59 protein-coding genes and 1 tRNA gene (2 of these 60 running past the window's edge) are annotated in these 53243 nt (G+C 71.5%); 30 read left to right on the forward strand and 30 right to left on the reverse strand.

Annotated elements, in window-relative coordinates; translation table 11 throughout:
• The 5 genes from ACZ5Y0_RS00655 to ACZ5Y0_RS00675 all read left to right on the forward strand — a co-directional run.
• On the forward strand, positions 1-717 hold the 3' portion of the coding sequence (locus tag ACZ5Y0_RS00655) for a hypothetical protein (RefSeq protein WP_469126466.1). 126 nt of this gene lie to the left of the window's left edge; 717 of the gene's 843 nt are visible here — the last part of the coding sequence; its start codon lies beyond the left edge, outside the window; the stop codon is at positions 715-717.
• A 73-nt stretch (positions 718-790) separates the two neighbouring features.
• On the forward strand, positions 791-1732 hold the full coding sequence (locus tag ACZ5Y0_RS00660) for an N-acetylmuramoyl-L-alanine amidase (RefSeq protein WP_469126467.1): 942 nt from the start codon (positions 791-793) through the stop codon (positions 1730-1732).
• Positions 1733-1903: 171 nt separating this feature from the next.
• Positions 1904-2719, forward strand: coding sequence for a hypothetical protein (locus tag ACZ5Y0_RS00665; protein ID WP_469126468.1), 816 nt, complete (start codon positions 1904-1906; stop codon positions 2717-2719).
• A 102-nt stretch (positions 2720-2821) separates the two neighbouring features.
• Positions 2822-3832: an LLM class F420-dependent oxidoreductase gene (locus ACZ5Y0_RS00670; protein ID WP_469126469.1), complete on the forward strand. Its 1011-nt coding sequence runs from the start codon at positions 2822-2824 to the stop codon at positions 3830-3832.
• A 269-nt stretch (positions 3833-4101) separates the two neighbouring features.
• Positions 4102-4392 (forward strand): hypothetical protein, encoded by a 291-nt coding sequence (locus ACZ5Y0_RS00675; RefSeq protein WP_469126470.1) that lies wholly within the window; start codon positions 4102-4104, stop codon positions 4390-4392.
• 28 nt (positions 4393-4420) lie between these two features.
• Here ACZ5Y0_RS00675 and ACZ5Y0_RS00680 read toward each other — a convergent pair whose 3' ends face one another.
• The 3 genes from ACZ5Y0_RS00680 to ACZ5Y0_RS00690 are packed head-to-tail and all read right to left on the reverse strand — an operon-like array spanning position 4421 to position 7634.
• Positions 4421-5491, reverse strand: a complete 1071-nt coding sequence (locus ACZ5Y0_RS00680; protein WP_469126471.1) for a prenyltransferase — start codon at positions 5489-5491, stop codon at positions 4421-4423.
• Complete coding sequence (locus ACZ5Y0_RS00685; protein WP_469126472.1) at positions 5488-6222, reverse strand: class I SAM-dependent methyltransferase; 735 nt, start codon at positions 6220-6222, stop codon at positions 5488-5490. The genes ACZ5Y0_RS00680 and ACZ5Y0_RS00685 overlap by 4 nt, the downstream gene beginning before the upstream one ends.
• Entirely contained in the window at positions 6216-7634 is a 1419-nt protein-coding gene (locus ACZ5Y0_RS00690; RefSeq protein ID WP_469126473.1) for a glycosyltransferase family 4 protein, read from the reverse strand. Before ACZ5Y0_RS00690 ends, ACZ5Y0_RS00685 begins: the two co-directional genes overlap by 7 nt.
• Before the next feature lie 209 nt (positions 7635-7843).
• Here ACZ5Y0_RS00690 and ACZ5Y0_RS00695 point away from each other — a divergent pair, with 209 nt between their 5' ends.
• Positions 7844-8485 carry a TetR family transcriptional regulator gene (locus ACZ5Y0_RS00695; protein ID WP_469126474.1) on the forward strand — a complete coding sequence of 214 codons (642 nt, stop codon included), beginning with the start codon at positions 7844-7846 and terminating at the stop codon, positions 8483-8485.
• Between the two features lie 20 nt (positions 8486-8505).
• Here ACZ5Y0_RS00695 and ACZ5Y0_RS00700 read toward each other — a convergent pair whose 3' ends face one another.
• The 14 genes from ACZ5Y0_RS00700 to ACZ5Y0_RS00765 form a co-directional block, all read right to left on the reverse strand.
• The gene (locus ACZ5Y0_RS00700) at positions 8506-8754 is read right to left on the reverse strand and encodes a ferredoxin (protein WP_469126475.1); all 249 of its coding nucleotides are present in this window, start codon (positions 8752-8754) and stop codon (positions 8506-8508) included.
• 4 nt (positions 8755-8758) lie between these two features.
• Positions 8759-10216: an aldehyde dehydrogenase gene (locus tag ACZ5Y0_RS00705; protein WP_469126476.1), complete on the reverse strand. Its 1458-nt coding sequence runs from the start codon at positions 10214-10216 to the stop codon at positions 8759-8761.
• Positions 10217-10406: 190 nt separating this feature from the next.
• Entirely contained in the window at positions 10407-11654 is a 1248-nt protein-coding gene (locus ACZ5Y0_RS00710; RefSeq protein WP_469126477.1) for a tyrosine-type recombinase/integrase, read from the reverse strand.
• The gene (locus ACZ5Y0_RS00715) at positions 11654-11851 is read right to left on the reverse strand and encodes a helix-turn-helix transcriptional regulator (RefSeq protein ID WP_364800374.1); all 198 of its coding nucleotides are present in this window, start codon (positions 11849-11851) and stop codon (positions 11654-11656) included. Before ACZ5Y0_RS00715 ends, ACZ5Y0_RS00710 begins: the two co-directional genes overlap by 1 nt.
• Entirely contained in the window at positions 11848-13224 is a 1377-nt protein-coding gene (repSA, locus tag ACZ5Y0_RS00720) for a replication initiator protein RepSA (RefSeq protein WP_469126478.1), read from the reverse strand. The genes ACZ5Y0_RS00715 and repSA overlap by 4 nt, the downstream gene beginning before the upstream one ends.
• Positions 13217-13402 (reverse strand): hypothetical protein, encoded by a 186-nt coding sequence (locus ACZ5Y0_RS00725; RefSeq protein WP_469126479.1) that lies wholly within the window; start codon positions 13400-13402, stop codon positions 13217-13219. The genes repSA and ACZ5Y0_RS00725 overlap by 8 nt, the downstream gene beginning before the upstream one ends.
• Positions 13403-13487: 85 nt before the next feature.
• Positions 13488-14039 carry a GGDEF domain-containing protein gene (locus tag ACZ5Y0_RS00730; protein ID WP_469126480.1) on the reverse strand — a complete coding sequence of 184 codons (552 nt, stop codon included), beginning with the start codon at positions 14037-14039 and terminating at the stop codon, positions 13488-13490.
• Positions 14040-14134: 95 nt separating this feature from the next.
• A complete protein-coding gene (locus tag ACZ5Y0_RS00735) occupies positions 14135-14434 on the reverse strand; it encodes a SpdD-like protein (protein WP_469126481.1) in 300 nt (99 codons plus the stop codon).
• 19 nt (positions 14435-14453) lie between these two features.
• Positions 14454-14612 carry a hypothetical protein gene (locus ACZ5Y0_RS00740; protein ID WP_094103445.1) on the reverse strand — a complete coding sequence of 53 codons (159 nt, stop codon included), beginning with the start codon at positions 14610-14612 and terminating at the stop codon, positions 14454-14456.
• A gap of 11 nt (positions 14613-14623) precedes the next feature.
• Complete coding sequence (locus ACZ5Y0_RS00745) at positions 14624-14815, reverse strand: mobile element transfer protein (RefSeq protein WP_235460015.1); 192 nt, start codon at positions 14813-14815, stop codon at positions 14624-14626.
• Positions 14816-14837: 22 nt separating this feature from the next.
• The gene (locus ACZ5Y0_RS00750) at positions 14838-15506 is read right to left on the reverse strand and encodes a DUF2637 domain-containing protein (RefSeq protein ID WP_469126482.1); all 669 of its coding nucleotides are present in this window, start codon (positions 15504-15506) and stop codon (positions 14838-14840) included.
• Positions 15506-15664: a hypothetical protein gene (locus ACZ5Y0_RS00755; protein WP_167396220.1), complete on the reverse strand. Its 159-nt coding sequence runs from the start codon at positions 15662-15664 to the stop codon at positions 15506-15508. The genes ACZ5Y0_RS00750 and ACZ5Y0_RS00755 overlap by 1 nt, the downstream gene beginning before the upstream one ends.
• A gap of 84 nt (positions 15665-15748) precedes the next feature.
• Positions 15749-17104 carry an FtsK/SpoIIIE domain-containing protein gene (locus ACZ5Y0_RS00760; protein WP_469126483.1) on the reverse strand — a complete coding sequence of 452 codons (1356 nt, stop codon included), beginning with the start codon at positions 17102-17104 and terminating at the stop codon, positions 15749-15751.
• 2 nt (positions 17105-17106) lie between these two features.
• Positions 17107-17463, reverse strand: a complete 357-nt coding sequence (locus tag ACZ5Y0_RS00765) for an SCO3933 family regulatory protein (RefSeq protein ID WP_469126484.1) — start codon at positions 17461-17463, stop codon at positions 17107-17109.
• Between the two features lie 156 nt (positions 17464-17619).
• Here ACZ5Y0_RS00765 and ACZ5Y0_RS00770 point away from each other — a divergent pair, with 156 nt between their 5' ends.
• The 3 genes from ACZ5Y0_RS00770 to ACZ5Y0_RS00780 are packed head-to-tail and all read left to right on the forward strand — an operon-like array spanning position 17620 to position 19064.
• Positions 17620-18351, forward strand: a complete 732-nt coding sequence (locus tag ACZ5Y0_RS00770) for an XRE family transcriptional regulator (RefSeq protein ID WP_086772453.1) — start codon at positions 17620-17622, stop codon at positions 18349-18351.
• A gap of 28 nt (positions 18352-18379) precedes the next feature.
• A complete protein-coding gene (locus ACZ5Y0_RS00775; protein WP_392678513.1) occupies positions 18380-18850 on the forward strand; it encodes an NUDIX hydrolase in 471 nt (156 codons plus the stop codon).
• A 22-nt stretch (positions 18851-18872) separates the two neighbouring features.
• On the forward strand, positions 18873-19064 hold the full coding sequence (locus tag ACZ5Y0_RS00780; protein ID WP_469126485.1) for a hypothetical protein: 192 nt from the start codon (positions 18873-18875) through the stop codon (positions 19062-19064).
• Positions 19065-19072: 8 nt separating this feature from the next.
• Here ACZ5Y0_RS00780 and ACZ5Y0_RS00785 read toward each other — a convergent pair whose 3' ends face one another.
• Entirely contained in the window at positions 19073-19630 is a 558-nt protein-coding gene (locus ACZ5Y0_RS00785) for an HDIG domain-containing metalloprotein (RefSeq protein WP_073494042.1), read from the reverse strand.
• Between the two features lie 479 nt (positions 19631-20109).
• Here ACZ5Y0_RS00785 and ACZ5Y0_RS00790 point away from each other — a divergent pair, with 479 nt between their 5' ends.
• Complete coding sequence (locus ACZ5Y0_RS00790; RefSeq protein WP_469126486.1) at positions 20110-22152, forward strand: hypothetical protein; 2043 nt, start codon at positions 20110-20112, stop codon at positions 22150-22152.
• Between the two features lie 102 nt (positions 22153-22254).
• On the opposite strand, the gene ACZ5Y0_RS00795 is transcribed toward ACZ5Y0_RS00790, so the two are convergent.
• On the reverse strand, positions 22255-22845 hold the full coding sequence (locus ACZ5Y0_RS00795) for a hypothetical protein (protein ID WP_469126487.1): 591 nt from the start codon (positions 22843-22845) through the stop codon (positions 22255-22257).
• A 358-nt stretch (positions 22846-23203) separates the two neighbouring features.
• Between ACZ5Y0_RS00795 and ACZ5Y0_RS00800 the strand changes: the two genes are divergently transcribed.
• The 7 genes from ACZ5Y0_RS00800 to ACZ5Y0_RS00830 all read left to right on the forward strand — a co-directional run bounded on the left by ACZ5Y0_RS00800 (position 23204) and on the right by ACZ5Y0_RS00830 (position 31112).
• The gene (locus tag ACZ5Y0_RS00800; protein WP_469126488.1) at positions 23204-24331 is read left to right on the forward strand and encodes an MBL fold metallo-hydrolase; all 1128 of its coding nucleotides are present in this window, start codon (positions 23204-23206) and stop codon (positions 24329-24331) included.
• A gap of 510 nt (positions 24332-24841) precedes the next feature.
• Positions 24842-26062, forward strand: a complete 1221-nt coding sequence (locus ACZ5Y0_RS00805; protein WP_469126489.1) for a prenyltransferase/squalene oxidase repeat-containing protein — start codon at positions 24842-24844, stop codon at positions 26060-26062.
• Positions 26059-26730 carry an SCO2322 family protein gene (locus ACZ5Y0_RS00810; protein WP_469126490.1) on the forward strand — a complete coding sequence of 224 codons (672 nt, stop codon included), beginning with the start codon at positions 26059-26061 and terminating at the stop codon, positions 26728-26730. Before ACZ5Y0_RS00805 ends, ACZ5Y0_RS00810 begins: the two co-directional genes overlap by 4 nt.
• Positions 26723-27853, forward strand: coding sequence for a CbiQ family ECF transporter T component (locus tag ACZ5Y0_RS00815; RefSeq protein WP_469126491.1), 1131 nt, complete (start codon positions 26723-26725; stop codon positions 27851-27853). The genes ACZ5Y0_RS00810 and ACZ5Y0_RS00815 overlap by 8 nt, the downstream gene beginning before the upstream one ends.
• The gene (locus ACZ5Y0_RS00820) at positions 27850-29520 is read left to right on the forward strand and encodes an ABC transporter ATP-binding protein (RefSeq protein ID WP_469126492.1); all 1671 of its coding nucleotides are present in this window, start codon (positions 27850-27852) and stop codon (positions 29518-29520) included. Before ACZ5Y0_RS00815 ends, ACZ5Y0_RS00820 begins: the two co-directional genes overlap by 4 nt.
• Complete coding sequence (locus ACZ5Y0_RS00825; protein ID WP_469126493.1) at positions 29517-30359, forward strand: ECF transporter S component; 843 nt, start codon at positions 29517-29519, stop codon at positions 30357-30359. Before ACZ5Y0_RS00820 ends, ACZ5Y0_RS00825 begins: the two co-directional genes overlap by 4 nt.
• Before the next feature lie 336 nt (positions 30360-30695).
• On the forward strand, positions 30696-31112 hold the full coding sequence (locus ACZ5Y0_RS00830; protein WP_469126494.1) for an aggregation-promoting factor C-terminal-like domain-containing protein: 417 nt from the start codon (positions 30696-30698) through the stop codon (positions 31110-31112).
• A 97-nt stretch (positions 31113-31209) separates the two neighbouring features.
• Here ACZ5Y0_RS00830 and ACZ5Y0_RS00835 read toward each other — a convergent pair whose 3' ends face one another.
• Complete coding sequence (locus tag ACZ5Y0_RS00835; protein ID WP_469126495.1) at positions 31210-32448, reverse strand: cytochrome P450; 1239 nt, start codon at positions 32446-32448, stop codon at positions 31210-31212.
• Positions 32449-32651: 203 nt separating this feature from the next.
• Between ACZ5Y0_RS00835 and ACZ5Y0_RS00840 the strand changes: the two genes are divergently transcribed.
• Positions 32652-33821: a steroid 3-ketoacyl-CoA thiolase gene (locus ACZ5Y0_RS00840; RefSeq protein ID WP_469126496.1), complete on the forward strand. Its 1170-nt coding sequence runs from the start codon at positions 32652-32654 to the stop codon at positions 33819-33821.
• 272 nt (positions 33822-34093) lie between these two features.
• Here the strand turns inward: ACZ5Y0_RS00840 and ACZ5Y0_RS00845 are convergent, their stop codons facing one another.
• Positions 34094-36151, reverse strand: coding sequence for a bifunctional glycosyltransferase 87/phosphatase PAP2 family protein (locus tag ACZ5Y0_RS00845; RefSeq protein WP_469126497.1), 2058 nt, complete (start codon positions 36149-36151; stop codon positions 34094-34096).
• Between the two features lie 348 nt (positions 36152-36499).
• On the opposite strand from ACZ5Y0_RS00845, the gene ACZ5Y0_RS00850 reads away from it, so the two are divergent.
• On the forward strand, positions 36500-37171 hold the full coding sequence (locus tag ACZ5Y0_RS00850; RefSeq protein WP_469126498.1) for an O-methyltransferase: 672 nt from the start codon (positions 36500-36502) through the stop codon (positions 37169-37171).
• An 81-nt stretch (positions 37172-37252) separates the two neighbouring features.
• Here the strand turns inward: ACZ5Y0_RS00850 and ACZ5Y0_RS00855 are convergent, their stop codons facing one another.
• The gene (locus tag ACZ5Y0_RS00855) at positions 37253-37645 is read right to left on the reverse strand and encodes a hypothetical protein (protein ID WP_469126499.1); all 393 of its coding nucleotides are present in this window, start codon (positions 37643-37645) and stop codon (positions 37253-37255) included.
• Positions 37646-37748: 103 nt separating this feature from the next.
• Here ACZ5Y0_RS00855 and ACZ5Y0_RS00860 point away from each other — a divergent pair, with 103 nt between their 5' ends.
• Positions 37749-38165, forward strand: coding sequence for a DnaJ family domain-containing protein (locus ACZ5Y0_RS00860; protein WP_469126500.1), 417 nt, complete (start codon positions 37749-37751; stop codon positions 38163-38165).
• Positions 38166-38171: 6 nt separating this feature from the next.
• Here the strand turns inward: ACZ5Y0_RS00860 and ACZ5Y0_RS00865 are convergent, their stop codons facing one another.
• Positions 38172-38795: a hypothetical protein gene (locus ACZ5Y0_RS00865; RefSeq protein WP_469126501.1), complete on the reverse strand. Its 624-nt coding sequence runs from the start codon at positions 38793-38795 to the stop codon at positions 38172-38174.
• Positions 38796-38801: 6 nt separating this feature from the next.
• Positions 38802-39485: a hypothetical protein gene (locus ACZ5Y0_RS00870; protein WP_469126502.1), complete on the reverse strand. Its 684-nt coding sequence runs from the start codon at positions 39483-39485 to the stop codon at positions 38802-38804.
• Positions 39486-39632: 147 nt separating this feature from the next.
• On the opposite strand from ACZ5Y0_RS00870, the gene ACZ5Y0_RS00875 reads away from it, so the two are divergent.
• Positions 39633-40157, forward strand: coding sequence for a GNAT family N-acetyltransferase (locus ACZ5Y0_RS00875; RefSeq protein WP_469126503.1), 525 nt, complete (start codon positions 39633-39635; stop codon positions 40155-40157).
• On the opposite strand, the gene ACZ5Y0_RS00880 is transcribed toward ACZ5Y0_RS00875, so the two are convergent.
• On the reverse strand, positions 40150-42189 hold the full coding sequence (locus ACZ5Y0_RS00880; RefSeq protein WP_469126504.1) for a DHA2 family efflux MFS transporter permease subunit: 2040 nt from the start codon (positions 42187-42189) through the stop codon (positions 40150-40152). The two genes, ACZ5Y0_RS00875 and ACZ5Y0_RS00880, sit on opposite strands and share 8 nt — an antisense overlap.
• Before the next feature lie 161 nt (positions 42190-42350).
• Here ACZ5Y0_RS00880 and ACZ5Y0_RS00885 point away from each other — a divergent pair, with 161 nt between their 5' ends.
• The gene (locus ACZ5Y0_RS00885; protein WP_469126505.1) at positions 42351-43475 is read left to right on the forward strand and encodes a peptidoglycan-binding domain-containing protein; all 1125 of its coding nucleotides are present in this window, start codon (positions 42351-42353) and stop codon (positions 43473-43475) included.
• A 180-nt stretch (positions 43476-43655) separates the two neighbouring features.
• Here ACZ5Y0_RS00885 and ACZ5Y0_RS00890 read toward each other — a convergent pair whose 3' ends face one another.
• A complete protein-coding gene (locus ACZ5Y0_RS00890; RefSeq protein ID WP_469126506.1) occupies positions 43656-44321 on the reverse strand; it encodes an HAD-IA family hydrolase in 666 nt (221 codons plus the stop codon).
• A 176-nt stretch (positions 44322-44497) separates the two neighbouring features.
• Positions 44498-45079 carry a TMEM165/GDT1 family protein gene (locus tag ACZ5Y0_RS00895; RefSeq protein WP_469126507.1) on the reverse strand — a complete coding sequence of 194 codons (582 nt, stop codon included), beginning with the start codon at positions 45077-45079 and terminating at the stop codon, positions 44498-44500.
• A 423-nt stretch (positions 45080-45502) separates the two neighbouring features.
• On the opposite strand from ACZ5Y0_RS00895, the gene ACZ5Y0_RS00900 reads away from it, so the two are divergent.
• From ACZ5Y0_RS00900 to ACZ5Y0_RS00920, 5 genes are all read left to right on the forward strand, one after another.
• Positions 45503-46147, forward strand: coding sequence for an HNH endonuclease family protein (locus ACZ5Y0_RS00900; protein WP_469126508.1), 645 nt, complete (start codon positions 45503-45505; stop codon positions 46145-46147).
• A gap of 77 nt (positions 46148-46224) precedes the next feature.
• Positions 46225-47853, forward strand: a complete 1629-nt coding sequence (locus ACZ5Y0_RS00905) for an alkaline phosphatase D family protein (RefSeq protein ID WP_469126509.1) — start codon at positions 46225-46227, stop codon at positions 47851-47853.
• A gap of 306 nt (positions 47854-48159) precedes the next feature.
• A complete protein-coding gene (locus ACZ5Y0_RS00910; protein WP_469126510.1) occupies positions 48160-48381 on the forward strand; it encodes a hypothetical protein in 222 nt (73 codons plus the stop codon).
• A gap of 325 nt (positions 48382-48706) precedes the next feature.
• A complete protein-coding gene (locus tag ACZ5Y0_RS00915; protein WP_469126511.1) occupies positions 48707-49162 on the forward strand; it encodes a DoxX family protein in 456 nt (151 codons plus the stop codon).
• A 239-nt stretch (positions 49163-49401) separates the two neighbouring features.
• The gene (locus ACZ5Y0_RS00920) at positions 49402-50013 is read left to right on the forward strand and encodes a DedA family protein (protein WP_469126512.1); all 612 of its coding nucleotides are present in this window, start codon (positions 49402-49404) and stop codon (positions 50011-50013) included.
• 380 nt (positions 50014-50393) lie between these two features.
• Here the strand turns inward: ACZ5Y0_RS00920 and ACZ5Y0_RS00925 are convergent, their stop codons facing one another.
• Positions 50394-50633 carry a DUF2277 domain-containing protein gene (locus tag ACZ5Y0_RS00925; protein ID WP_469126513.1) on the reverse strand — a complete coding sequence of 80 codons (240 nt, stop codon included), beginning with the start codon at positions 50631-50633 and terminating at the stop codon, positions 50394-50396.
• A 125-nt stretch (positions 50634-50758) separates the two neighbouring features.
• Here ACZ5Y0_RS00925 and ACZ5Y0_RS00930 point away from each other — a divergent pair, with 125 nt between their 5' ends.
• Complete coding sequence (locus ACZ5Y0_RS00930; protein WP_469126514.1) at positions 50759-51658, forward strand: ketopantoate reductase family protein; 900 nt, start codon at positions 50759-50761, stop codon at positions 51656-51658.
• On the opposite strand, the gene ACZ5Y0_RS00935 is transcribed toward ACZ5Y0_RS00930, so the two are convergent.
• A complete protein-coding gene (locus tag ACZ5Y0_RS00935) occupies positions 51652-52185 on the reverse strand; it encodes a GNAT family N-acetyltransferase (RefSeq protein WP_469126515.1) in 534 nt (177 codons plus the stop codon). The two genes, ACZ5Y0_RS00930 and ACZ5Y0_RS00935, sit on opposite strands and share 7 nt — an antisense overlap.
• Before the next feature lie 107 nt (positions 52186-52292).
• Here ACZ5Y0_RS00935 and ACZ5Y0_RS00940 point away from each other — a divergent pair, with 107 nt between their 5' ends.
• Positions 52293-52631 (forward strand): hypothetical protein, encoded by a 339-nt coding sequence (locus ACZ5Y0_RS00940; protein WP_469126516.1) that lies wholly within the window; start codon positions 52293-52295, stop codon positions 52629-52631.
• Between the two features lie 79 nt (positions 52632-52710).
• Here ACZ5Y0_RS00940 and ACZ5Y0_RS00945 read toward each other — a convergent pair.
• Positions 52711-52785: transfer RNA gene (locus ACZ5Y0_RS00945), tRNA-Val, on the reverse strand.
• Between the two features lie 201 nt (positions 52786-52986).
• Between ACZ5Y0_RS00945 and ACZ5Y0_RS00950 the strand changes: the two genes are divergently transcribed.
• Positions 52987-53243: the start of a DUF4097 family beta strand repeat-containing protein gene (locus ACZ5Y0_RS00950; protein ID WP_469126517.1), read on the forward strand. It continues 514 nt past the right edge of the window; only the first 257 of its 771 coding nucleotides appear in the window; it begins with the start codon at positions 52987-52989; its stop codon lies beyond the right edge, outside the window.

Raw genomic sequence — 53243 nt, forward strand, 5'->3', positions numbered from 1 at the left:
CGACGCCGGGCCCGGCGCTGGGCGGTGGCGGCGGCCACGGTGCTGGTGGTGGTCGCGGGCTCGACCACGGCGGCGCTGGCCGGCCTGCCCCGCGGGGGCGAAGGCTCGGTGGCCCCAGCGGCGACGGCGCCCTCCGGGCAGCAGTCCGCGACACCGAACGTGCTCACCGCACGCCGGACCTTGCTGGCGACCGGGGTGGAGCGGGGCGAGAAGTGGCGGGTCTACATCGACCTGTGGGCGGCGCCGGCCGACGAGTCGGAGGCGGCGGGCCAACTGTCGGCGATGGCTGAGTACGGCGAACAGCCCGTGGGCATCGTCAAGCCCTCCGAGCTGGTCGACAGGGCTTCCTTCTTCGTGCACCTCGCACACGGCGACGACGGCGGCAGGGCGAGGGGCTCGGTGAAGTACCTGAACTCGGCCACCGAGGAGGAGAGCCGCCTCTCCGGCACGGACCTGAGCAGCGCCTCGATGCCCCTGCTGCCCTCCGAGCCCGACACCCTGGAGCGGCTGGTGATCGGCCAGGTGGCGAAGGCCACGAAGCAGGTCACCTGCACCTGGGAGGACGGCACCAGCACCGAGGTCCGCAGGGTCCCCGCGAACACGGGGACCGGCACCGACGAGCCGGTGATCCGCGTCCCCGAGGGCTCCTCGACCGCCTGGTTCGTGTGCGTGGCCCCGCGGGGGACGGGCTTCGTGTCGGCGGAGGTGACGGGATAGCCGCGCGAGCCGTCCCGGTGGCCGCCGGCCGCCCTCCCGGCCCCGTCGAGGGCGTCCCGCTAGGGTTGCAGGCGTGTCGTACGTAGGTCCTGACTTCGATCCCCCGCGCCCCCGCCGCTCCCCGCTGCGGCGCACGCTCCTCGTGCTGCTGGCCGTGCTCGTGCCGGCCGCGCTGCTCGGCCGGCTGGCGTTCGAGATGCTGGGCGGCTCGGACGACGACGGGCCCGGCCGGGGCACGGGGGCGGCGTCCGGCGCCGGGCGGTCGGCCTCGGCCGGCGCCGACCCCGACGACAAGCGGGGCGCCTCGCAGTCCCCGACGGCGTCCGTGCCCGGTGGCACCGGGTCCCTCGCGGGCAAGGTCGTCGTCATCGACCCGGGCCACAACCCCGCCAACTTCGGGCACACGGCCGAGATCAACCGCAAGGTCGACATCGGCACCAACACGAAGGAGTGCGACACCACCGGCACCGCCACCGACTCCGGTTACCGCGAGGCCGCGTTCACCCTGGACGTGGCGCACCGACTGCGCACCCTGCTGGAGCGGCAGGGTGCCACGGTGAAGCTGACGCAGGACGCCGACCGGCCCTACGGGCCCTGTGTCGACGAGCGGGCCCGGATCGGCAACGCCGCCCGCGCCGACGCCGTCGTGTCGGTCCACGCGGACGGCGCGGGCGCCGGGCAGCGTGGCTTCCACGTGATCCTGCCGGGCGCCGTGCACGCGGGCGCCGCCGACACCCGTGCCATCGTGGCCCCTTCGCGGGAACTCGGCGAACTGATCGCCGACGACTTCGCGAACGCCACGGACACCTCGCCCTCCAACTACGTCGGCGGCGGTACCGGTCTCGTCACGCGTGAGGACCTGGGCGGTCTCAATCTGTCAACGGTTCCCAAGGTGTTCATCGAGTGCGGCAACATGCGCGACAGCAAGGACGCGGCACTGCTCACCAGCGGCGCCTGGCGGCAGAAGGCGGCGCAGGGGATCTCTGAGGGAATCGTGAGTTTCCTGCGCGGGTAGTGATCGGCGCGCTGCTCCCCGGGGACAGCCTGATCGTGCGGACGATAGTGTCGTCCCCGCGATGAGGGGCCGCTCCCGCGCTTCCCACCCGGGGCCTGAGGGCGCCATGGTGACAGCGACGCCTCTACCGATGCGTGTACCGATGACGAGACGACTGACGAAGGACCTGAAGTGAATATCCGCTCTCTCACTCGAGGCGACGGCGTGGTGATCGGAGCAGCGGTATTGCTGTTCATCGCGTCGTTCCTGGACACGTTCGACGGCTCCGGCGGCGATGTCCCCACCGCCTGGGACAACCTCGGTCTGCTGATGAGCATGTACGTCGGCGGGATCATCGGTGCCGCCCTGATCGTCCTCGCCCGCGCGCTGCCTCAGCCGCGCAAGATCGTCGGCCTGGACCTCGGACAGCTCGGGGTCGCGCTGACGGTGTTCGCCGCGTGGACGGCGTTCTGGACGATCATCGACCCGCTGGGCGCGTTCAGCGACACCTTCGGCAGCGCGGACGTGGAGCGGGGTGCCGGTCTCATCCTCGGCTTCATCGCGACGCTCGTGCTGGCCGGCGGCGCGATCGCCACCGCCCTGGTCCCGGCCCTCCAGGCCGCGCTGATCCCCGCACCGAAGCCGCCGGCGCCGCTGCCCTACGGCGCGCAGCCGCCGGGGGGTTACGGCTACCCGGGCGCGCAGCAGCAGCCGTCACCCTTCGGCGGTCCGCAGCAGCAGGGCCAGCAGCCGGGTCAGCCGCCGTTCGCGGGCGGGCAGCCGGCTGCGGCGCAGCAGCCCCCGGCCGCCGACTTCTCGCCGTTCTGGTTCGCCGTACCGGTGCCGCGCCCGCTGTACGCGGAGGACGGCGCGCCCATGCCGATCGCCGAACTGGCTCCGGGCACCTGGTACCTGGCCGTCGAACAGGGCGCCCAGGGTCTGGTGGCGCAGACCCAGGACGGCCGTCGCGGCGTGCTGCGGGACACCTCCGGCATCCAGCGCGGCTGAGCCCTCGCCACGCACCTCACGGCCCCTCGCCCTTCCGGGCGGGGGGCCGTTGTCGTACAGTCGCCCTCTCCCCACCGTCTGACGTGCCGTCAGGAGGCAGGCATGCGGCTCGGTCTGGCGCTCGGCTACTGGGGGCGCGGCCCCTCCCCCGGCCATGTGGAGCTGGCGCGGGAGGCGGAGCGGCTCGGGTACGACTCCGTGTGGACGGCGGAGTCCTGGGGGTCGGACGCGTTCACCCCGCTCACCTGGATCGCCGCGCACACCTCGACGATCGGGCTGGGCACGGCGGTCGCGCAGATGGCGGCCCGTCCACCGACCACGACGGCCATGCACGCGCTCACCCTGGACCATCTCTCCGGCGGCCGGATGACGCTGGGTCTCGGCCTGTCCGGTCCGCAGGTCGTCGAGGGCTGGTACGGGCGCCCCTTCCCGGACTCGCCGCTGACCGCCACCCGCGAGTACGTCGACGTCGTACGGCAGGTGCTGCGGCGGCGGGGACCGGTCGAGCTGGACGGGCGCTTCCACGCGCATCCGTACCGGGGTCCGGACGCGACCGGGCTCGGCAGACCGCTGAAGCCGATCACGCATCCGCTGCGCGCCGGACTGCCGGTGATGCTGGGGGCGGAGGGGCCGAGGAACGTGGCGCAGACGGCTCGGATCGCCGACGGCTGGCTGCCGCTGTACTGGTCGCCGGACCGGCCGGACGCGTACGGGCCCGCGGTGGCGGAGCTGCCGCAGGGGTTCCGGGTGGCGCCGATGGCGCGGGTGCGGGTGTGCGACGACCTCGCGGAGGGGCTGCTCCCGGTCAAGGCGATGCTCGGCTTCTACATCGGCGGGATGGGGCACGCCCGCCGCAACTTCCACGCCGACCTGATGGCGCGCATGGGGTACGAGGAGGAGGCCCGGCGGATCCAGGAGCTGTTCCTGGCCGGCCGCCGGGAGGAGGCGGTGCTCGCCGTCCCCGACGCCTTCGCCGACGAGATCTCCCTGGTCGGTCCGCGCGAGCGCGTCGCCGAGCGGCTGGAGCGGTGGCGCGGGGGCCCGGTGACGGACCTGCTGGTCCTGACCCCGGACCCGCACACCCTGCGCGTACTGGCCGAACTCAACTCCTAGGTGTGCGACGACAGTTCCGAGCGGTACGCCCACCAGCCTCCCCGCCGACCCGGCCGCCGTCAGCTCCGCCACCTGCCGCAGGACGGCGTACCGCGCCTCGTGTTGGTCCACCTCGGGCAGGCGCAGCAGCACGTGGCCCCGCGTGATCGGACCCCCGGCATCGGTCCGCCGCGTCCTCCGCGAGGCCCGGCCCCAAGTCGGCGCGGGGGAAATGGAGAAGTCGTGAACAGGCCGTGTTTCATCCCGTCACGAACGGCAAAGCGGACTGCATGTCCCCTCGATATCGCAACGGTGCGCATTCGGCCGGCACGGTCATCGCCGTGGTCGCCGACGTGATGGCCTTCATCCTCGGCCTCTGGATCGTCATGTACCTGCTCGACGCCAATCGGGGCAACGACCTCGTGCAGTTCGTGCACGAGGTGGCCCGCTGGCTGGCGGGCTGGTCCCACGACCTGTTCACGTTCGACGAGGCGTGGGCGAGGGTCGTGGCGGGCTACGGCCTGGCGGCGGTCGTGTACCTGTTCGTCGGTCACGCCATCGCGAACCGGGTCCGCCACTGACTCCTCGAAGATCCCGTCGGCGGCATCCTCAGCCGCAGCAGTCGGGGTCCAGTCCCGCCGGCAGGCGGTCACCGCCGAACACCTGGCAGGTGGCCTCGTGGCCGCCCAGCGCGGCGACCGCGAGCAGCAGCGAGCCGGCGGTCCACGTCGTCAGTTCCTGCGGCCATATCGCCGCGTCCTCGAAGACGTACCCCGTCCAGTACAGCCCCGACTCCGGGTCGCGCAGCCGCTGGATCCACTGGAGGATCTCCAACGCCCGGTCGGACTCGCCCACCGCCCAGAGCGCCAGGGCGAGTTCGGCCGACTCGCCGCCGGTCACCCACGGATTGGGCACGACGCAGCGCACGCCGAGCCCCGGCACGACGAACAGCTCCCACATCCCCTCGATGCGGGCCTTGGCCTCCGCGCCGGTGAGCGCGCCGCCCAGGACCGGGTAGTACCAGTCCATGGAGTAGCGGGACTTGTCCAGGAACCGCTCGGGGTGCTTGCGGATGGCGTGACGCAGCGCGCCGGCCGCCAACTCCCAGTCCGGCTGGGGCTCTTCGCGCTGCTCGGCGATGGCCAGGGCGCAGCGCAGCGCGTGGTGAACGGAAGAGGAGCCGGTGAGCAGGGCGTCCGCGGTGGGGGTGCCGTCCTCGTCGCGCCGCCAGCCGATCTGCCCGCCGCTCTGCTGGAGCCGCAGCACGTACTCGACCGCCGCGTACACGACCGGCCACATGCGGTCCAGGAACGTGTCGTCGCCGGTGGACAGGTAGTGGTGCCAGACGCCGACGGCCACGTAGGCCACGAAGTTCGTCTCGCGGCCGCGGTCGGTCACGTCGGCGAAGTCGCCGTCGGCGTAGGCCGCGTACCAGGACCCGTCCTCGTGCTGGTGCCGCGCGAGCCACTCGTACGCCCGCTCGGCGGCCTCGTGCTCGCCCGCCGCGTCCAGCGCCATCGCGGCCTCGGTGTGGTCCCACGGGTCGAGGTGGTGGCCACGGAACCACGGGATCGCGCCGTCCTCCCGCTGTTCGGCGAGGATGCCGCGGACGGTCTCGACGGCCTGCTCGGCGGTGAGGACCCCGGGCAGGACGAGGTGTTCTGTCCGGGGAGTCGTCACTTGGCGTCCACTCGGGGCAGATGGGGCTTGGTCGCGTACGCCACGAAGCTCTTGCCGATCAGCGGGTTCAGCGCCTGTTCGGCGATCCGGGTCGCCAGGGGCTTCTTCATGATGTCCCAGACGAGCAGCTTGTGGTACGCCCGCACCGGCAGCGCCTTGTCGTTGTCGACGCCGAACGCGCACTTGAGCCACCAGTACGGCGAGTGCAGCGCGTGCGCGTGGTGGCTGCCGTACGGCCTGAGGCCGGCCTCCCGGATCTTCCCCAGCAGTTCGTCCGCCTTGTAGATGCGGATGTGGCCGCCCTCGACCTCGTGGTAGGCGTCCGACAGGGTCCAGCAGACCTTCTCCGGGCCGTAGCGCGGGACGGTGACGGCGATGCGGCCGCCGGGCTTGAGGACCCGCACCATCTCGGCGAGGACACCCTTGTCGTCGGGGATGTGTTCCATCACCTCGGAGATGATGACGACGTCGAAGGACTCGTCGGGGAAGGGCAGCGCGAGGGCGTCGCCCTCCATGGCGGTGGCGGTCGCGCCCTCGGGGGCCTCGCCCGCCTCCTTCATCGCGGCGAACCACTTCGCGACCTCGCGGATCTCCTCGCCCTTCTGATCCAGCGCCACGACCTGGGCGCCGCGCCGGTAACACTCGAAGGCGTGGCGTCCCGCCCCGCAGCCGAGGTCCAGGACACGGTCGCCCGGGGCGAGCGGGAACCGGGAGAAATCGACGGTCAGCACGTGGCCCTGCTTTCGCGATCGGATTCGACGTCGACATCGGGGTCGACACCTGGGGTTACGGAGGTGAGGGGGGCCGGCCGCTCGACGGACGAGCCCGGACGGCGTCGCCCCCCGGCCCGCTCGACCGCCTCGCGGTACCGCTCCACGGTGCCCTGGGCGGCGCGCGCCCAGGTGAACCGCTCCAGCACCCGCTCGCGTCCGGCCGCGCCCAGCCGGGCCCGCAGCGCGGGGTCGCCGAGCAGTCTGCCCAGCGCGGCGGCCAGTGCGCCCGCGTCCCCCGGCGGCACGGCCAGGCAGGTCTCCCCGTCGGGTCCGGCGACCTCGGGGGTGGCGCCGCCGGTGGTGGCGACGAGCGGGGTACCGGTCGCCATGGCCTCCGCGGCCGGCAGCGAGAAGCCCTCGTAGAGGGAGGGCACGCAGGCGACCTCCGCCGAGCGGACCAGGTCGACGAGTTCGGCGTCGGAGATGCCCTTGACGAACTCGATGGCGCCCTCGAGGCCGTAGCGCTCGACCGCGGCGGCGACGGGGCCCTCCTGCGGGCGCTTGCCCACGACGACGAGGTGGGCGTTCGGCTGCTCGGTACGGACCTTGGCCAGCGCCTCGACGAGGAAGACCAGACCCTTGAGGGGCACGTCCGCGCTGGAGGTGGTGACGATCCGGCCGGGCACGACGGGCACGGACGGATCGGGCGCGAACAGGTCGGTGTCGGCGCCGATGTGGACGACGTGGATGCGGTCGTCACGGACCCCGAGGTGGTCGACGATCTCCTGACGGGAGGTGCCGGAGACGGTGAGCACGGACGGCAGGCGGCGGGCGACGCGCTTCTGCATGCGGGTGAAGGCGTACCAGCGGCGCACGGAGGCGCGCCGCTTCCAGCCCTCGGCGGCGTCCAGCTCCAACTGCCGGTCGACGGTGATGGGGTGGTGGATGGTGGTGACCAGGGGTGCGCCGACATCGCCCAGCAGGCCGTAGCCGAGGGTCTGGTTGTCGTGCACGACGTCGAACTCGCCACGCCGGGACCGCAGATGGCGGCGGGCCCGCAGGGAGAAGGTCAGCGGTTCGGGAAAGCCGCCGGTCCACATCGTCGCCACTTCGAGGGCGTCGACCCAGTCGCGGTACTCGCCGCGCTTCGGGGTGCGGAAGGGGTCCGGCTGGCGGTAGAGGTCGAGGCTGGGCAGCTCGGTGAGGGACAGCCGGTCGTCGTGTCCCTGGTCGAGGACCGGGTAGGGCTGGGAGCCGATGACCTCGACACGGTGGCCGAGACGGGCCAGTTCGCGCGAGAGGTGGCGGACGTAGACGCCCTGGCCGCCGCAGAACGGGTTGCCCTTGTAGGTGAGGAGCGCTATGTCGAGCGGTCGCCCGCCGTCCGCGGCGAGGTCCTGGGACCCCGCCTGACTGGCCTCAGCGGTCACTCCGGGCCCCCTTCTGCCTGCACTGTCCCGCGAGACTACGACGGGACGCTAATCTAGAACAAGTTTCAGACTTGATCGTCCGGGAGGCTCTGAATCTACCGGCAGGTAAGGACGCTGTGAGCAGTGGATCAGGTGATTCACGCCACGACCCGGCGACCTGTTTCCGCTGAGTGATCCCAAGCCCTCACCGACCGTCACGGAACGGGCCCATGCCCGCGCACGCCAAGGGGGACAAGGTGGAAAGCAGCACCCAGCGGTCCTCCGCCGCTCCGCTCACCGAGCGGCAGGAGGCCCGCCGCCGCCGTATCCTGCACACGAGCGCACGGCTGGCGAGCCGGGGCGGGTTCGACGCGGTCCAGATGCGGGAGGTCGCCGAGTCCTCCCAGGTGGCCCTGGGCACCCTCTACCGCTACTTCCCGTCCAAGGTGCACCTCCTGGTCGCCACGATGCAGGACCAGTTGGAGCGCATGCACGGCACGCTGAGGAAGAAGCCCCCGGCGGGCGACACCCCGGCCGCCCGCGTCGCGGAGACCCTGATGCGTGCCTTCCGGGCCCTCCAGCGCGAGCCCCACCTGGCCGACGCGATGGTCCGCGCGCTCACCTTCGCCGACCGCAGCGTCTCCCCCGAGGTCGACCAGGTCTCCCGCCAGACCACCGCGATCATCCTCGACGCGATGGGCCTGGCGGACCCCACGCCGGAACAGCTCTCCGCGGTCCGCGTCATCGAACACACCTGGCACTCGGCCCTCATCACGTGGCTCTCGGGCCGGGCCTCCATCGCCCAGGTCCGCATCGACATCGAAACGGTCTGCCGTCTGATCGACGTGACGGAGCCGGGGGCGCGCGCCTAGGCATCGCCCGGCCACCGGCGTTACTCCTCCGGCGGGAACACCGCCTCCCCGTTCTCCGCCAGGGCGATCACGATCGCCTCGACCGGGCAGTTCTCCGCCGCCTCCAGAACGCGTTCGTCGGCGTCCGTGTGCGGGACGGTGGGGTGGGACTGGCGGGCGGTGTCGAGGCGGAAGCGGTCGGGGGCGCGGTGGAGGCACTGAGCGGAGCCGATGCACAGGGAGCGGTCGACCTCGACGTACCAGCGGTCGCCCGACTCGGGTACGCCCATCCGCTCAGCCCTCCCAGCCGGCCGGCAGGTGGATCATCTTGTGCTCCAGGTACTCGCCGTACCCCTCGGGACCGAACTCCCTGCCCAGACCACTGTTCTTGTAGCCGCCGAACGGGCCGAGCATGTCGAGGCTGAAGGTGTTCACGGAGTACGTCCCGGTGCGGACCCGGCGGGCCACCTCGATGCCGTGCGCGACGTCCGCCGTCCACACGCTGCCGCTCAGACCGTAGTCGGAGTCGTTGGCGATCTTCAGGGCCTCTGCCTCGTCGCCGTAGGGGAGAAGGCAGATCACCGGGCCGAAGATCTCCTCGCGGGCGATCCGCATCGAGTTGTCGACGTCGCCGAAGAGGGTCGGTTCGACGTACCAGCCGCGGTCCCGGCCGGGCGGGCGGCCGCCGCCCGTGAGGATCTTCGCGCCCTCCTCCTGGCCGACGCGGATGTAGTCGAGGTTGCGCCGCTGCTGGCGCTCGGCGACCAGCGGCCCGACCTGCGTCGCCGGGTCCAGCGGATCGCCGACGACCAGCGCGCCCGCCGCCGCCGCGAAGGCGTCCGCGAACTCGTCGTAGCGGGAGCGCGGCAGCAGGATGCGGGTCTGGGCCACGCAGGCCTGGCCGTTGTTCATCCAGGCCGCCGGGACGATCCCCGCCACCGCCGCCTCCACGTCCGCGTCCGGCAGGACGACGGCCGCCGACTTGCCGCCCAACTCCAGTGTGACGCGGGTGAGGTTGCGGGCGGCGACCTCCATCACGCGTTTGCCGGCCGCGACCGATCCGGTGAAGGAGACCTTGTCCACGCCGGGGTGCCCGACCAGGTACTCGCTGACCTCCCGGTCCGCCGGGAGGATCGACAGGACGCCCTCGGGCAACCCGGCCTCCCGGGTGATGTCGGCCAACAGGTAGGCGTCCAGGGGCGATTCGGGGGACGGCTTGAGCACCACCGTGCAGCCGGTGAGCAGCGCGGGCGCCAGCTTGGCGGCGGCCACGAACTGCGGGACGTTCCAGGGGACGACCGCGGCCACCACCCCGACCGGTTCGCGCCGCACCAGGATCTTCCCGAGGACTCCGTCGCGCCGTTCCTCGACGGGGAAGCCGCGGGCGACGGTGATCGCCGCGTCCCACACCATCATCGCGCCGAGGGCCTGCGCGAGGACGCTCCAGGAGTACGGGGAGCCGTTCTCGGAGGAGATCACGCGGGCGATCTCCTCGTGCCGGGCGGCGATCCCGTCCTTGATGCGGGTGACGACCGCGATCCGCTCCGCCAGCGGGAGCCGGGGCCAGGGCCCTTCGTCGAAGGCCCGCCGCGCCGCCGCGACCGCCCGGTCCACATCCGCCGGCGAGGCGTGCGGCACGCGCCCGATGACCTCCTCGGTGTGCGGCGAGACCACCTCGATGACGCCCTCGCCCAGGGGGTCGGTCAACTCCCCGCCGATGAACAGCTGTCCGTGTTCCACTAGCCCGGTCATGGCGACTGCCTCCCGAGGGGACCCGCCGGGACCCTTCCGCGACAAGGCTTCCGGCGGTGCTCCACACGTGTTCTGACGGTGTTTCAGAAACTGATACCAGTTCTCGTTAAAGTAGTCCACGGACAAGACGAAAATGCCCCTGACCAGCGGTTTCCCGATGATCAGGGGCGGGGCCGGAAGCCGTGGGCCGTCAGGGGGCCGTCGGGGCCTGGTAGGCCGTGCGGTACATCGCATCCACGGCCTTCCGCGTACGTGTCTCGCTGCTCGGCATGAGGTGGGTGTAGGTGCGGAGCGTGAACCCGGCGTCGGCGTGACCGAGGTAGGCACTCAGGGCCTTGATGCTCTCCCCCGCGTCGAGGAGCACCGAGGCGTAGAAGTGCCGCAGCGCGTGCATGCCGTCTTCACGGGCTTCCTTGTACCTCTCCCCCGGCCCAGGCTTGGGGATCACTCCCGCCGCGGCGAGCGCTGGCTTCCAGGCGTGCGTGTTGAAGGCGTTGCGCCAGACCGCTCCGCCCTCAGCACCCGTGAAGTACAAGAGGCTGGTCACCGGCTCTCCGTCGGGGCGCATCCAGGGCAGCGTGACTTCGGCCGGCGGGAAGGCCGTCATGTGCTCGGCGAGCGCGGAGGCGACCGAGTCCGGGAGCGGCACGTCACGGAGCTTGCCGTTCTTAGGCGGGGCGAAGACCAGCTTCCGATCCACGATCTTGACCTGTTGGGTGACGTGCAGAACGCCGGACAGCGGATCCACCTCGTCGACGGCCAGCCCGAAGATCTCGCCTTGCCGAAGTCCGCACCCGGCTCCGACGTCCACCATGGCCCGGAACCAGTCGGGCAGCCCCCGCCGCACGGAGAACACACGGTCCGCGGACCACGGCGCCACACGGCCAGGGGCGGGCTTTGGGCGCCGGACAGAGCGCACCCCGCAGGGATTGCGCGCCAGGCGGCCGTCATCAACTGCGGCAGCGAGTACCGCCGAAACGTTTCCGAAGATCACGCGACGCGACGATTCAGCGCTTCCCGCATCCTCCAGCCCGCGTATCCACACACGGATGTCGGACGGCTGGAGCGAGGAGAGGGGACGACTTCCGAGGTACGGGAAGGCATGGAGCCGAAGGCGGCGCTCTGTGTTCTCCCGAGTCGTCGGGTCGGTTGTCTGCCCAGCCAGCCACTCGGTGGCGTACTGCTGGAAGGTGACCTTTCCGGCGTCGGGGTCGAAGTACTGGCCACGCGACATGTCGGCCTCGATCCGCGCGAGCCACTGGTCGGCGAGCCGCTTCTTTCCGTCAGGGAAGCTCTTGGACTTCTCTGTTCCGTCGGGGCCGATGTAGCGGGCGCGGTAGCGCATGCCGGTGCCATGACGGTCTGTCTTGACCTTGACCGTCTTTCCGTCCGGGGTGGCCTCGGTCTTGTACCAGCGATCTTGCACGTGGCCAGGCATCAGGCGGCCACCTCGGTCAGACCGTCGACCCACTGGCGAAGCCGGGCGGGATCGTAGCGAAGGTGCCGGCCGACGCGGAAGGCGGGAGGACCTGTGCGCTTGCGCCGCCACTGGTAGAGCGTCTCGACCGGAACACCGAGCAGCTCGGCGACGTCGGCCGGGGTCAGGTACCGCTCGGGAAGTGTGTGGACGGTCATGCGGCGGCTCCTTCCTGGGCCAGGTCTTGCAGGGCTTCGCGGGCGGTTTGGCGGTTGAGTTGGAGGCCGCGGGCGATGGTGGTGGCGAGGACGGATTCGCCGGGGGTGTGGCCGTGGCCCGCGTACTGCCAGTCGGTGAGGACCAGGACGGTGTCCGGCTCCTGGTCGTCGAGGCCGAGGGCGGCGTGCTCCTGGGCGGCGCGGTAGTCGGCGCGGGCCTGGCGCAGGGCGCCGAGGGTGGTGGAGTAGCGGCGGGATTTGGAGGAGAAGTGGCCGCGGAAGCCGAGCATGTGCGCCCAGGCCCATAGGCGCCGGTCCGGGTAGAGCGGGTCGAGTAGCTTGCAGGCTTCGATCAGGCGGCGGGTGTGGTCGGGGACGCCGTGGCGGTCGAGTTCGGAGAGTTCGCCGATGCGGCGGTCGAGGGTGCCGGTGTTCTCGGCGGCCTTGGTGGCGTACTTGGCGACGTAGGAGGCGACGGCCTGTTCGGTGATGTCGGAGCCGTCACCGAAGGCCTTGACCGGCCGGACGTCGAGTTGTCGGCCCCAGCGGAAGGTCCGGGCCGGTTGGTCGGCGGCGGCCGGGACGGAGACCGAGGTGTAGGAGTGCTCGGCGGCGGCCCGGATGGCGTCGCTGAGAAGGTCGACTGTGGCCCAGGTCGGCGGCGGGGTGCCGGGGCCGTCCGGTCCGTCGAGGCGGATCACGGCATGGAAGTGCAGGGCCCCGCGTTTCTGGAACTCGGCGACCTTGCCGTAGGAGAGCCGGGCGGCTTCCTTCAGCTCTCGCTGCGTGATGCCGGCGCGGGCGGCGACTTCCCGGCGGAGCCGGTTGGTGAAGCGCTGCCAGAGCTGTCCGGCGTGGTTGTTGAACAGCACCGCGCCCGCGTAGTCGTACGTCTCCGGGTCGAGGGCCGTGCCGAGGACGGGATCGTCGGCGGCGTGGCGGGTGCCGCAGTGGCAGACGCCCCGGTCGGGCCGGTTGTGGACGCGGCCGAACGAGGGGGCGGTGAGGGTGGCGAAGACGCGGGGATGGTCGCGGACGGTGGCGGGGATGTCGCGTCGGTCGTCCCCGGCGAGCCCTGCGCGGATGAGGTGGTAGGTGTCGCCCGCGTAGGTCCAGGCGCAGGAGGGGCAGCGGGAGGCCCGGCGGTTGCCGCAGGCGAGGCGGAGCCGTCCGCCCGGTTCGCCCTCGGTGGAGTAGTGGTGCAGGGTCTCGCCGGTCGTCTTGTCCTTGTGCAGGACCCAGCCGGTCAGGTGGATGGGGTCGGCGCAGCCGCCGGTACGGCGGATCTGCTCGTGCCAGCGGTGGTAGTCAGCGGCCGAAGCCACCCTCAGCAGGTCGCCGAGGGTGGCACGGTCGAGCAGCTGCTCAGGCACGCGCGCCCTCCGGGGAGCGGCGGACGGTGGCGGTGCCGGTGCCCTGGCAGGCCGGGCAGCGGGCGGTGATGGTGCGCAGGTGGCCACGGTGGTCGCGGCCGCCGAGGGTGACTGCGACGGAGGCGAAGCCGTCGCAGGCCGGGCAGATCCTCGACGGGGGCGGGGTGTGGTGGGCCATGATGGTGGTTCCTTTCGATTGCGGTTGGAAGGAACGGCCCCGGGTGGCGGCGTGCTTGGCGGCTTGTGCGCCACCCGGTGGCCTCTCAGCGAGTGGTGCGGGAGCCGCGGCGGGTGCGGCCCTTGGTCGCGTACATGGCCGCATCAGCGGCGGCGAGCGCGTCCGTGAGGAGCGGCAGTGCCAGTTCCGCGACGGGGCAGACGCCGACCGAGGCGGCCAGCGGGAGGAACGTCCCGTCGTAGGACAGCGGCCGGTGCAGTGCGGCCGTGAGCGCGTCGAGGTCGGCGGCGGCCAGGTCCCGGATCACGGCGACGAATTCGTCCCCGCCCAGGCGTCCGGCGGTGCCGTTGTGTCCGCACCAGGCGCGTAGCCGGTCGGCAGTGGCGACGAGGGCGGCGTCCCCGGCAGCGTGGCCGTGGGTGTCGTTCAGGGTCTTGAAGTGGTCGAGGTCGACCAGGAGCACGGCCGCGTTCGGGTGCCGGCGGATGAGGTGCTCGGCGCGGGCGGTCCATCCGGCGCGGGTGTGCAGGCCGGTGAGCGGGTCGCGGCGGGCGCAGGCGAGACGGCGGGTGAGAATGCCGCCGTGCACGGCCCAGCCGAGTAACGGCACGATGCTCGCGGCTATGTGCAGGTCCATGGCGTTGTCCCTTGGCGATGGCGGTTGGTTTTGGCGGAACCCGGTCCCAGGAGCGGCGGCGTGCTTGGCGGCTTGTGCGTCGCCCCTGGGACCGTTCAGCGGCGGTGCTGCGAGGAGATGAGCGAGCGGATCACCACGGCGCAGACGGCGACCGAGGCGCCGGTGATGGCGACGGCGAGGAGCATCGAGACCAGGACGGCGCCGACGACCAGGACCACGGCCGTACCGCCGCCGACGAGGGCGAGGACTGCGCCGGGGGTGAGCCGCACGGTGGGACGCGAAGGAGCCGGGGCGGGCGTGGGGTGGTGCTGGACCACGGTGGTCGGCTCGACGACGGCGGGCGGGGTGATGAGCCCGGTCGGGGTGGGCATGGTGGGGATCTTCGGGCGGAGCATGGCGGTTCTCCCTTCGTGGCTACTTGGTGAGGGCGGTGTCGATGGCGGGGGCGAGGACGCTGTCGGCGAGGAGGTAGCCGCCGAGGAGGAGTACGGCGACGAGCCACCAGGGCGGGCGGAGGAACTTGACGCCGAGGTAGCCGACGGCGGCGAGGGCGAACCAGAGGGGGACCTGCATGGCGGTGTCTCCTAGCGGACGCGGCAGCGGTGGGTGCGGGCGGCGAGCTGAGCGGCGCTCTGGCTGGAGTAGTCGGCGGACCAGCCGCAGCGGTCGGCGGTGCAGACGGCGGCGTGCACGGTCCGGCCGTTGCGGTCGCGGTGGGTGCCGATCTGCACGGGGCCGATCCGCATCACGGAGTGGAAGTTGTCGCGGGCGGGCATGGCGGATGGTTCTCCTTCCTGGTCAGGCGAGCTGGGCGGCGATGGCGTCGGCGAGATGGGGCGGGACGCCGAGGCGGGCGCGCAGGGTGTCGGTGTCGATCGGGGCGCCGGTGCGGTCGCGATAGTCGGCGGCGACCTTGCGGGCGTGGTCGATGAGGACGGCGGGAACCGCGGGCGCCGGGTCGGCGGGCGGAGGCGCCGGCGGTTCCTCCACCGGGGCCGGGGCGGGCTCCGGGTCTAGCACGGGTTCGGGGTCCGGTTCGCGGTCGTCCGCGGGGTCGGGTTCTGGGGTCGGGGCGGGTGCTGGCGGAGTCGGTGTGCGGTGGTCGGCGGAGTGGGCGAGGAGGGTGCCGCCGAGGAAGGCGAGGGCGGGCCATCCGGCGATGCCGAGGCGGAGCAGGGCGGGTGGGTCGGCCAGGTCGAGGAATCCGGCGGTGGCGATGTTGGCGCCGAGCGAGGCGAACAGGGCGATGAGGAACCAGCACCAGGCCAGCCGCGACGGGCCCTCGCTTCGGAGTCGTCGCCAGGCAGCGACCAGGAGCAGATCGACACTGACCGGGTAGGCCCAGGCCTTCCAGCCGTCCTGTCCCGCTGCGGCGGCCAGGTCGTGCAGGTGGGCGAAGGACAGGGCACCGGCGATGACGGCCTGGACCAGGACGGCGTCGACACGCAGACCGTGACGGACGGCCATCAGGACTCCTCGCCAGTCGGCGGCTCGGGGAGCGAGGCGGCCAGAGAGGGGCTGACGGCGTCGACGAAGTCGAGGTCGGCGCCGGTGGTGTCGGCGTAGAGGGCGAGTTGGCCCAGGAGCAGGACGGTGCGGGCGAAGTCCTCGCAGTCGGGGCACATGACGCGAGTTCTCCCTTCATCGGGCGTGGCGGGGGTAGGGACCTGGCGCGAAGGGCGGTCGCGCCGACCATGGAGCGGGGGAAGTCAGACCGTGACGGGAGCCGTCTTGGACAGCGGCACGGGGGCCTCAGCGGAGCTGGTCAGCTCGGGCCGGAACGGTGCCAGCTCGGGCAGGTCCGGGACGAGGTGAGCATGCCGGTTGCAGGTGTTCACAGCTTGGCGGAGTGAGGTGTGCGGGGCGCGGATGCGGTGCCAGCCGCCGCTGGAGTCTCCGGCGACGGCGAGGCCGCGCAGTTCGGCGGGGATCTGGATGGCGGCGAGGACGGCGTCCGGGGAGATGTCGCCGAAGGCCATGTTGGCCGAGGTCTCGTCGTTGACGCGGTGGGCGGTACGGCCGGTGAGCTGGGCGCGGAGCATGGTGATGCCCTTGCCGAGTTCGGAGCCGAAGCGCTGTCCGCAGATTTCCAGGTAGATACCGGCCGCGCGGCCGAGCTGGGCGAGGCGGACCAGCGCGGTGATGATCCGGTCCCGGCGCTTCTCCTCCTCCTTGCTGGCGAACAGAGCGAGTTCGGCGACCTCGTCGACCAGGACCACGACCGGCACGGGTCGCAGGTGGTCGGGCAGGTCCCAGATGTCGGCGGCTATCTCGGCGTCCGGGACGGCGGAGGTGATGCGCTGCTCGGCGCGGATGAGCTGGTAGACCCCTTCCATGCGGGACACGAGCGCGTCGAGGAGATCGGCGGCGGTGTCGGGGTTGTCGGCGAGCGCGGAGAACCGGCGAGCCAGCGGGAACAGCTCGACCCCCTGTTTGCAGTCGATGCCGACCAGGGCGACGTCCATCGGGGCGAGCCCGGCGACGAGGTTGCGCTGGTAGACGGACTTGCCCGACTCGGTGGCGCCGAGGGTGAGGGCGTGCGGAATGGCACGGTAGTCCCGGTAGTGCACCGATCCGTCCTCCCGCAAGGCGACCGGGACCCGCATCGGGCGGGTGTCGAGCTTGGCGGGCATCTGCACCCGCTTGAGGACGTCGTAGCCGGTCATCCGCACTTCCACGACCCCCGAGCGCACCTCCCGCGAGGTGACGCCGTACATCGAGAAGGAGTGGCGGAGCCGGTCCGAGGCGGCGGCGACGTCGAAGGCGTCCTGACCGGGGCGCAGGCCCAGCCGCAGGACCAAGCTGGTCCGCGTTGGGCGGAAGCGCAGGATGCGCGGCGGACGGGACTCCGGCATGGGCCGGTTGGTAACCCGCGCCAGAGCCAGGCGCCAGCGCGACGGCGGGACCGTCAGACCACAGGCGTCCATGACGGAGGCGTAGCGGACCAGAACCCGCAGCGCCGCGAAGGTGACCCCGAAGGTCAGCCAGTACCAGGCGGGGCGCCGCCACCGCAGGAGACCCGCAGCGGCGACGACCAGCACCAGAGCGACCGTGAAGCCGGTCATGATCAGGCCGCCTTGGAGGACGCGGCAGCGGCGACCAGGGACGTGACCGCGACGGCGCGGAAGGCGATGCCGTGCCGCTTCTGACCGTTGAAGTCGTTCTCCCACGGCCGGGCGATCAGGCCCGTGAGCGCGACCGGCGTGCCCATGGTCAGCTCACCGGAGATGCCCGGCTCCGGGACGGCGATGGACAGGATCTCCACCTCGTCGTTCGCCGCGAACATCACGTCCACGGTCATCATCTTCGCGCCGGTCTCGGTGTCCAGTGCGATCTCTCCGGTACGGCGGTCCTTCACCTTGGGCTGCGGGGTCTTGGCGACCATCACGGTCGCGGCGGAGGTGTCCACGGGGATCTGACGCATCGTCTTGTCTCCTGCTGTAGCGGGCTGTTGACCGACTCCCGTCGGTGAGATCAGGAGACCGCGAGAAGGGGTGGACGCATCACGGCCCGTATGGACGTTTGGGGACGTCTGAGTTATCGTCAAAACGTCCCTGAGACGTCCCAGAAGAGGGCAGTCATGGCGAACGAGCGTCTGCGCGCGGCGATTTCGGCGAAGGGCGAGACCATCCAGTCCGTTGCCGAACACGTCGGAGTCGACCCCAAGAGCGTTGAGCGCTGGATCACCACGAACCGGACTCCGCACCGGGGGCACCGTTGGAAGGCCGCGAGCTTCCTCGGGGTCGACGAGGTCTACGTCTGGCCGTCAGTCGAGAAGCAGGCCGAGAAGGCGAGCGCGTCCGAGCTGATCACGTACTACCCCCACCGGGGTGCGGTCCCCGCCCCGCTGTGGTCCTCCCTGATCGAGAAGGCGACGGACCAGGTCGACATCCTTGTGTACGCGGGACTGTTCCTCTTCGACAGTCACCCGGACCTGCCGGACCAGTTGGCCGAGAAGGCGAAGGCCGGCGCCCAGGTCCGCATCCTGCTGGGCGACCCGGAGTCCGCGGCAGTGCGCCAGCGTGGCGAGGAAGAGGGCATCGGCGACGATCTGGCGGCGCGAGCGCGGATCACTCGCCGGTACTTGCAGCCCGCCATGTCGACGCCCGGTGTCGAGATCCGGCTGCATGACACGATCCTCTACAACTCGATCTACCGGTTCGACGACGACGTGTTGGTGAACCCCCACGTGCTGGGAGCTCCCGCAGGGCAGAACCCGGTGATGCACTTCAAGTACCTGCCGGGAGCGCGGACGTTCCGGCACTACATGCGGAGCTTCGACTACGCATGGGACCAGGGCCGGAAGGCATAACGGGGTCTCGGCGTGCGACGCTGAACACATGGCACGCGTCGACTACTTCAACGATCCGAACGCCCCGAAGGCGAACAGCCTCGTTCCCTCCGTGACCGCCGTGGCCCGCAACGAGGCCGGGGAAGTCCTGCTCATCCACAAGACCGACAACGACCTGTGGGCCCTACCCGGAGGCGGCATCGACCTGGGCGAGTCAGCCCCCGACGCGGCTGTACGCGAGACCAAGGAAGAGACCGGGTTCGACGTCGAGATCACCGGCCTGATCGGGATCTACACGAACCCCGGACACGTCATGGCGTACGACGACGGCGAGGTCCGCCAGCAGTTCTCCATCTGCTTCCATGCCCGCATCGTCGGCGGCCAGCTGCGGACGAGCAGCGAGAGCAAGGAAGTCGCGTTCGTCGATCCGAGCAAGCTGGACGAGCTGACCATCCACCCGTCGATGCGCATGCGGATCGAGCACGGATTGGCCGGCCGGACCGAGCCCTACATCGGCTGATGCCCCTCGGTATGGTCCCGCCATGAACGAAACCGACCCCTCGACGGAAGCGGCCAAGGGCCGATTGCCCCTCTGGCTGGACCCAGACGACCTGCGATGGCTGGCTAGCCACTGCTGCTGCCCAGAGGACGCATCCGACGAGGAGAAGGACCGCTGCGGACGTCTGCGGTTCCGCGCCAGCGCGGCACTGCACAAGCACGGGCATTCTCGCTGAGCCGGTGATCAGGAGCTGTCACCAAGACGGCCGCGGGTCCGCTCGACAGCCGCACCGAGGTACGGTCGCGCCTTGCTGATCGCGTTGTGCACTTCGCTGCCCGGCTCGTAACGGACGAGGATCTCGTCGATCCGTGTGTCGAAGTCGAAGGACTGCCCGGCTGGGCCGGTCGTCATGTCGGCGAAGATCAGTGCATCGAGGACGGGGGAGTCTTCCCGCTTGTAGACGGCCAGCTCTGCCGAGAGACCGCGCTGCTCCGCTTCGTACACGGCCCCGGAGTGGTGGGCGACCAGCCGCACGAGACGCGCCGGCGCACCCAGCGTTTCCAGGTGGCGGGCACCGTCGAGGGGATGGAACCCGGTGTTACGCAGCTCGGGGGCGTAACCGATGTCGTGCAGCCAGGCTGCGGCGACGAGGAGATCCCGGTCAGCCTCAGACACGGCCGCGGCAGCTTCCTCAGCCCGAGCGGCCACAGCCTGAGTGTGCAGCCAGCGGTTCCCAAGCTGAGGAAGCAGAGACTCGGCGAGTTCGGCCGCTCCCTGAGGCGTGTCCAGTGCAGAAGGCATGGATGGAACGGTAGCCGAGACGAGCGGTGAGCCGACAGGCCACGATCGAGCGGTTTCGATCATGGGCGCGGTACAACTTTCCCTACTTCATCAAGAGCCCGCGCACGGCGCGGGCGCGCGCCGCCTCTGCGGCGCGGCCTGCCTCCTGTCTTCGCCCCGGCTGGCCGCGCCCGGCGGCGCGCTCGGCGGCTGCGGGCATGAAGTGGGAGACACCCTCTGTGGCTGGGGCGGTCGGCTCCACGGCTTTAGGCAGCCACTTTGGGGCGAGCCTCTAAGATCATGGCCCCAACGTCGTGCTTTAACGGGCAGGTCCACAGACTGCCCGACGCGCCGGAAGCTTACGGGGCCATGATCACTCGCCCCAAAGCAGCTCCAGCCCAAAGCCGCTCCGCCGACCTACGTAGAGAGCCCATCGGAACCCGATGATGATTTCCGCATAACTCTCCGCGCGGCGCGATAGAACAGATAACGTATAGGTCATGGATCTTCAGAGTCGACCTGAGTACCCGACAACCCTGCCTTGGCTTTCCAGGTCGGGAGCGATGCCCTCCATGCCTGGAGGCCATGACCAACAGATCGCTACCCTGAGGGTCCTGCTAGAGCAGATTCGAGAGCACCCACATCTTGCGGATGAGATTGCTTGGCCATCTGACAGGACCACCACGATTCGTGATGCTACACACAGATTGGGTGCCTGCGGCCTCGCAAAAAGAGTGGACCGTAAAACCGTTCAACTCACGGACGTGGCGCTTCAATGGCTAGAGACAAACGACGAGCAACTTCTTATTGCGACGCTGCATGCGCACGTCCGATTCGTCGGCGAAATTTTGCGCGTTCTCGAGGACGGAGAAATCGGCCATGAAGATTTGAAAAATCTGGCCAACGACCGCTTCGCCCTCGGATGGTCATCCCTCGACCAACTGCGGCGGCGAACCAACTGGCTTCGATGTGCCGGGCTAGCCGAACTCAGGTTCGATAATAAACTCATCATTACAGATGCAGGCCGGGGCTTTCTAGGTTTTCTAGAAGTGGCGGACCCATCAAAACTGCCTCACTCGCAGCAGGCGGCACCAGACCGGCCGATTGAGATCGCTCAAGTTTCGGAAGCGACTAGAATCGCTCTAAATTCCCTCGATGAAGATTCCCTCAAATCGAGGAAGTCGACCATTGGATATATCCCTAAAGGTATTAATGGGGACGCCATTGCAAGCCTTCAGGCGCTGGCCAGTTGCGCAATCCCTAGCGTGTCACGCAAGGATCTTTATGCTTTCTGTCAGAGGGAATTCGGCAGCAAAGATTCGTCGATTGCTGCGACTATCACCATGCTGCGCGGTACTGGGCTAGTTGAGCAGGTTGGCCTAGATGTCTTTGCCGCAACTGAGCAAGCTAGGGCTTGGGTTAATTCAGGCGACAACCTGGAGTTGGCAAGAGTTCTCCACTCCAACATTTTGTTCTTTGGTGAGATTCTGGAGTCCCTCGCCGATTCTGATAGGGCTCCCGGCCTCGCTGCGTACGCCTCGCAGATGTACGGGATGCCACGCGAGGACGTTTCGGGAATCAGAACTCGATTGCAGATCCTGCGAGGGTGTGGACTGATTGAGGAAATCTCGTATGCTCGGTTTAGGCTTACGCCTCTGGGTGATGCCTTCAAGGAAACTATCCCGCTACTTCCGCCTGAGGCTGGACGCAGCACTGAATCCTCATCCTCGCTTAGTGAGCCTAATGCGGCGGCGCCTGGCGAGGTCTTGGGACTGGAAGTTCTTGCCGCTTCAAAGGATTCCGCCAACCCTGCCCGCTTCGAAAATGCGATTGCTGCAGCTTTCGAATATCTCGGCCTTGACGCGAGACGAGATGGGAGCCCTGGAAACACCGACGTCATCATTACGGTGCCCTTTGGGCAAACAAAAATGAAGCTGATCATCGTCGATGCGAAGAGCTCCGCTTCAGGCATCGTACGCGAGCAGCAAGTAAACTTCGACACGCTGCGCGAGCACAAGAAGAAGCACCGAGCCGACCAGGTCGCCGTCGTCGGCCCCTCGTTTGCCGAAGATCGAATCAAAAAGCGCGCAGCGGAACATGGTGTCGCACTCATCGGTGCCGACTTTCTAGCTGAGGTTCTTCGTCGGCAGACGGATTCCCCCTTGGCGCCGCACGAGCTTCTGGGGCTTTTCGATCCCGAACAGCAAGAGCAGCTGAAATTGGCTTGGGGTCGCTCATCAAGAGAAGGGTCACTTCTCACTCATGTAGTGAATCTTCTGATTCGCGAGTCTTCGGAAGCAGACACGTTCCTCGGGGGCGGGCTCAGTGTTGAGCATATCTATCTAATCCTGAGGGGTGAGATGGAATCAAAGCCAGACCCGCAGGAGATCGAAAAGGTTCTGGCCCTACTTGCGTCGCCACTAATTCGAGGAGTTGCTCAGCGGGGAAAGAATTTTTTCGCTTTGGAATCCGCGGACGTCACTGCCCTACGTCTCGAATCGCTAGCAAGGGCACTACGACAAGTGACGATCATGCTCGAATAGAAGTTCACGCGGTTCCGGTGAAGCTATAGCCATGACTCAAATAGGCCGGCTTGAATGTCTGGCGCAGCCGCGGCGCTGACGGCCCTGTGAATCCATGCAGCATCAGAAACGGCTAGCGGTCGGCAACGGCTCATGACGGTGCCAAATCAGGTACCGGTCCTCGCGGCGCAACTCCGCGGAACCCCACTCAATGCGCATGACGCCCTTGTCCATGGAGCAGGCATAGGCGACCAGTACGAGCTGCACGTCTTCGGGAAGCAGTTCCAAGTCTGGGTGCACCTCGGAGTCATCGAGTTCTCCCCAGTCCAGGTCGAATGCCTGCTGCCTGGGAGGCGGGCCATGCCGGCGGATCAGGTCCGCTCGAAAGCCTGTGGCCCGACGGAGACGTGCAGCCGTGACGGGCACGTCTTTCTTCGCGTAGCGGAGGGGGTAGATCAGGTGGCCGCGGACGAGCATCATCGTTCGTCCTTGCAGGCGCACAGCTTCCCCAAGTCCGGAGATGCCGGCGGCCAGTTCCTCGTATTGCACTGCGTAGAGGCCATGTCCGTAGGCTTCGAGCGTCTGAGTGTGGACGCCCTCGTGCCCGGTCCGAGCGCGATCATGAGCCCGGAGGAGGCAAGCCGGGATGATGTCCGCCAGTTCACCGGCTATGTCCCCGAAGGTCTCACGTGCCCATTGGCTGGGTGAACCCACGACGTACCGCCCTTCCCTGGTGGTCCAGCAGAACAGCACCGAGCAGCATCCACTTAAACCGTGGTGCGTCCAGGCGGGTCACACAAGGTGGCACCAGCGCACAAGGGGAGCGCACGCCACTCGATCAAGCTCACCGCACGTATCCCTCGCGTGGAGAAGTCGGCGTCTCCATCAGGAGCACCGCTGCGAGAGCTGGGCCGTCCCCGGGCCGTCCGGCAGTGACCAACGCCGACAAGCGACGACAGGCAGCGCCCACATCAGCGCAGGTCAGCCCAACTCCCTTCAGCGTCAGTCGACTTGGGCACCCATTGAAACCAGTTCTCGTTATAGTGAGCAATGGCCGTGGGACGGAGGGCGCATGACGAGCAGCCTGGACGGGGACCCCGTGCCCCCGGCGACGTACGACCACGGCGGAGGCGTGCGCTCGCTGCGCGTGCCCATCCCGGACAACCCTCTCGGGCACACCCTGGTGTACGTCGTCGACACCGACCGCGGGCCGGTCGTCGTCGACACCGGCTGGGACGACCCGGCCTCCTGGGACGCCCTGACCTCCGGACTGAGTGCCTGCGGTACGTCCGTCACCGAGCTGTACGGCGTCGTCGTCACCCATCACCACCCCGACCACCACGGCCTGTCGGGCGCGGTGCGCGAGGCCTCGGGAGCCTGGATCGCGATGCACGCGGCGGACGGCGCGATCGTGCGGCGGACCCGAGCGACCCGGCCCGGTCGCTGGTACGCGTACATGACGGACAAGCTGGTGGCCGCGGGCGCGCCCGAGGAGCATGTGGCACCCCTGCGCACCGGCCTCCCCCGCTCCCGCCCCCGCTCGGGCGGCAGGGACCCCCGTCGTACCCTCCCCGGCCTCTTTCCCGCCCTCCCCGACCGCGAGATCGAGCCGGGTGAACTCCTCGACCTGCCCGGCCGCCGCCTGCGCGCGATCTGGACGCCGGGTCACACCCCCGGCCACGTCTGCCTCCACCTGGAGGAGGACCACCCGCACCGACTGCCCGGTCACGGACGGCTGTTCTCCGGCGATCACCTGCTGCCCGAGATCACCCCGCACATCGGCCTGTACGAGGACCCCGACGACGGCGGGAGTCCCCCGGCGCGAGCGAAGGCGGGCCCGGGGAAGGCCATCGATCCCCTCGGCGACTACCTCGCCTCCCTCGAACGCGTCGGCCGCCTCGCCGTGGCCGAGGTCCTTCCCGCCCACCAGTACGCCTTCACCGACGCGCCCTCGCGTGTACGGGAGTTGCTCGCGCACCACGAGGACCGCCTGACCGGCCTGCGGGAGTTGCTGGCCGAGCCGCTCACCCCCTGGCAGCTCGCCGAGCGCATGGTGTGGAACCGGCCGTGGGAGCAGATCCCGTACGGCTCACGGAACATCGCCGTCTCGGAGGCCGAGGCGCATCTGCGGCGCCTGGTGAAACTGGGGCACGTGGAGGCGGTGGCGGGGAGCGATCCGGTGACGTACGTGACGGTGTGAATCCTCTCCTCCCGAAGGGGCGGGGAGTCTGGCTCAGGCTGTCTCCTGTGACAGCGTTCCCGGAGGTCCTCCGCCGCCGGCGTCGGCCGGGTCGAGGCCGACCCGGACGAGCATGACGCGGGCGGAGTCCTCGTCCCGCGGGGGCCACGTGCACGTCTCGTCCGTCCGCCCCGAGCCGAGCAGGCGGCCCGGCACGCTCTGCCCGTCGCCCTCCGGCCCGAACCCACCCTCGCTCCCGGCCTGCCCGCAGGACGCTTCCTACGGCCGAGTACAGTGGCCCGGTCGTCATCACACCCGTACGGGGGAAAGCCGGTGCAATTCCGGCGCTGACCCGCAACCGTGAGCCATGCACCGTCACCGTCATGGCCAGCCGGACTGCCCCGGACGGGACGTGACCGGCTCACGTGCGTCGGCGCCGCCGCCGCACGGCACCGTCGAGGTATGCGGAGCCGAGCCGCCGGGGTGTCCCGTGCTGTCCGGCTCCCTGACAGGGAGAGGCACCCGCCGATCATGAACGTCCGCCGCACCGCCGCGGTCCTGGCCGCCACCGCAGTGATCGGCGCCGCCACGCCCGCCGTGGCCGCGTCCCCGTCGCCGACTCCGTCCGTGGCGATCCCCTCCGGTCTGTACGGCAGCACCGACCCGACGTACGACGGCGTCTGGCGCCAGTCGCTCGCGCTGCTCGCCCAGGACACCGTCGGGGTGAAGCCGGCGGGGAAGGCCGTGGCCTGGCTGACCGGTCAGCAGTGCGCGAACGGCGCCTTCGCCGCGTTCCGCGCCGACCCGGCCGAACCCTGCGACGCCAAGCTGATGGTCGACACCAACAGCACGGCCGCGGCCGTCCAGGCCCTCGCGGCCCTCGGTGGCCACGAGGCCGCGGCCAAGAAGGCCGTGGGCTGGCTGAAGTCCGCGCAGAACGCGGACGGCGGCTGGGGATACGCCCCTGGGGGACCCAGCGACACCAACTCGACGTCCGTCGTCGTCGGCGCGCTGGCGGCGGCCGGGGAGAAGCCGGCGGAGGTCGTGAAGGGTGGCCAGTCGCCGTACGACGCCCTGGTCAAGCTCGCGCTGCCCTGTGACGCCGGTGGCGCCTTCGCCTACCAGCCCGACAAGCGGGGCACGCTGTCGGCGAACGCGGACGCGACGGCGGCGGGTGTCCTCGGCGCGCTCGGCGAGGGCCTCGCGGCCGGGGCCGGGAAGAAGGCGGCCACCGCCGTGTGCGCCGACGGCGGCTATCCGGGCCCGCGGCAGGCCGCCGCCAACGGCGCCGCCTACCTGGCGAAGGCCGTCGCCAAGGACGGGTACCTGATCTCGGTACTTCCCGGCGCGGAGAACCAGCCGGACTACGGCAACACCGCCGACGCCGTGGTCGCGCTGGCCGCGCAGGGCGGCGCCGAGCAGGCGCGCAAGCCCCTCACCTGGCTCCAGCGCAACGCCGCGGCCTGGGCGAAGCGGAGTGGCCCCGCCGCCTTCGCCCAGCTGGTCTTCGCCGCCCACGCGACGGGTACGGACCCGCGCGCGTTCGGCGGCACTAACCTGGTCGCCGCCCTGAACGCGACGGGCCCGGCGCCGCAGCCGGCCGAGAGGGCGACCGGCGGCCTCCAGCGGGACGACTCCGACGAGAAGGACTCCGAGGACGGCTTCGGCCTCTGGTGGACCGTCGGCGTCTTCCTGGTCGCCGGCATCGGCATCGGCTTCCTGATCAGCGGCCGCAGGAAGCGGCAGCCGTGATACGCCGCCTCGCCGCCCCGCTCGTCGCCGCGCTGTTCCTGGGTCTGGCCGGCACCGGCCCGGCCCAGGCCGCCGGTTACCGGTACTGGTCGTTCTGGGACCGTGACGGCGACCGCTGGGTCTACGCCACCGAGGGCCCGTCCACCGCCCGCCCCTCCGACGGCGCCGTCCAGGGCTTCCGTTTCGCGGTGAGCGAGGACTCGCGGGACGCGTCGCGACCGCGCGGCGCGGCCTCGTTCGAGGCGATCTGCGCGCGAACCCCGGCGCGGGACGGCATGAAGCGGGTCGCCCTGGTCGTCGACTTCGGCACCCCGGCGGACGCCCCGTCCGGCGAGACCCCGCCCGCCGCCCGCACGGCCTGCGCCCGCGTCCCGGACGACGCGACGACGGCCGAGGCCCTCGCCTCGGCCGCCAAGCCCCTGCGCTACGACCCGAACGCGCTCCTGTGCGCAATCGCGGGCTACCCGAGGACGGGCTGCGGCGAGCAGGTGACGACGGACAAGGGCCAGAAGGACCGGACCGCGTCGGAGCCCTCGGCGTCCCCGGCCTCCCCGGCGTCCCCCGCGGACGACGGCGGCCCGTCCGTGGGTGTCTACGCGGGCGGTGCGCTGACAGCCGCCCTGGCAGCGGCGGCGGTGTGGCAGGCCCGGCGGCGCAGGAATGTCTGAGGGCTCCCGCCCCGGCAGGAGCGGCGCCCGGCCGGCACGGGCGAACACGCCCGTCCCCCGGCTCCACCCCGGCGCCTGGTGGCTGTGGGCCCTCGGCCTCGGCACGGCCGCGACCCGCACCACCAACCCCCTCCTGCTCGCCCTCCTCCTCACCACCTCCGCCTACGTCGTCCTCACCTGCCGCCCCCACACCCCCTGGTCCCGCTCCTACTCCGCCTTCCTCCACCTGGCCCTCGCCGTCCTCCTCGTCCGCCTCTTCTTCGTCGTGGTCCTCGGCTCCCCGGTCCCCGGCACCCACGTGATCGTGACGCTCCCCGAAGTCCCGCTCCCCGACTGGGCCCAGGGCGTCCGCCTGGGCGGCAGAGTCACCGCCGAGGGTGTCGTCTTCGCGCTGTACGACGGTCTGCGGCTGGCCACCCTCCTCGTCTGCGTCGGCGCCGCGAACGCGCTGGCGAGCCCCTCCCGGCTGCTGAAGTCCCTGCCCGGCGCCCTGTACGAGGCCGGGGTAGCCGTCGTCGTGGCGCTCACGTTCGCGCCGCATCTCATCGCCGACGTCCAGCGCCTGCGGGCCGCCCGCAGACTGCGCGGCCGCCCGGACCGGGGTCTGCGCGGGCTGTTCCAGGTGGCGCTGCCGGTCCTGGAGGGCGCCCTGGAACGCTCCGTCGCCCTCGCCGCCGCCATGGACGCCCGCGGGTACGGCCGTACCGCCGACGTCCCCGCCCGTGTCCGCCGTACGACGGCCGCCCTCACCCTGGGCGGCCTGCTCGGCGTCTGCGCGGGGACGTACGGCCTGCTCACCGCGGCGGGAGGCACGTACGGGCTGCCGGTGCTCCTCGCGGGGGCCGCCGCCGCGCTCGCCGGTCTCCGGCTGGGCGGGCGCCGCTCGCCCCGCACCCGCTACCGTCCGGACCGCTGGACGCCGCGCGCCTGTCTGGTCGCCGGCTCGGGGATCGTGGTGGCCACGCTGCTGACGCTCGCCGCCTCCGCCGACCCGGCCGCCCTGCACCCCGGTGTGATCCCCCTGACCGCGCCGGCGCTTCCCCTCTGGCCCGCCGCGGCCGTGCTCGTCGGTCTCCTGCCCGCCCTGTTCGCCGCCCCGCTTCCGAAGGAGCCGTCGTCGTGATCCGCTTCGAGAACGTCTCCGTGACGTACGACGGTTGCTCCGAAGCCACCGTCCAGGGCGTCGACTTCGAGATCCCGGAGGGCGAACTGGTGCTGCTCGCCGGTCCGTCCGGCGTCGGCAAGTCGACGCTGCTCGGCACGGTCGGCGGTCTCGTCCCGCACTTCACGGGCGGCACCCTGCGCGGCCGGGTGACGGTCGCCGGCCGAGACACCCGCACCCACAAGCCGCGTGAACTCGCCGACGTGGTGGGGACGGTGGGCCAGGACCCGCTGTCGCACTTCGTGACGGACACCGTGGAGGAGGAACTCGCGTACGGCATGGAGTCGTTGGGCCTGCCTCCGGCGGTGATGCGCCGTCGCGTCGAGGAGACCCTCGACCTGCTCGGTCTGGCCGGTCTGCGCGACCGTCCGATCGCCACGCTGTCCGGGGGCCAGCGGCAGCGCGTCGCGATCGGCTCGGTCCTCACCCCGCACCCTCACGTCCTCGTCCTGGACGAGCCGACCTCCGCGCTCGACCCGGCCGCCGCCGAGGAGGTCCTCGCGGTGCTCCTCCGCCTCGTCCACGACCTGGGCACGACCGTCCTGCTCGCGGAACACCGTCTGGAACGCGTCCTCCAGTACGCCGACCAGGTCGCCCTCCTGGCCGCGCCCGGCGCGGCCCCGGTGCTGGGCACCCCGGCCGAGATCATGGCCGTGTCGCCGGTGTGTCCGCCGGTGGTGGATCTGGGCAGGCTCGCGGGCTGGTCCCCCCTGCCGCTGACGGTCCGCGACGCCCGGCGCCGGACGGGTGACCTGCGCGGACGGCTGGCCGGGCGGGAGCCGGAGGCCACCCCGCCCGCGGCCGTCGAGCCACCGCTGCCGCGCTCGGCGCTTCCCCGTCTGCGCCGGCGCGCCACATCCGCTCCGGCCGCGCCCGCGGCCCCGGCGGAGGTCCGTTCCCTCTCCGTACGCCGCGCTCGGGTCCAGGCGCTGCGCGACGTCGATCTCACCGTGTCCCCCGGCGAGACCATCGCCCTCATGGGCCGCAACGGCGCCGGAAAGTCCACCCTGCTCAACGCCCTCGTGGGACTGGTCGAACCGTCCTCCGGCACGGTCCGCGTGGGCGGCGCACTTCCCCACCGCACCGCGCCCCGCGACCTGGTCCGCCACGTCGGCCTCGTCCCGCAGGAACCCCGCGACCTGCTGTACGCCGACACGGTCGCCGCCGAGTGCGCGGCCGCCGACCGGGACGCCCAGGCCGCCCCCGGCACCTGCCGCGCCCTGGTCGGCGACCTGCTCCCGGGCATCGCCGACGACACCCACCCCCGCGACCTGTCCGAGGGCCAGCGTCTGTCTCTGGCGCTGGCGATCGTCCTGGCCGCGCGGCCCCCGCTGCTCCTGCTCGACGAGCCGACCCGCGGTCTGGACTACGCGGCGAAGACCCGCCTGGTCGGCAGGGTGCGTGAGCTGGCCGCCGCCGGGCACGCGATCGTGCTGGCCACGCACGACGTGGAGCTGGCGGCGGAGCTGGCCCACCGCGTCGTCCTGCTCGCCGAGGGCGAGGTGATCGCGGACGGACCGACGGCCGAGGTGATCGTCTCCTCCCCGTCCTTCGCCCCGCAGGTGACGAAGATCCTGGCCCCGCAGAAGTGGCTGACCGTCGCGCAGGTGAGGGAGGCGCTGCGATGAGCCCGGCCCCCCGGCGGGGTGCCGGGCCGGCCCGGCAGGCGCGAGCCGTCCGCCTCGGACCCCGTTCCGTCACCGCGCTCGGGCTTGTCAGCGCGGTCGGGGTGGTCGCCTTCGCCTGGCCGTTCCTGGCGCCGCCCGCATCCGCGCTGAACGCGCACGCGCAGGACGCCCCCTGGCTGTTCGCGGGGCTGCTGGTGCTGCTGGTCGCGGTGGTGACGGCGACGATCTCGGAGTCGGGGCTCGGCGCGAAGGCGGTCGCGATGCTCGGGGTGCTGGCGGCGACCGGAGCGGCCCTGCGCCCGATCGGGGCCGGGACGGCGGGCATCGAGCCGATGTTCTTCCTGATGGTGCTCAGCGGCCGGGTCCTCGGCCCCGGCTTCGGCTTCGTCCTGGGTGCGGTCACCATGTTCGCGTCCGCCCTGCTCACGGGCGGGGTGGGGCCGTGGATGCCGTTCCAGATGCTGTCGATGGGCTGGTTCACGATGGGCGCGGGCCTGCTGCCGGGCCCGGACCGGCTGCGCGGCCGGGCCGAGCTGGTGCTGCTCGCGGTCTACGGCTTCCTGGCCGCCTTCGCCTACGGCACGGCGATGAACATGGCGGGCTGGCCGTTCCTCGGCGAGCTGGCCTCGCGCGTCTCCTTCGACCCGGACGCGGCCGTACCGGAGAACCTGGCCCGCTTCCTCGCGTACTGCGCGGCCACCTCCCTGGGCTGGGATCTGGGCCGGGCCGTGGTCACCGTCGTCCTGACCCTGGCGCTGGGTCCGGCCGTGCTCAGGGCGCTACGCAGAGCCACCCGGCGCGCGGCCTTCGAGACCGCGGTCACGTTCGAGGACCGTTGACCGGTGAAGCGCCCCACATGACCCACGTCACCTACGATCTACCATAGTGGGGCATATTGGACGGCATGTCCATGCAGATTCGCCCTCTGACCTGCGCGTTGAGAGCCAGGTCACACAAGGGATCTTCACCCCGCATGCGGCCACGACTAGTAAAAGGGGTCATTGCGGACCCCTCCCCGGCCTGCTTCTCTGGATGACGTCGCACGGCGCCGACGAGCCCTCGGGCCCCGGCGCCGACGCATGTGCCCCCGCCGCAGACCAACGCGGCGCGGTCACGCACCGCGTGACTCCGGCATGCACCGCGACGCACCTGTCCCCGAAGAAAAAAGGTTCTCCGTGCCCGTCTCCGTCATCCGCCGCATCGCTTCCCCGAAGAAGGCCCTCACCGCCGCCGCCCTGGCCGCCGCGACCGCCGGAATGGCGCTGTCCGCGGCTCCCGCCCAGGCCTCGACCGTGACCTCCGCCTCCCAGGCCAAGGCGATCGCGCACAAGATGATCCCGGACGCCGCGCAGTTCAACGCGTTCAGCAAGATCGTGGAGCATGAGAGCGGCTGGGACGTCGACGCCACCAACTCCTCGTCCGGCGCCTACGGCCTGGTCCAGGCCCTGCCGGGCAACAAGATGGCCTCGGCCGGCTCCGACTGGAAGACCAACCCCAAGACCCAGATCGAGTGGGGTCTGGACTACATGAACTCCCGCTACGGCAGCCCGGCCGGCGCCTGGTCCTTCTGGCAGGCCAACGGCTGGTACTGAGCCACGCCGACCCCGTACGCGTGAGGCGGCGGCCCCCCGATCCCCGGGGGCCGCCGCCTCACGCCTTTTTCCGGCGCGGTTTCCCGTGGCGCCTTCGTCAGTCCCCGGCGCTGACCCGCAATTCCTTCACGCCGTTGATCCAGGCGGACCGCAGCCGGCGCGGGTCCTCGACGAGCCGCAGCCGCGGCATCGCGTCGGCGAGGGCGGCGAAGATGAGGTCGATCTCCAGGACGGCGAGGGACTTGCCCAGGCAGAAGTGCGGCCCGCCGCCGCCGAAGCCGAGGTGCGGATTGGGGTCCCGGGTGACGTCGAAGTCGTCGGCCCGGTCGAACACCTCGGGGTCGTGGTTGGCGGAGGCGTAGAACAGGCCGACCCGGTCCCCCTTCCTGATCGCCTTCCCGCCCAGCTCCGTGTCCTGCGTGGCGGTCCGCTGGAAGGCGGTCACGGGTGTGGCCCAGCGCACGATCTCCTCGGCGGCGGTGGCGGGCCGCTCCCGCTTGTACAACTCCCACTGGTCCGGGTGGGTGAGGAAGGCGTGCATGCCGTGGGTGATGGCGTTCCGGGTGGTCTCGTTGCCGGCCACGGCCAGCATCAGCACGAAGAACCCGAACTCGTCGGAGTTGAGGTTGCCCTCGTTCTCGGCGGCGACGAGCGTCGAGACGATGTCGCGGGCCGGGCACCGCTTCCGCTCGGTGGCCATGCTCATCGCGTACGCGATGATCTCGGCGGCGGACCGCGCGCCGACCTCCTCGGTGACGGCGTACTCGGGGTCGTCGTAGGCGATCATCTTGTTGGACCAGTCGAAGATCTTGGTCCGGTCGTCCTGCGGGATGCCGATCAGCTCGGCGATGGCCTGGAGGGGCAGCTCGCAGGCGACCGACGTGACGAAGTCGAAGGGCCCGTCGATCGCGCGGGCCCCGGCGACGATGGCGGTGGCCCGCTCCCGGAGCCGCTGCTCCAGCGCCCGGATGGACCGGGGGGTGAACCCCCGCTGCACGATCTGCCGCACCCGCGTGTGCTCCGGCGGGTCCATGTTCAGCAGGATGAGCCGCTGTGCGTCGATGGAGTCGCGCGCGATGTGCTCGTTGAAGCGGATGATCGCGGTGTTGAGGGTGGAGGAGAAGATCTCGGGGCGGGTGGAGACGTACCGGACGTCGGCATGCCGGGTCACCGCCCAGTAGCCCTCGTCCTCGAAGCCGGCCACGTTCCCCGACTGCGGGATCCAGCGGACCGGTTCGGCCAGCCGAAGCTCGGCGAACTCCGGCAGTGGCACACGGTGTTGCAGCAGGTCGGGGTCGGTGAAGTCGAACCCGTCGGGAAGCGCCGGACAGGGCATGGGCAGCTCCAGCCAGAGGGCAGCTTTTCTGACGGTTCATCAGAAACAGGTTTCGGCGAAGGTAGTTCAGGCACCTGAAGGCTGCAAGACCCTTGCGATGACGTACGTCACGTCACCAGACTGCACACCAGAACTAGTACGTGTTCTAGTTCTGTAAGGCCGTACGTCCGGAGGAGAGCCGCCCCCCGAGAGGATCCGCACCCATGGCCGCCGAACCCGTGATCGTGGAAGCAGTCCGCACCCCCATCGGCAAGCGCGGCGGCGCGCTCGCCAACCTGCATCCCGCCTACCTCCTCGGCGAGACCTACCGAGAGCTCCTCGGCCGCACCGGCATCCCGGCCGACGCCGTGGAGCAGATCGTCGGCGGCACGGTGACCCACGCCGGCGAACAGTCCATGAACCCCGCGCGCACGGCCTGGCTGACCGTGGGCCTGCCGTACGAGACGGCGGCGACGACGGTCGACTGCCAGTGCGGCTCGTCGCAGCAGGCGTCCCACCTGACGGCGAACATGATCGCGGCCGGCGTCATCGACGTGGGCATCAGCTGCGGGGTCGAGGCGATGTCGAGGGTCCCCCTCGGCTCGGGCTCCAAGCACGGTCCGGGAAAGCCGTTCCCGGACGAGTGGAACGTTGATCTGCCGAACCAGTTCGAGGCGGCGGAACGCATCGCGCGCCACCGAGGCCTCGGCCGGGAGGACGTCGACGAGCTGGGCCTGCTCTCCCAGGAGAGGGCGGCGGCGGCCTGGTCGGAGGAACGCTTCAAGAAGGAGACCTTCGCCGTCCAGGTCCCGACGACGGAGGACGAACAGGCGGCGGGCCAGGGCATGTGGCGCCTGGTCGACCGTGACGAGGGCCTGCGGGACACCTCGATGGATGCCTTGTCCGGCCTGAAGCCGGTGATGCCGACGGCCATCCACACGGCGGGCAACTCGTCCCAGATCAGCGACGGCGCGGCGGCGATCATGTGGGCGTCGAAGAAGATGGCGAAGGCCCTGAAACTGAAGCCGCGGGCGAGGATCGTGGCCCAGGCGCTGGTCGGCGCGGATCCCCACTTCCACCTCGACGGCCCCATAGACGCGACGCGGGCCGTGCTCGGCAAGGCGGGCATGTCACTGGACGACATCGACCTGGTCGAGATCAACGAGGCCTTCGCGTCCGTGGTGTTGAGCTGGGCGAAGGTCTTCGACCAGAACCTGGACAAGGTCAACGTGAACGGCGGCGGAATCGCCCTCGGCCACCCGGTGGGAGCGACGGGCGCCCGCCTGATCACGACGGCACTTCACGAACTGGAGCGCACGGACAAGGAGTTCGCGCTCATCGCGATGTGCGCGGGGGGCGCACTGGCGACCGGCACGATCATTCAGCGGCTGTAGTCCACCGGCGGCGGGCGGCGCTGCTCGTCGTGCCGGGCCGCCTGTCGCGGCAGGTGGGTACCGTGCCGGGCCTCGGCCAGGCGTCCGGTGCGGCGGTAGCGGGGTGACGTCGCTCCTTCGCGCTGTCGGGTTCGTACTGCCGGGCCTCGTCCTCACCCGGACGGACGACGGCGTGCGGGCGCCGCCTCCCACCTACTGGGGCGACCCGCCGAACGGTTGCCCGCGAGGGCGGGCGGCCGCCCACTCGCCGAGGTGAGCGGGCGCCGGCCCCGTCAGGCGCTGGCGGTCCGTTCCTTCTCGGGTTCCACCGGGCGGTGGCCGTCCTTCGAGGAGGTGGCCGCCGCCGAACCCGCCCGCGGCCCCTGCAACACGTACGCCAGCCCGAAGCCCGCGAGGACGACGGCCGCGCCGCCCGCCGCGTCGAGGACCCAGTGGTTGCCGGTGGCCACGATCGCGGAGACCGTGAAGAGGGGGTGCAGGAGGCCCAGGGCCTTCATCCACCATCTCGTGGCGACGATCGCGATCGCCAGGCCGCACCACAGGGACCAGCCGAAGTGCAGGGAGGGCATCGCCGCGTACTGGTTGGTCAGGGACGTCAGCGTGCCGTAGTCGGGCTGGGAGAAGTCCTGTACGCCGTGGACCGTGTCGACGATGCCCAGGCCGGGCATCAGGCGCGGCGGCGCCAGCGGATAGAGCCAGAAGCCGACCAGCGCGAGCAGGGTCGCGAAGCCGAGGGAGGAGCGGGCCCAGCGGTAGTCCACGGGGCGGCGCCAGTAGAGGATGCCCAGCACCGACAGCGGGACCACGAAGTGGAACGACGTGTAGTAGAAGTCGAAGAAGTCGCGGAGCCAGCCGACCTCCACGACCGCGTGGTTGGCCCAGTGCTCGATGTCGATGTGCAGGAAGCGCTCGATGTCGAGGATCTCGCGGCCGTGGGCCTCGGCCCGCTCCCGTCCCCCCGAGATGGTGCCACCCGTCGCCGCGAGCCGGACCTGCTGGTAGGCCGCGTAGGTGACGCGGATGAGCAGCAGCTCCAGCAGGAGGTTCGGCCGGGTGAGGACCCGGCGCAACACCGGCAGCAGCGGGACGCGCCTCCAGCGGGCCGGGACGGGTGCGGCGTACCGAGTCGGGATCGGGGTGCGGTAGTACGGGGAGGTGCGCGACAGGAAGGGGACGACGGTCGCGGCGGCCAGCGCGGCGAGGAGGACGACGTTGTCGCGCAGGGGGTGAAGGACCGCCATGTCCGGCAGCATCATCTTCGCCGGGAGCGTCATCACCAGGACGACGGCGACCGGCCAGACGTAACGGTCCGAGGCGCGCCTGCCGACCCGGCCGACCACCGCCGGCAGCACCCACAGGAGCTGATGCTGCCAGGTCGTCGGGGACACCGCGATGGCGGCACAGCCGGTGATCGACACCGCCAGCAGCAGCTGGCCGTCGCGGGCGTAGCGCACCGCCCGGCGGACGCCGAGGACGGCCACGACCGCGCCCAGCGTCAGGAACAGCGCGATCTCCAGCGGGCCGGACAGCCCGAGGCGCAGCAGGGCGCCGTGCAGGGACTGGTTGCCGAGGGCGTCCGCCTTGCCACCGAGCCCCACGCCCGCCATGTGGTGGACCCAGTAGGTGTACGAGTCGTGCGGCATCGCCGCCCAGGCGAGCAGGGTGCAGGCCAGGAAGGACGCGCCCGCGCTCGCGGCGGCCCGGCGCCGGCCGGTGAACCACAGCAGCGGGGCGAACAGCAGGACGGTCGGCTGGAGGGCCGCCGCCAGGCCGATCAGCGCGCCGCCCGCGTGCCGCCCCCGTACGACGAAGCAGCCGAGCAGGACGAGCAGGACGGGGATGATGCTGGTCTGGCCGAGCCAGAGGGTGTTGCGGACGGGGAGGGACAGCATCAGCAGACTGATGGCGACGGGCGCGGCCAGCAGCGAGGTGCGTCTGCTCACCGGTTGCGGCAGGGCTCGCGCGAAGACCAGGCCGAGCGCGGCGACCAGCAGCAGCGTGCCGAAGGTCCAGCCCCAGCCGAGGGCCTGTTCGGCCGCCCGGGTGAAGGGCTTGAGGACGAGTCCGCCGAACGGGGTGCCGGTGAAGCGCGTGGAGTCGTAGAGCGAACCGTTGACGTGCAGGACGCCGTTCGGTCCGACCCAGGTCTCCAGGTCCGTCAGGCGCTCCCCGCGCGGGGTGCCCAGGACGACGGCCACCTGCCGGACGGCGAGGACCGCCGCCACCAGCCAGAGGCCGAGGCGCGCCACGCGCAGGCGCGCTCTCGCCGTGTCACCCCTGGTCGCGCCGAAGGGTTCCGCCGGTCGTCCGCTCTGCTCCGCATTCGCCACGCCTCGTAGGCCTCCCGCCCCGTAGGTCCCACGCGTTCCCTCGTGGGGTGTTCCTCCACAAACCCTATGAGGCTCGCGGTGCCCTCGGACAGAGACGCAGGCAACCCCGCCTTGACCTGACGTCCGTTCTCCTTTTGTCCGAAAGACGATAGTGCTCCGGACGGGGCGTCGGTTCGCGGGGGCCGAGGCCGGCCACGGCCCGGACTCGACCGGCGCGCTCGACCGGCGCGACGGAACGGGGACTTCGGGCGCGCCGTCGCGGACCGGGACGGTGATCAACGGACGCGACAGACTGGGACCAGTTGGTATCCATGACGAGTCACGTCGGCAAACCGAGAGGCAGAGCGCATGAGCGAGTCGCACATCTGGGACACCGTCGACGCCTACTTCACCACCCACCTCGCCCCGGACGACGAGGTGACCGAGGCCGCGCTGCGCGACAGCGACGCGGCCGGGCTGCCCGCGGTGAACGTCACGGCGAACCAGGGCAAGCTGCTCCAGCTCCTCGCGGAGATCCAGGGCGCCCGCAACATCCTGGAGATCGGCACCCTCGCCGGCTACAGCACCATCTGGCTGGCCCGGGCGCTCCCGGCCGACGGCCGGCTGGTCTCGCTGGAGTACAGCCCGAAGCACGCGGAGGTCGCCCTCCGCAACATCGCGCGCGCGGGCCTCGACAGACAGGTCGAGGTGCGGGTGGGCGCGGCCCTGGACTCGCTGCCGCTGCTGGCGGACGAGAACCCGCCGCCCTTCGACCTGGTCTTCATCGACGCCGACAAGGTCAACAACGCCCACTACCTGGAGTGGGCGCTGCGGCTCACCCGCACCGGCAGCCTGATCATCGTCGACAACGTCGTACGGGACGGCCGGGTGGTGGACGCGGACAGCGGCGCGGGGGACGTTCGGGGCACCCGTGCCGCCATCGAACTCATCGGGGCGCACCCGAGGTTGAGCGGTACGGCGATCCAGACGGTCGGCGCCAAGGGGTACGACGGCTTCGCGTTGGCGCGCGTGCTGGCGTGACCCCCACCGCCGGGGCGTGCCGGGCGGCGCCCGGCCGTCCCGCCCCGGACCGGCGGGGCATGACGGCCGGGGCACCGGACGTCACGCCTCGTGATAAAAGCCCACGTTGACGCTGCGCGGGCCGGTGCGGTCCACGACGACGATCTCGCCGTTGCCGCCCCGAGGAAGCCGCACGGTCCCGCCGTAGGCGATGGTCTGGGCGTATTCGCCGACCACCAGCCGGACCTCCGAGGACGGGTCCGGCTGGGAGCCGCGCAACCAGCTGACCTGCCAGACCCCCTCGGGGCCGCACAGGAACTCCAGGTGGACGCGGGAGACGAACAGCCACTCCTCGGGAGTGGCGAGGCGGCACACCGACTTGTCCCGGCCCACCCGCAGCACGGCGCCCGGCTCGCTGGGCGCGTCGGCCATGAGCATGCCGGCCGTGACACCCTCTTCCGTCCCGGAGACGGTGGCCATGGTGAGTTCGAGCACATGCGCTCCTCGAGAGATGTCTGCCTGACAGCGTCCGAGCTGTGCGTGCACAGCCGCCGCATACTAAATCGCCCGGCCCCGCCGCGTCCGGCACAATGGACCCATGACCGAGCGAAAGCCACCCGGTGTCCCGTTCGAGTCCTGGGTCGACAAACAGATCCAGGACGCCGAGCGGCGTGGCGAGTTCGAGCAACTTCCGGGTGTCGGCAGGCCGTTGGACCCGGAGCTGGAGAGTTCCTACGACGAACTGTGGTGGATCAGGCGCAAGATGGCGCGCGAGGGGCTCTCGGTCCTGCCTCCCGCGCTGGCCCTGCGCAAGGAGGCGGAGGACGCGCTCGCCGCGGCGTACGCGGCGCCCTCGGAGCGGATCGCCCGGAAGATCATCACGGACGTCAACGTCAAGCTCCGCGACATGATGTTCAAGCCGCCGCCCGGCCCCCCGCTGGGTATGAAGCCGTACGACGTCGAAGAGGTCGTACGGCGGTGGCGGGAGCGCCGGGCGGCGGCTGGGGACAGCTAGAGAGACCTAAAGATGCAGGAGGCGTTCCGTCAGCTCGCGGTAGTCCCGCAGGGCCAGGCGGAGCTGCTCGGTGTCGGCGGTCGTGCCCGCCGCGTTCTTGCCGTCCGAGAGCTGCCAGGAGCCGCGCAGCGTACGGCGGCGGCTGTTCACGGCGTCGGTGAAGCGGGTGGCGAGGTCCTCCAGGACCTGGTCGGCCTCCTCGACCGAGTCGCGGGGCCGGTCCACGAAACCGGCGACCGCGTGCCGCATCCGCGAGGAGAGCTTGTCGCACTCGTCGTGCGGGAGCAGTGGGGAGCCTTCGGCGGCGCCACGGGTGCCGTGAGCCGCGCCGGAGTCCTGGGAGAGGCCGGAGTCCTGGGAGGCGCCGATGCCGCCGCTGTCCTCGACGGCTCCGGCCGACGGGTCACCGGGTGCGGCGGCGGGGCGGGGGTGCGGGTCCCGGCCGCCGGTGACCGGGTCGACGACCGGGTCGGTGGTCGGCGCGGCGGGGCCGGTCGCCGGGCTCTGTGCCGGCGCCCCCGGGCCCTGCCCCTGGCTCTCCCCCAGCGGTACGACACGAGGCCGTTCCTGGTCCTGGTCCCGTTCCTGTGCCGTGCGGCGGAACTCTCCGCCGGATGTCACCTCGGACATGCCTGTTCACCCCTCCTTGGTCTGGTGCCGGTGGACGCCCGGCAGGTGGAACCCGGAGCGGCCCTCGTGGCGCGTGGCGTCCCGACGGTCCTCCGTGGACCGGGCCGTCAGCGCCCGGTGGTGCCCCTCGCCCACCAGGTCGTCGAAGAGGGCGCGGGCCTCGACCATGGCGGTCCGCAGATCCTCCGTGCCGGGGGCCTCCCCGCCCCGTGCGCCGCCGTCCTGGTGGAAGCGGGTGACGTGGTGCACGTGACGGTAACCCTGCACGTGGTGGGCGTGGTGCACGGCGAGCGCGGCGACCTGCTCGTCGTACTGGCTCCCGTCCGGGTAGCCGCGGGCGCCCGCCACGTCGGCGAGTATCCGGTCCGCCTCGGCGACCGCCTCACGGGGGGAGTCGACGAAACGCTCCTGCGCGGCCGCCCAGCGGGCCTCGAACCGCTCGCGCTCCGCGGGCTCCAGCGGCCGCTCCTTCAGCCCGCCGTGCCGCTCCACGAGGGCGCCGAGTTCCCGCTCGGCCGCCTTGACGTCCCCGCCGTGCCGGGCCACGGCCCGGTCGTACTCGGGCCCGAAGCGGCGCTTCAGGCCACGTCCTCCGTGTGACGACCCTCGGGCCCGTGCTGCCAACACGGCCGCGACGGCGATGACGGCCGCCACGATCACGATCAACGCGATGATCACGCCTGTGGACATGGTTGCCTTCCGGTGTGTCGGCCCCACGGGCCGGTTCACAGTTGCGGGTTGCCCGGACAGCGGCGGACAAACGGCCGTCGGCGTCGTATCCTGTGCCCCGCTTATCCGGTTGCGCGCCCCGCAGGGCGCCTGCCGAGAATGACCGGCATGACCTGGATCATCGCCCCGGAACCCGTGCAGTCCCCTGTCGCCGCGGCGCTGTGGCGGGAGTACTACACCGAGGTCAGCGACCGCTGGTATCTGCTGCACGAGGGGCGGCGGACCGATCCCGCCGAGCTGGAGCGGGAGATCGGCGCCCGCACCGGGGCCGACCTGGCTCCGCCGACCGGGCGGCTGCTCGTCGCCTGGTACGGCGGCGAGCCGGCCGGCAGCGCGGGGGTACGGCTGCTGGACGCGTCGACGGCCGAGTTGACGCGGGTGTTCGTGCGGCCGGCGGCGCGCGGCAGAGGCGGCGGACCGCTGCTCGTCCGGGCCGCCGAGGAGGCCGCCCGCGCACTGGGCGCCGGGCGGATGGTCCTCGACACCCGCGGCGACCTCGTCGAGGCCCGCGCCCTGTACGCCCGCCTCGGCTACCGGGAAGGCGCTCCGCACAACGACGACCCCTACGCCGAGCACTGGTTCGCCAAGGCCCTGACCGGCGGGGACCCGACCGCCGCGGCGGGCCTCAGCTGAGCCGGGTCACCGAGCGTTCGTCGTGCGGCTGTTCCCGCTCGGAGCCGCACAGTTCGTCGTTGAGTTCCTTCACCAGCTGGGTCAGGTCGGTGGGACGGTCCGGGCCCCACCAGTCGCCGAGCAGTTCGGCCAGCGACTCCTCGCGGGCCCGCGAGAGGTGTTCGGCGACCTCCCTGCCCTCGTCGGTCGGGACCAGGTCGATGCCCTCGCGCACGGCGAGCCGACGTTCCTCGATCTGCCGGGCGGCCTCCAGGATCACCGGCAGGGGGACGGGCCCGCGCTCGGCGAGCATGGCCGGCTCGACGCTGCCGTACCGTTTCATCCGCAGCAGCATCCAGCTGGTGGCGGGCAGCAGATCGTAGCCGGCCCGGTCGGTGATCGTCCGGTAGATCTCGCGGCGGCCCTCGCGGGTGCCGAGGAGGGACAGGGCCCGGCACACCTCGTCGTACGACGAGCGCTGGACGGGGTTGCTGGCCAGCGTCTCGGTCCCGTCCGGCGCGGTGACCGAGCCGCGCAGCGGGTCCTCCTTCAGGAACCAGGCGAGGAGGAAACCGAGGACGGCGACCGGGGCGGCGTACAGGAAGACGTCCGTGATGGACGAGGCGTAGGCGTGCAGGACCGGTGGGCGCAGTGCGGCGGGCAGGTCGCCGATGACACGCGGGTCGGCTTTCAGCGCGTCGAGGGAGACGGCCGGCGGGAGGTCGACGCCCCGGAAGGCGTCCGCGAGCTTGTCGTCGAGGCGGTGGGTGAAGACCGTGCCGAAGACGGCGACGCCGAAGGAGGCGCCGATGGAGCGGAAGAAGGTCGCGCCGGAGGTGGCGACGCCGAGGTCCTCGTAGGAGACGGCGTTCTGCACGATGAGGACCAGGACCTGCATCACCAGGCCGAGACCCAAACCGAAGACGAAGAAGAACGCGCTCATCACGGCCGTGGAGCTGTGTTCGTCGAGTCGGTGCAGCAGGAGCAGGCCGATGGCCGTCACCGCGGTGCCGGTGACCGGGAACACCTTCCAGCGGCCGGTGCGGCTGACGACCTGCCCGGACGCCGTGGACGCCAGCAGCAGACCGGCCACCATCGGCAGCATGTGCACACCGGACAGGGTCGGCGAGACGCCCTGGACCACCTGGAGGAAGGTCGGCAGATAGGTCATCGCGCCGAACATCGCGAAGCCGACGATGAAGCTGATCACGGCGGACAGCGTGAAGGTGCGGATGCGGAACAGCTTCAGCGGCAGCACGGGTTCGGCGGCCCTGCGTTCCACGCCCAGGAACGCGAAGGCCAGGACCACGCCCAGTACGGCGAGTCCGACGATCTGGGGCGAGCCCCAGCCCCAGGTGGTGCCGCCCAGGGAGGCCACCAGCACCAGGCAGGTGGCGACCGTGGCGATGAGGAGGGTGCCGAGGTAGTCGATGGCGTGCTTCGTCGACTTGCGGGGGATGCGCAGGACGGCCGCGATGACGGCGAGCGCGACGACCCCGATCGGCAGGTTGACGTAGAAGACCCAGCGCCAGCTCAGATGCTCGGTGAACAGACCGCCCAAAAGGGGGCCGAGGACGCTCGTCGCGCCGAAGACCGCGCCGAACAGGCCCTGGTAGCGACCGCGTTCACGCGGCGGGACGATGTCGCCGACGATCGCCATCGACAGCACCATCAGCCCGCCGCCGCCCAGCCCCTGGAGGGCGCGGAAACCGATGAGCTGCGGCATGTTCTGCGCCATCCCGCACAGCGCCGAGCCGATCAGGAAGATCACGATCGCGATCTGGAACAGCCTCTTGCGTCCGTACTGGTCGCCCAGCTTGCCCCACAGCGGAGTCGCGGCGGTCGACGCGAGCAGATACGCCGTGACCACCCAGGAGAGGTGCTCCAGGCCGCCCAGCTCGCTGACGATCGTGGGCAGCGCCGTCGACACGATCGTCTGGTCGAGGGCGGCGAGCAGCATGCCGAGCAGCAGCGCGCCGATCGACACGAGGACGTTCCCGGGCACGTGCTCCTGACGGGGATCCCCCGTCCGGGCCTGCGCGTCCAAGGACATGGATGCCTCCTGAGGCTCGCGTGGACATCTCCATCGTGATCGGTGTGTCCCGTTATGGCCTGTCGAGTCCTGCCGGAACCTCTCGTTCCGGGGGTGGCGGGCAGCCAGTTGTGTGACAGATCTGCATAATCCTTGGAGTTTGGATGGGGAGGGACGAACGGGTGAACGATCCGACCGACCGGCAGGGGCGACCGGGAGAACCGGTGCGTCCGGAGGGGCACGGGCATCCGTGTCCGCAGTGCGGTGCACTCCGGGCGGCGGACAACACCCCGTCGTGCGCCTGCGCGCAGCGCGCGTCCGACGCCCTGCGCGACACCCGCGAGGCGGAGGCGGCAGCGGCGGGGGACTTCGATCCCCTGCGGATACGGCCGTATGTGGAGCTGGGGGGAGGGGCCGGGGGCGGCTCCGGGGCCGGTGGGGCGGGTGCCCGGCAGACGGGTGCCGGTGAGACGGGTGCCGGTGAGGTGACGATGCCCTTGCCGGCGGTCCAGCCGGCGTCTCCCGGCGACGCGGTGCCCGACGCGACCATGACCCTGCGCGCCGTTCCGCCCTCCGGTACGGCGCCGGTGCCGACTCCGCTCGCGCCCGCCGGCTCCGCGCCCAGCGACACCGATCTGCGCCTGTTCGCGGCGGGCGGGAACGCCGGGGGCGGTCCGTACGACGACGGCGAGGCCCCCCGCGGACGGCGGCGCCGCACGCTGCTGATCGCTTCCACCGGCGCCGCCGTCGCGGTGATCGCCGCGGCCGGGTTCGCGATCGGGTTGTTCTCCTACGAGACGCCGAGCCGGGACCAGGCCGCCCCCGAGGAGGTCCGGGCGGCCGTTCCGGACACCTCGACCAGCGCGGCCGCGGCATCGCCGTCCGCGAGCCGTTCCGCGTCCCCGTCGGCGTCCAGCGCCTCGCCGTCGCCCTCCGAGAGCGCGAGCGCGTCACCTTCCGCCACGGAGTCCAGCGCCTCCCCGTCGCCCTCCCGCACCGCCGAGCCGAGCCCGAGCGCCCGGACCACTGAGGCCACGGGGTCGCCGGCACCGGGGAACGGGGTGGAGGGCGGCAGCGGCGAGGTGACCGTCCTGCGCCGTGGCGACCGGGGGCCCGAGGTGACCGAACTCCAGCTGCGACTGCGGCAGTTGTACCTCTACAACGACGAGGCGAACGGAGTGTTCAGCAGTCGGGTCGAGGAGTCCCTCCGCACCTACCAGTGGTCGCGGGGCATCCAGGGGGACGTGCTGGGCGAGTACGGGGAGGCAACCCGAACGAGCCTCGAGCGGGAGACGAAGCAGCCGTAGCGGCACGGTCGGGCTGGGCCGCGCCGCCCCCGCGGCCGGTGCCGCCGTCGCCGGGGCAGCCGCCCTTCCCGAACCCCGCTTCGGCCCTCGAGGGGCCGCCCTCGACCTCTGCCGGAGGGCGGGGCCGGATCGTCCTGACCGGCTCCGCGTCGTCGACCCGCCCCCCACGGCCGAGCCCCTTCACCCCACGTGGATCCGCACCCGGTCCCCCACGACCTCCACCCGCACGCCCGTCAGATCCCCCACCACCACGTCCGGCCGGTGCGCCACCGCCCGCGCCCCGACCCCCACCACCCGCATCCCCGCGGCGCGCCCGGCCGCGATGCCCGCCCCGGAGTCCTCGAAGACGACGCACTCCGCCGGGGCCACTCCCAGATCGGCCGCGCCCTTGAGGAAGCCCTCGGGGTCCGGCTTGCTCGCGCCGACCGATTCCGCGGTGACGCGGACCTCCGGGAGGGGCAGGCCCGCCGCGGCCATGCGGGCCGTCGACAGGGGGGCGTCCGCCGAGGTGACCAGGGCGTGCGGGACGTCCCGCAAGGAGGCGAGGAACTCGGGGGCGCCGGGGACGGGGACGACACCGTCCAGGTCGGCGGTCTCCTCCGCGAGCATCCGGGCGTTGTCGGCGAGGTTCTGCTCCATGGGGCGGTGAGGCAGCAGGACGGCCATCGACGCGTATCCCTGGCGTCCGTGGACGACCTTCATGACCTCGTCGCCGTCCAGCCCGTGCCGCTCGGCCCAGCGCCGCCAGACGCGTTCCACCACGGCGTCTGAGTTCACGAGGGTGCCGTCCATGTCGAGGAGGAGGGCACGGGCGGTCAGGACGGTGGTGGACACGGCGGCCGGCATCGGCGACTCCCAGCGCGGACGGACACGTGCGCAGGCACGCGGGAAACAAGGCGGCCCCGCCCGCCGGTCAGGGAGAACGGACGGGAGCCACTTTGTTTCTCTACGGTACAAAACAGGTGGGCCCTTCCGCCACCCGCCCCGGGAAGGTTCACCTTCCGTTCAGCTCGCGCGCGGGCTCAGCCGGTGACCGCCTCCCACAGGCTCCACACGCCGAGGCCCAGCATCAGCACCGCCGCGATCTGCGTGATCAGCTTCAGCGGCACCCGCTTCATCAGGGCTTTCCCGCCGACGATGCCGAGTCCCGCCACCGACCACAGCGCCAGCACCGCGCCGAGCCCGACGGAGAGCGGGTCGTCGTAGCGGGCGGCGAGGTTGGCCGTCATGATCTGCGTCAGGTCGCCGAACTCGGCGACGAGGATGAGCATGAAGCCCGCCCCGGAGACCTTCCAGAAGGACTGGTTCTCGGGCTTGCGGATCTCGTCCTCGTCCTCGTCCTTCCTCATCAGCAGCACGGCCGCCCCGCCCAGGAACAGCACGCCGGTCAGCGCGTGCACGATCTGCTGCGGCAGCAGGGTCAGCACACTGCCGGCCGCGACGGCGAGCGTGACATGCAGCGCGAAGGCGGCGGCGACGCCGGCGAAGACGTACGAGGCGCGGTAGCGGGTGCCGAGGACGAGGCCGGCGAGGGCGGTCTTGTCCGGCAGTTCGGCGAGGAAGACGACGCCGAAGACGAGCGCCGTCACGGTCAGGCTGATCAAGGGTCCTCAATCGGTCGGGGCCGCCCCGCCGAGGATGCCGCCTACCTTCACGCGGGACGCCTCGGCACGGCAGCACACGTGTGCTCCGTGCCGCACGGCACGGAGGTGCACTGCTTGCCGAAGGTCTCGCTGGCCGACCGCGCGACGGTCCGCCTCCGGGCGCCGGCTCAGACGAGCTGAGCAGTATGTCGACGGTCCGGCGAAGAGCTACTCCCCTTCTGCGCCGTCCATCTTACGCGACCCTCGTACCGGCCCCGGGACGGACCGCGGGGCCGACCCCCGGGACCGAAAGTCCGGTCACACCCCTTGTTGTGTCATGTGCACGTCACTAGTTTCTTACCGCGCGCACACCTCCCCGCAACGCGGCCCCGCGAGCATTCCCTCGCTCGCACCGCAACGCCCCCATCCCTCAAGGGAGTTCGCATGTCGAAGTTCTACGCGCGTCGACGGGTCAGCATACTCGCGGCGCTCACCGGGCTGACAGCCTCCGTCGCCCTCTTCAACTCCCCGAGCGCCTCCGCCGCCCTCCCCACCCCGGTCAGCGCCGCCACCGCCCGCACCTACCTGGCCTCACTCACCGTCGCGACCGAGGACCGCACCGGCTACAACCGCGACCTGTTCCCGCACTGGAGCACCCAGTCCGGCGCCTGCAACACGCGCGAGGTCGTCCTGAAGCGCGACGGCACGAACGTCGTCCAGGACTCCGCCTGCGCCGCCACCAGCGGCAGCTGGTACTCCGTGTACGACGGCGCCACCTGGACCGCCGCCTCCGACCTCGACATCGACCACCTGGTGCCGCTCGCCGAGGCCTGGGACTCCGGCGCCGACAGCTGGACCACCGCCCGCCGCCAGTCCTTCGCCAACGACCTGACCCGCCCGCAGCTCATCGCGGTCACCGACAACGTCAACCAGGCCAAGGGCGACCAGGACCCGGCCACCTGGATGCCCTCGCGCACGGCCTACCGCTGCACCTACGTCCGCGCCTGGGTCCAGGTGAAGTACTACTACGGCCTCTCCGTGGACTCCGCCGAGAAGAGTGCCCTCACCAACCACCTGGCGAGCTGCTGATCCCGATTCCGGGAGGGGAATCTCCCCATTCCCCTCCGTCGTTCCGTACCGTACGGGGCGACGGAGGAGGCGATCACATGGCCGGACTACGGCTGGGACCCCTGCTGAGATACACCGACGGTACGTCCGCGACGGTCTGGATCGAGGCGAGCCGTCCGTGCGCCGCCGAGGTGCGGTGCGCGGACGGTTCCGGCGGCACGGCCCGCACCTTCCAGGTGGCGGGCCACCACTACGCCCTGATCGCGGTCACCGGGCTCACGCCGGGCACGGCCACGCCGTACGAGGTGTTCCTCGACGGCACGCGCGCGTGGCCGCCCGCCGACTCGCGATTCCCGCCCTCGGCCATCCGCACCCCGGCCGAGGACGCGGACGTGCGCGTGGCCTTCGGGTCATGCCGGTGGGCGGCACCCCCGTCCGACGAGCACGACACCGTGGGTCCCGACGCCCTGGACAGCCTGGCCGAGCGGATCGCCGCCGACCCGGAGGGCGAGCGGCCCGACGTCCTGCTGCTGCTCGGCGACCAGGTCTACGCCGACGAGACCTCGGACGAGACCAGGCGGCGTATCGCGGCCCGCCGCGACCTGGCCGAACCGCCGGGCACCGAGGTCGCCGACTACGAGGAGTACACCTGGCTGTACTACGAGTCCTGGCTCGATCCCGAGGTGCGCTGGCTGCTGTCCACCGTGCCCAGCTGCATGATCTTCGACGATCACGACGTCGTGGACGACTGGAACACCTCCGCCGCCTGGGTGGCCGACATGCGGGCCACCGACTGGTGGCGCGACCGGATCCTGGGCGGCCTGATGTCCTACTGGGTGCACCAGCACATCGGCAACCTCTCCCCCGACGCCCTGGCCGCCGACCCCCTCTACGCCGCCGTACGGGAGGCACCCGACGGCACCGACCTCGTGCGCGATTTCGCCTGCCGGGCCGACACCGAACCGGCCTCCGTCCGCTGGAGCTACCGGCGCGACTTCGGACGGGTGCGGCTGCTGATGGTGGACTCACGGGCCGCACGCGTGCTGAAGGAGGACGAACGCTCGATGCTCGACGCCGGGGAGGCGCGCTGGGTCCGCGAGCAGGCCCTGGACGCACCGGGGTCGTACGACCATCTCCTCGTCGGCACCTCGCTGCCCTGGCTGCTGCCGCACCTGGTGCACGACGCGGAGGCGTGGAACGCGGCGCTGTGCCGGGGTGAACGCGGTCCGCGCTGGGCGCGGTTCGGGGAGAAGGTGCGGCGGGCGGCGGACCTGGAGCACTGGGCGGCGTTCCCGGAGTCCTTCGCCGCGCTCACCCGGCTGCTGGCCGAGGTGGGGACGGGACCGCAGGCACCGGCCAGCGTGCTCGTGCTGTCGGGGGACGTGCACCACGCGTACGTGGCCGAGCCGCGCTGGCCCGGCGACGCTCCCGACGCGCGGGTGCTGCAACTCACCTGCTCCCCGGTCCACAACTCCATCCCCCTGTCGATGCGCGTGGGTTTCCGCTTCGGGTGGAGCGCCCTCGCCCGCGCCCTGGGGCGCCGCTTCCGGCGGCACGGGCGCTCGCCGCGGCCGCCCGTGGACTGGCGCAAGACCGGCGGCCCCTGGTTCGGCAACCAGCTGATGACGCTGACGCTGCGCGGACGTTCGGCCCGGCTGCGACTGGAACAGGCCCGCGAGGGCCGGGGGCTCTCCCTGGTGGAGGAGTCCGATTTGACCTCTGGCTGACGAGGGTCGGGGGCGAACCGAGGACGGTGGGAGCGCCGGGAACGACGTCGGCCCCGGGACGAGACGAGGTCGGCAAGACGCGGGGGCGGGCCGACGCGAGGGCGGGCCGACGCGCCGTCCGCCTCCGCTCGGCCCGTGTGAACCGCACGGGTCCGAATGCGTCCCGTGGGCGGTCCGTCCCGTCCCGCCCCACCCGCCCGGCGGTCTCCCGCTCGTCCTCGGCGGAGACGTAACGGTCCGCATCCGACGGATCCCCGGACGGGACCTGGTGGGCGCGCTCCCCGACGCTCCGGGTCCGACGGCCGTATGACCACGTCCGAGGGCTGTGTGACCAGGTCCGACGGCTGTGTGACCGCGTCCGACGGCTGCGTGACCGCCTGCATCGAGGCCCGTCCGGCGGCGCGGGACCTGCGGCGTACCGCCGACGCACCGCTCGCCCGCCCGCCGGAGACCGGGCAGCGCCGGCCGCACAGGGTGGACGGTCGCGAGACGGGAGGGTTGGACGCGATCAACGGACGCGATCACTGATAGACCATCAGAAATGCCGCCAGGAAAGGCGGTTCGATCGAGGCCTGTCCGTGGAGGGCGAGCACTGGGGTGACAGCCACCGGGGGCCGCCCAGGGGTGAATTCGGTCATGCTTTCGGACGCGGACCCGGCGGCCGGAGCCGCCGTACGTGCGACGGCGTCGGAAATCGAACGGGAAGCGGTTTCCCAGCCATGGCCAAATGTTGAACTTGCAAGCATTCATTAGGTACGCCTAACGTGGGTCGCTCGTTCGGTACCGCCGTCCCCACCCGGCTCGCCCGCCCCAGGGCTCGCCGTACGTCCGACACCGAAGGAGTACCCCCCACATGTCCGCTCGTCTCGACAGCGCACAGCCGTACGCGATCGGCCTGTTCCGCATCGTCGTCGGGCTGCTGTTCGCCTGCCACGGCGCCGCCTCCCTCTTCGGCGTCCTCGGCGGAGCGGCCGGCAGCGACGGCGGCACCATCGACGCCGGCACCTGGCCCGGCTGGTACGCGGCCGTGATCCAGCTGGTCTGCGGCAGCCTGGTGCTGCTCGGCCTCGGCACCCGCGCCGCCGCCTTCCTCGCCTCGGGCTCGATGGCGTACGCGTACTTCGACGTCCACCAGCCGTCCGCCCTGTGGCCGATCCAGAACGGCGGCGAGGCCTCCGCGATGTTCTGCTGGGCCTTCCTGCTGCTGGTCTTCACCGGCTCCGGGGCGCTCGGCGTGGACCGGTTGTTCGCCCGGCGTACGACTTCGGAGCGGAAGCAGGCCGCGGAGCAGGCCCCCGTCGCGGCCTGAGTCGGCGCGCGGACCCCGGCGCCCTCTCCACAGCCGCTGGGAGGGCGCCTCGCCTGCCGCGGGCCCGCCCCGTGTGAACACGCGGTGTGAACACGCCGTGTTGAACGCATGAGCCCCTCGTGAACCTCCTGTCCCACCACGGGCGTACGCTGTATGGCTGTCATTGGCCGCACCTGCCGCTCCCCCGCGACACAGCGGCGCGGTTCGGTCGCACGGGGGAGACGACGGGGAGTTTCGCGGTGTTCGAGAGTGTGGGGGCGTTGATCGGCGCCCCTTGGATCTACGCGTTGGTGGCCCTGTCGGTCCTCCTCGACGTGTTCCTGCCGCTGCTGCCCAGCGGCTTCCTGGTCATCACGGCGGCGACCGCCGCGGCCGCGGGATCGGGGGCGGCGACCGGACGGCTGCCGCACGAGGTGCCCGACATCCTCGCGCTGATCCTCTGCGCGGCGACCGCCTCCGTCCTGGGCGATCTGGCGGCCTACCGCCTCGCCCGGCACGGCGGGGCGCGGCTGGACCGCGCGATCTCCCGTTCCCGGCGGCTGACCACCGCTCAGGAACGTCTCGGCGGGGCCCTCGCGGAAGGCGGCGGCGCGCTCGTCGTGCTGGCCCGGTTCGCGCCGGCCGGCCGGTCGGTCGTCTCGCTCATCGCGGGCGCCGCGCAGCGCCGCGTCCGCGACTTCCTGCCGTGGTCCGCCCTCGCCGGCCTCTCCTGGGCCGCGTACAGCGTCGCCCTCGGCTACTTCGGCGCGCACTGGCTCGGCGCGACCTGGCTGGCCACGGGGGTGTCCTTCTTCGCCCTGTTCGCCGCGGGCGCGGGAGCGGCGTACCTGATGCGCCGCCGGCCGGCGTAGCCGGTCACCAACCCTGAACGGGCCTCGTCCGCAGGCCCCCGGAGGGGCACCGCGGGCGGGCTGCGGACACACCTGCCCAGCGCATGGGCACCGCTTGCTCCGCGGCATCCGTGCAGCCGCCCGGCTCGCGGCCACCTCCCGCCGCCTGGCGCACCCTGCCGCGTGGGGCGGCACGGTGGGCGTCGGGGGAGGCACTCCGCGAGCGCCCGGTCGCGCGGACTGCCATTACGACAGCCGCCCCGCACGGTCGCCACCCGGCCCGGCGCGGATCCGCAGGACCACCCCCCGCCCCGCACGACCACCCGTACGACCACCCCCGCCCCGCGCGGCCGACCCGCACGACAGCCCTGGGCCCGACCCGGCGCGGCCGACGCGTGCGGTCACCCCCCGCCCGGCGCGGCCGACCGCGCGGCCCCGCGTACCTCCAGCCCTTCCAGCAGCTCGGCCGTGGCCGCGGCCACGGCGTCCACAGCCCGCTCGAACACCTCCCGGTTGTGCGCGGCAGGTGCCCGGAACCCGGACACCTTCCGCACGTACTGGAGGGCGGCGGCCCGGATCTCGTCCTCCGTGGCCTCCTCGGCCAGGACGGGCGGGCGAAGTGTCTTGATGCTCCGGCACATGCCCCCAGTCTCACCCCACCCACCCCGATCCGTCGCCCCTTCCCTCATCCCCCGCCCCCTGCCATGATCACCTCCGAGGCGGCCACCGCACCCTGGGGCCGACCGACGAGAGGAACAGCGGCACCATGGCGAACAAACTCACTCTGGCGATCCTCGGGCCGGGCGGCATCGGCGGTCTCCTCGCGGGCCTGCTGTCCCGCGCCGGCCACCACGTGACGTGCCTGTCCGGCGAGGACACGGCCACCCACCTGCGCACCCACGGCATGCAGGTCCGCAGCGCGCGGTTCGGCGACTTCACCGTCCCCGTCGCGGCCGGCACCGAACTGCGCACCCCCGTCGACGCCGTGCTGATCACCGTCAAGCACACCGCCCTCGACGCGGCGCTGACCCGTCTGCCCACCACAGCCCTCGGCGACGCGCTGCTCGTGCCCTTCCTCAACGGCGTCGAGCACCCGGCGTCCCTGCGCGCCCGGTACGGCCCGGCAGCCGTCGCCCCGGCCGTCATCCGGGTGGAGTCCACGCGGGTCGCCGCGGGGGTGATCGAGCACGCCAGCCCCTTCGCGGAGGTCGACCTCACCGGTGACCAGGTGCCCCGTCCCCGCCTCGACGCCCTCGCGAGGGCGCTGACGCAGGCCGGCCCGACGACCCGGGTCCTGCCGGACGAGACGACCGCGCTGTGGGCGAAGATGGCGTTCCTCGCCCCGTTCGCGCTCCTCACGACCCGCCACGGGCTCCCCCTCGGCGAGGTCAGGACGCGCCACCGCGAGGACCTGGCGGCCCTGGTCGCGGAGACGGCCGCGGTGAGCCGCGCCTGCGGCGTCCCCGCCGACCCGACGGCGGCACTCGCCCGCTACGACGCCTTCCCGCCGGCCACCAGGTCGTCCATGCAGCGTGACGCGGAGGCCGGCCGGCCGCTGGAACTGGACGCGATCGGCGGTGCGTTGCTGCGCGCGGCGGAGCGGCACGGGGTACCGGTGCCGGTGGCGACGCGCCTGGTACGGGAGTTGCGGGAAGCGGGCTACTGACTCAGGTCGACGTACCAGTCGTTGGACTTGATCCAGTGCCCCTTCGGATACTCGAAGTCGTACTGGCCGAGCAGGGTGAACCCGGCTCTGCGGCACACCCCGTTGGACGCGGGGTGATGCACGCTCGGGAAGGCGTGCAGGGTCCGGTGACCGCCGGTCTCCCGCACGGCCTTCCGGACGACCTCGGTGACCGCGCGGGCCGCCCCCGCGGCCAGCCCCCGCCCCTGGAACTCGGGCAGCACCCCCCACCCCGTCTCCCACACCGGCCCGCCCTGCCAGGACCGCTCCCAGTAGCCGATCGACCCGACGGTCGCCCCGCTCTCCGCCAGCACGACCCGGTACATCCGGCCCGCGTCCAGCTCCAGATACCGCCGGTGCCGGTCGGCGAGCTTCTCGGCCGGCTCCGGCCCGCCCAGGTGATCGGTCATCGCCGGGCTGTTGTTGCGCTCCAGCAGCCAGAAGTCGCCCTCCCCCCAGGGCACCAACCGCACCTGCCCCACGCCGGTCTCCGCAGCCTTGACGTCCATGCGGCCACCGTAGGACAAGGGACTGACAGCACCCCTTCCTTCATTCGAACGAATGAACCCCCTTCGGAAACTCGCGACTCAAATTCGAACAGGCGTACCATTGCCGCGTGGCTAAGACCTATGACTTTCCCAGCGACCTGCGCGCCGGTCAGGAGGAGCTGCATCAGGTCCGGGCCGAGCTGTCGGCCCTGCTGAAGCGGCTGCCCTGGTCGGTCGAGCCGCTGGACGGCTTCAGTGACGACAGCGGCTGGCGCAAGGTGGAGCGCCCCGCCTCCCCCGGGTGGACGGACGACGAGCAGGCCGAGGTGGAGAAGCTCCGTCGGCGCGAACACGAGCTGGCCGTGTTCGTGTCCGGTCACCGCTTCTGGGCGGAGGTCGCCGCCGCCGACCGCGTGGAGGCCCGTATGCGCCTCAAGCACGCCCACGAGGCGCCACCCGGCGAGTAGAGGCCGGGCCGGGGCGCCGACGCCGTCCCTGACATGCGAGAGGGTCCCCGGGACTTCCCGGGGACCCTCTCGCACTGCCTGGTGGGCGCGGACGGTTTCGAACCGCCGACATCCTGCTTGTAAGGCAGGCGCTCTACCCCTGAGCTACGCACCCAGGACGAGTCGACAGCCTACATTGCCCGAGGCCGTGCCCGGCAAACGGTGTCCGGGGAGCGGGCGGCGACCGGGGGTTAACCCCACCCCGGATCCGGGAGTGCGCCGGATCGTCCGGCGGACCGTGGCTGCCTAACGTCGCACGTATCGAGAACAGTGGCATCCACGCGGGCCGGGGGTCCGTCGCAGGGGGAGATTCGTCATGGCCCGTTTCAGCGTCCACGTCCGTACGGTGCTCGTCGCAGGGGCCGTCGTGGCGCTCGCCGCCACCGGGACCGCGTGCTCCTCCGCGGGCGACGACGAGCATCCCGACCACCGGTCGTTCGCCCTGACGAGAGCCACTCTCACCGTGGACTCCGACGACTCGGCACTCGAGATCGTCGCGTCGGACGAGTACCGCGAGGGCACGATCCGAGTCACCCGCTGGTTCGACGGCTCGGTCCTGGTGGGCGACGGACC

It is taken from the genome of Streptomyces sp. NPDC033216, assembly GCF_055577115.1.

What these genes read in the sequence shown, in the direction of transcription:
- ACZ5Y0_RS00670 (WP_469126469.1), top strand. Translation starts at nt 2,822, where the DNA reads ATGCGGCTCGGTCTGGCGCTCGGCTACTGGGGGCGCGGCCCCTCCCCC.
- ACZ5Y0_RS00675 (WP_469126470.1), top strand. Translation starts at nt 4,102, where the DNA reads ATGTCCCCTCGATATCGCAACGGTGCGCATTCGGCCGGCACGGTCATC.
- ACZ5Y0_RS00695 (WP_469126474.1), top strand. Translation starts at nt 7,844, where the DNA reads ATGCCCGCGCACGCCAAGGGGGACAAGGTGGAAAGCAGCACCCAGCGG.
- ACZ5Y0_RS00700 (WP_469126475.1), bottom strand. Translation starts at nt 8,754, where the DNA reads ATGGGCGTACCCGAGTCGGGCGACCGCTGGTACGTCGAGGTCGACCGC.
- ACZ5Y0_RS00705 (WP_469126476.1), bottom strand. Translation starts at nt 10,216, where the DNA reads ATGACCGGGCTAGTGGAACACGGACAGCTGTTCATCGGCGGGGAGTTG.
- ACZ5Y0_RS00710 (WP_469126477.1), bottom strand. Translation starts at nt 11,654, where the DNA reads ATGCCTGGCCACGTGCAAGATCGCTGGTACAAGACCGAGGCCACCCCG.
- ACZ5Y0_RS00715 (WP_364800374.1), bottom strand. Translation starts at nt 11,851, where the DNA reads ATGACCGTCCACACACTTCCCGAGCGGTACCTGACCCCGGCCGACGTC.
- ACZ5Y0_RS00725 (WP_469126479.1), bottom strand. Translation starts at nt 13,402, where the DNA reads ATGGCCCACCACACCCCGCCCCCGTCGAGGATCTGCCCGGCCTGCGAC.
- ACZ5Y0_RS00730 (WP_469126480.1), bottom strand. Translation starts at nt 14,039, where the DNA reads ATGGACCTGCACATAGCCGCGAGCATCGTGCCGTTACTCGGCTGGGCC.
- ACZ5Y0_RS00735 (WP_469126481.1), bottom strand. Translation starts at nt 14,434, where the DNA reads ATGCTCCGCCCGAAGATCCCCACCATGCCCACCCCGACCGGGCTCATC.
- ACZ5Y0_RS00740 (WP_094103445.1), bottom strand. Translation starts at nt 14,612, where the DNA reads ATGCAGGTCCCCCTCTGGTTCGCCCTCGCCGCCGTCGGCTACCTCGGC.
- ACZ5Y0_RS00745 (WP_235460015.1), bottom strand. Translation starts at nt 14,815, where the DNA reads ATGCCCGCCCGCGACAACTTCCACTCCGTGATGCGGATCGGCCCCGTG.
- ACZ5Y0_RS00750 (WP_469126482.1), bottom strand. Translation starts at nt 15,506, where the DNA reads ATGGCCGTCCGTCACGGTCTGCGTGTCGACGCCGTCCTGGTCCAGGCC.
- ACZ5Y0_RS00755 (WP_167396220.1), bottom strand. Translation starts at nt 15,664, where the DNA reads ATGTGCCCCGACTGCGAGGACTTCGCCCGCACCGTCCTGCTCCTGGGC.
- ACZ5Y0_RS00760 (WP_469126483.1), bottom strand. Translation starts at nt 17,104, where the DNA reads ATGACCGGCTTCACGGTCGCTCTGGTGCTGGTCGTCGCCGCTGCGGGT.
- ACZ5Y0_RS00765 (WP_469126484.1), bottom strand. Translation starts at nt 17,463, where the DNA reads ATGCGTCAGATCCCCGTGGACACCTCCGCCGCGACCGTGATGGTCGCC.
- ACZ5Y0_RS00770 (WP_086772453.1), top strand. Translation starts at nt 17,620, where the DNA reads ATGGCGAACGAGCGTCTGCGCGCGGCGATTTCGGCGAAGGGCGAGACC.
- ACZ5Y0_RS00775 (WP_392678513.1), top strand. Translation starts at nt 18,380, where the DNA reads ATGGCACGCGTCGACTACTTCAACGATCCGAACGCCCCGAAGGCGAAC.
- ACZ5Y0_RS00780 (WP_469126485.1), top strand. Translation starts at nt 18,873, where the DNA reads ATGAACGAAACCGACCCCTCGACGGAAGCGGCCAAGGGCCGATTGCCC.
- ACZ5Y0_RS00785 (WP_073494042.1), bottom strand. Translation starts at nt 19,630, where the DNA reads ATGCCTTCTGCACTGGACACGCCTCAGGGAGCGGCCGAACTCGCCGAG.
- ACZ5Y0_RS00790 (WP_469126486.1), top strand. Translation starts at nt 20,110, where the DNA reads ATGGATCTTCAGAGTCGACCTGAGTACCCGACAACCCTGCCTTGGCTT.
- ACZ5Y0_RS00800 (WP_469126488.1), top strand. Translation starts at nt 23,204, where the DNA reads ATGACGAGCAGCCTGGACGGGGACCCCGTGCCCCCGGCGACGTACGAC.
- ACZ5Y0_RS00805 (WP_469126489.1), top strand. Translation starts at nt 24,842, where the DNA reads ATGAACGTCCGCCGCACCGCCGCGGTCCTGGCCGCCACCGCAGTGATC.
- ACZ5Y0_RS00815 (WP_469126491.1), top strand. Translation starts at nt 26,723, where the DNA reads ATGTCTGAGGGCTCCCGCCCCGGCAGGAGCGGCGCCCGGCCGGCACGG.
- ACZ5Y0_RS00825 (WP_469126493.1), top strand. Translation starts at nt 29,517, where the DNA reads ATGAGCCCGGCCCCCCGGCGGGGTGCCGGGCCGGCCCGGCAGGCGCGA.
- ACZ5Y0_RS00835 (WP_469126495.1), bottom strand. Translation starts at nt 32,448, where the DNA reads ATGCCCTGTCCGGCGCTTCCCGACGGGTTCGACTTCACCGACCCCGAC.
- ACZ5Y0_RS00840 (WP_469126496.1), top strand. Translation starts at nt 32,652, where the DNA reads ATGGCCGCCGAACCCGTGATCGTGGAAGCAGTCCGCACCCCCATCGGC.
- ACZ5Y0_RS00850 (WP_469126498.1), top strand. Translation starts at nt 36,500, where the DNA reads ATGAGCGAGTCGCACATCTGGGACACCGTCGACGCCTACTTCACCACC.
- ACZ5Y0_RS00860 (WP_469126500.1), top strand. Translation starts at nt 37,749, where the DNA reads ATGACCGAGCGAAAGCCACCCGGTGTCCCGTTCGAGTCCTGGGTCGAC.
- ACZ5Y0_RS00865 (WP_469126501.1), bottom strand. Translation starts at nt 38,795, where the DNA reads ATGTCCGAGGTGACATCCGGCGGAGAGTTCCGCCGCACGGCACAGGAA.
- ACZ5Y0_RS00870 (WP_469126502.1), bottom strand. Translation starts at nt 39,485, where the DNA reads ATGTCCACAGGCGTGATCATCGCGTTGATCGTGATCGTGGCGGCCGTC.
- ACZ5Y0_RS00875 (WP_469126503.1), top strand. Translation starts at nt 39,633, where the DNA reads ATGACCTGGATCATCGCCCCGGAACCCGTGCAGTCCCCTGTCGCCGCG.
- ACZ5Y0_RS00880 (WP_469126504.1), bottom strand. Translation starts at nt 42,189, where the DNA reads ATGTCCTTGGACGCGCAGGCCCGGACGGGGGATCCCCGTCAGGAGCAC.
- ACZ5Y0_RS00890 (WP_469126506.1), bottom strand. Translation starts at nt 44,321, where the DNA reads ATGCCGGCCGCCGTGTCCACCACCGTCCTGACCGCCCGTGCCCTCCTC.
- ACZ5Y0_RS00900 (WP_469126508.1), top strand. Translation starts at nt 45,503, where the DNA reads ATGTCGAAGTTCTACGCGCGTCGACGGGTCAGCATACTCGCGGCGCTC.
- ACZ5Y0_RS00905 (WP_469126509.1), top strand. Translation starts at nt 46,225, where the DNA reads ATGGCCGGACTACGGCTGGGACCCCTGCTGAGATACACCGACGGTACG.
- ACZ5Y0_RS00910 (WP_469126510.1), top strand. Translation starts at nt 48,160, where the DNA reads ATGACCACGTCCGAGGGCTGTGTGACCAGGTCCGACGGCTGTGTGACC.
- ACZ5Y0_RS00915 (WP_469126511.1), top strand. Translation starts at nt 48,707, where the DNA reads ATGTCCGCTCGTCTCGACAGCGCACAGCCGTACGCGATCGGCCTGTTC.
- ACZ5Y0_RS00925 (WP_469126513.1), bottom strand. Translation starts at nt 50,633, where the DNA reads ATGTGCCGGAGCATCAAGACACTTCGCCCGCCCGTCCTGGCCGAGGAG.
- ACZ5Y0_RS00930 (WP_469126514.1), top strand. Translation starts at nt 50,759, where the DNA reads ATGGCGAACAAACTCACTCTGGCGATCCTCGGGCCGGGCGGCATCGGC.
- ACZ5Y0_RS00935 (WP_469126515.1), bottom strand. Translation starts at nt 52,185, where the DNA reads ATGGACGTCAAGGCTGCGGAGACCGGCGTGGGGCAGGTGCGGTTGGTG.